Annotated in this window: 50 protein-coding genes and 1 pseudogene (1 of these 51 running past the window's edge); 26 read left to right on the top strand and 25 right to left on the bottom strand. The window is 74.8% G+C overall.

The window, feature by feature from the left end; translation table 11 throughout:
• Positions 1-130, bottom strand: the 5' portion of a protein-coding gene (locus K1Y72_RS34540) for a MarR family winged helix-turn-helix transcriptional regulator (protein ID WP_220170745.1). Its footprint begins 311 nt before the window's first position; the window shows 130 of its 441 coding nt (coding positions 1-130); it begins with the start codon at positions 128-130; its stop codon lies off the left edge, out of view.
• Between the two features lie 111 nt (positions 131-241).
• On the opposite strand from K1Y72_RS34540, the gene K1Y72_RS34535 reads away from it, so the two are divergent.
• Genes K1Y72_RS34535 through K1Y72_RS34515 form a run of 5 tightly spaced genes read left to right on the top strand, consistent with a single transcriptional unit; the run spans position 242 to position 6,206 of the window.
• Complete coding sequence (locus tag K1Y72_RS34535) at positions 242-1,006, top strand: crotonase/enoyl-CoA hydratase family protein (protein WP_220170744.1); 765 nt, start codon at positions 242-244, stop codon at positions 1,004-1,006.
• On the top strand, positions 1,003-2,964 hold the full coding sequence (locus K1Y72_RS34530; RefSeq protein ID WP_308287374.1) for an acetoacetate--CoA ligase: 1,962 nt from the start codon (positions 1,003-1,005) through the stop codon (positions 2,962-2,964). The genes K1Y72_RS34535 and K1Y72_RS34530 overlap by 4 nt, the downstream gene beginning before the upstream one ends.
• The gene (locus tag K1Y72_RS34525) at positions 2,961-3,854 is read left to right on the top strand and encodes a 3-hydroxyacyl-CoA dehydrogenase NAD-binding domain-containing protein (RefSeq protein ID WP_220170743.1); all 894 of its coding nucleotides are present in this window, start codon (positions 2,961-2,963) and stop codon (positions 3,852-3,854) included. The genes K1Y72_RS34530 and K1Y72_RS34525 overlap by 4 nt, the downstream gene beginning before the upstream one ends.
• A 19-nt stretch (positions 3,855-3,873) precedes the next feature.
• Positions 3,874-4,752, top strand: a complete 879-nt coding sequence (locus K1Y72_RS34520) for an amidohydrolase family protein (protein ID WP_220170742.1) — start codon at positions 3,874-3,876, stop codon at positions 4,750-4,752.
• Positions 4,752-6,206, top strand: a complete 1,455-nt coding sequence (locus K1Y72_RS34515) for an acyl-CoA synthetase (RefSeq protein WP_220170741.1) — start codon at positions 4,752-4,754, stop codon at positions 6,204-6,206. The genes K1Y72_RS34520 and K1Y72_RS34515 overlap by 1 nt, the downstream gene beginning before the upstream one ends.
• Before the next feature lie 49 nt (positions 6,207-6,255).
• Here K1Y72_RS34515 and K1Y72_RS34510 read toward each other — a convergent pair whose 3' ends face one another.
• From K1Y72_RS34510 to K1Y72_RS34485, 6 genes are all read right to left on the bottom strand, one after another.
• Positions 6,256-6,972: an alpha/beta fold hydrolase gene (locus K1Y72_RS34510; protein ID WP_308287372.1), complete on the bottom strand. Its 717-nt coding sequence runs from the start codon at positions 6,970-6,972 to the stop codon at positions 6,256-6,258.
• A 73-nt stretch (positions 6,973-7,045) separates the two neighbouring features.
• Entirely contained in the window at positions 7,046-9,064 is a 2,019-nt protein-coding gene (locus K1Y72_RS34505) for an ATP-binding protein (protein ID WP_220170739.1), read from the bottom strand.
• Positions 9,065-9,221: 157 nt separating this feature from the next.
• Positions 9,222-11,141: an acyl-CoA dehydrogenase family protein gene (locus tag K1Y72_RS34500; RefSeq protein WP_220170738.1), complete on the bottom strand. Its 1,920-nt coding sequence runs from the start codon at positions 11,139-11,141 to the stop codon at positions 9,222-9,224.
• A 96-nt stretch (positions 11,142-11,237) separates the two neighbouring features.
• Positions 11,238-12,509 carry a cytochrome P450 gene (locus K1Y72_RS34495; protein WP_220170737.1) on the bottom strand — a complete coding sequence of 424 codons (1,272 nt, stop codon included), beginning with the start codon at positions 12,507-12,509 and terminating at the stop codon, positions 11,238-11,240.
• 1 nt (position 12,510) lies between these two features.
• Complete coding sequence (locus tag K1Y72_RS34490; RefSeq protein ID WP_220170736.1) at positions 12,511-12,708, bottom strand: ferredoxin; 198 nt, start codon at positions 12,706-12,708, stop codon at positions 12,511-12,513.
• The gene (locus tag K1Y72_RS34485) at positions 12,705-13,310 is read right to left on the bottom strand and encodes a TetR family transcriptional regulator (RefSeq protein WP_220170735.1); all 606 of its coding nucleotides are present in this window, start codon (positions 13,308-13,310) and stop codon (positions 12,705-12,707) included. Before K1Y72_RS34485 ends, K1Y72_RS34490 begins: the two co-directional genes overlap by 4 nt.
• Positions 13,311-13,418: 108 nt before the next feature.
• Between K1Y72_RS34485 and K1Y72_RS34480 the strand changes: the two genes are divergently transcribed.
• The gene (locus K1Y72_RS34480; protein WP_308287371.1) at positions 13,419-14,960 is read left to right on the top strand and encodes a DHA2 family efflux MFS transporter permease subunit; all 1,542 of its coding nucleotides are present in this window, start codon (positions 13,419-13,421) and stop codon (positions 14,958-14,960) included.
• A 59-nt stretch (positions 14,961-15,019) separates the two neighbouring features.
• Complete coding sequence (locus K1Y72_RS34475) at positions 15,020-16,327, top strand: MFS transporter (protein WP_220170734.1); 1,308 nt, start codon at positions 15,020-15,022, stop codon at positions 16,325-16,327.
• Between the two features lie 55 nt (positions 16,328-16,382).
• On the opposite strand, the gene K1Y72_RS34470 is transcribed toward K1Y72_RS34475, so the two are convergent.
• Positions 16,383-17,906, bottom strand: coding sequence for an alpha/beta hydrolase domain-containing protein (locus tag K1Y72_RS34470; RefSeq protein ID WP_220170733.1), 1,524 nt, complete (start codon positions 17,904-17,906; stop codon positions 16,383-16,385).
• Between the two features lie 544 nt (positions 17,907-18,450).
• Here K1Y72_RS34470 and K1Y72_RS34465 point away from each other — a divergent pair.
• Both K1Y72_RS34465 and K1Y72_RS34460 read left to right on the top strand, forming a co-directional pair.
• Positions 18,451-19,239: a SigB/SigF/SigG family RNA polymerase sigma factor gene (locus tag K1Y72_RS34465; RefSeq protein ID WP_220170732.1), complete on the top strand. Its 789-nt coding sequence runs from the start codon at positions 18,451-18,453 to the stop codon at positions 19,237-19,239.
• An 89-nt stretch (positions 19,240-19,328) separates the two neighbouring features.
• A complete protein-coding gene (locus K1Y72_RS34460; RefSeq protein WP_220170731.1) occupies positions 19,329-20,555 on the top strand; it encodes a hypothetical protein in 1,227 nt (408 codons plus the stop codon).
• 22 nt (positions 20,556-20,577) lie between these two features.
• On the opposite strand, the gene K1Y72_RS34455 is transcribed toward K1Y72_RS34460, so the two are convergent.
• Positions 20,578-21,612: a phosphotransferase family protein gene (locus K1Y72_RS34455; RefSeq protein WP_220170730.1), complete on the bottom strand. Its 1,035-nt coding sequence runs from the start codon at positions 21,610-21,612 to the stop codon at positions 20,578-20,580.
• The gene (locus tag K1Y72_RS34450) at positions 21,609-22,694 is read right to left on the bottom strand and encodes a TIGR03857 family LLM class F420-dependent oxidoreductase (RefSeq protein WP_220170729.1); all 1,086 of its coding nucleotides are present in this window, start codon (positions 22,692-22,694) and stop codon (positions 21,609-21,611) included. The genes K1Y72_RS34455 and K1Y72_RS34450 overlap by 4 nt, the downstream gene beginning before the upstream one ends.
• A gap of 163 nt (positions 22,695-22,857) precedes the next feature.
• On the opposite strand from K1Y72_RS34450, the gene K1Y72_RS34445 reads away from it, so the two are divergent.
• A complete protein-coding gene (locus K1Y72_RS34445) occupies positions 22,858-23,613 on the top strand; it encodes an SDR family NAD(P)-dependent oxidoreductase (RefSeq protein WP_220170728.1) in 756 nt (251 codons plus the stop codon).
• Here K1Y72_RS34445 and K1Y72_RS34440 read toward each other — a convergent pair.
• A complete protein-coding gene (locus tag K1Y72_RS34440; RefSeq protein ID WP_220170727.1) occupies positions 23,595-24,635 on the bottom strand; it encodes a TIGR03617 family F420-dependent LLM class oxidoreductase in 1,041 nt (346 codons plus the stop codon). The two genes, K1Y72_RS34445 and K1Y72_RS34440, sit on opposite strands and share 19 nt — an antisense overlap.
• Positions 24,632-25,753, bottom strand: coding sequence for an NAD(P)-dependent alcohol dehydrogenase (locus tag K1Y72_RS34435; protein ID WP_308287368.1), 1,122 nt, complete (start codon positions 25,751-25,753; stop codon positions 24,632-24,634). The genes K1Y72_RS34440 and K1Y72_RS34435 overlap by 4 nt, the downstream gene beginning before the upstream one ends.
• Before the next feature lie 64 nt (positions 25,754-25,817).
• Here K1Y72_RS34435 and K1Y72_RS34430 point away from each other — a divergent pair, with 64 nt between their 5' ends.
• Positions 25,818-26,414, top strand: a complete 597-nt coding sequence (locus tag K1Y72_RS34430; protein WP_308287367.1) for a TetR/AcrR family transcriptional regulator — start codon at positions 25,818-25,820, stop codon at positions 26,412-26,414.
• A 15-nt stretch (positions 26,415-26,429) separates the two neighbouring features.
• Here the strand turns inward: K1Y72_RS34430 and K1Y72_RS34425 are convergent, their stop codons facing one another.
• Together K1Y72_RS34425 and K1Y72_RS34420 are read right to left on the bottom strand one after the other, a co-directional pair.
• Positions 26,430-27,008 carry a TetR/AcrR family transcriptional regulator gene (locus K1Y72_RS34425; protein ID WP_258574499.1) on the bottom strand — a complete coding sequence of 193 codons (579 nt, stop codon included), beginning with the start codon at positions 27,006-27,008 and terminating at the stop codon, positions 26,430-26,432.
• The gene (locus K1Y72_RS34420; protein ID WP_220170724.1) at positions 27,005-27,430 is read right to left on the bottom strand and encodes a hypothetical protein; all 426 of its coding nucleotides are present in this window, start codon (positions 27,428-27,430) and stop codon (positions 27,005-27,007) included. Before K1Y72_RS34420 ends, K1Y72_RS34425 begins: the two co-directional genes overlap by 4 nt.
• A 215-nt stretch (positions 27,431-27,645) precedes the next feature.
• Here K1Y72_RS34420 and K1Y72_RS34415 point away from each other — a divergent pair, with 215 nt between their 5' ends.
• The 3 genes from K1Y72_RS34415 (at position 27,646) to K1Y72_RS34405 (ending at position 34,729) form a co-directional block, all read left to right on the top strand.
• Positions 27,646-28,092, top strand: coding sequence for a nuclear transport factor 2 family protein (locus K1Y72_RS34415; protein WP_220170723.1), 447 nt, complete (start codon positions 27,646-27,648; stop codon positions 28,090-28,092).
• A gap of 17 nt (positions 28,093-28,109) precedes the next feature.
• Entirely contained in the window at positions 28,110-29,039 is a 930-nt protein-coding gene (locus K1Y72_RS34410) for a TIGR03619 family F420-dependent LLM class oxidoreductase (RefSeq protein ID WP_220170722.1), read from the top strand.
• Between the two features lie 203 nt (positions 29,040-29,242).
• Positions 29,243-34,729, top strand: a complete 5,487-nt coding sequence (locus tag K1Y72_RS34405) for an ATP-binding protein (RefSeq protein ID WP_220170721.1) — start codon at positions 29,243-29,245, stop codon at positions 34,727-34,729.
• 54 nt (positions 34,730-34,783) lie between these two features.
• Here K1Y72_RS34405 and K1Y72_RS34400 read toward each other — a convergent pair whose 3' ends face one another.
• Both K1Y72_RS34400 and efeU read right to left on the bottom strand, forming a co-directional pair.
• Entirely contained in the window at positions 34,784-35,632 is an 849-nt protein-coding gene (locus tag K1Y72_RS34400; protein ID WP_220170720.1) for a TauD/TfdA dioxygenase family protein, read from the bottom strand.
• 206 nt (positions 35,633-35,838) lie between these two features.
• Entirely contained in the window at positions 35,839-36,687 is an 849-nt protein-coding gene (efeU, locus tag K1Y72_RS34395; RefSeq protein ID WP_220170719.1) for an iron uptake transporter permease EfeU, read from the bottom strand.
• Between the two features lie 100 nt (positions 36,688-36,787).
• On the opposite strand from efeU, the gene efeO reads away from it, so the two are divergent.
• Positions 36,788-37,951, top strand: coding sequence for an iron uptake system protein EfeO (gene efeO / locus K1Y72_RS34390; protein WP_258574498.1), 1,164 nt, complete (start codon positions 36,788-36,790; stop codon positions 37,949-37,951).
• Entirely contained in the window at positions 37,948-39,189 is a 1,242-nt protein-coding gene (gene efeB, locus K1Y72_RS34385) for an iron uptake transporter deferrochelatase/peroxidase subunit (protein WP_308287366.1), read from the top strand. Before efeO ends, efeB begins: the two co-directional genes overlap by 4 nt.
• 129 nt (positions 39,190-39,318) lie before the next feature.
• On the opposite strand, the gene K1Y72_RS34380 is transcribed toward efeB, so the two are convergent.
• A complete protein-coding gene (locus tag K1Y72_RS34380) occupies positions 39,319-39,576 on the bottom strand; it encodes a GntR family transcriptional regulator (protein WP_220170718.1) in 258 nt (85 codons plus the stop codon).
• Positions 39,577-39,674: 98 nt separating this feature from the next.
• On the opposite strand from K1Y72_RS34380, the gene K1Y72_RS34375 reads away from it, so the two are divergent.
• Positions 39,675-39,980: a hypothetical protein gene (locus tag K1Y72_RS34375; protein WP_220170717.1), complete on the top strand. Its 306-nt coding sequence runs from the start codon at positions 39,675-39,677 to the stop codon at positions 39,978-39,980.
• Positions 39,981-40,230: 250 nt separating this feature from the next.
• Here the strand turns inward: K1Y72_RS34375 and K1Y72_RS34370 are convergent, their stop codons facing one another.
• Positions 40,231-40,629, bottom strand: coding sequence for a BlaI/MecI/CopY family transcriptional regulator (locus K1Y72_RS34370; protein ID WP_308287365.1), 399 nt, complete (start codon positions 40,627-40,629; stop codon positions 40,231-40,233).
• A gap of 83 nt (positions 40,630-40,712) precedes the next feature.
• On the opposite strand from K1Y72_RS34370, the gene K1Y72_RS34365 reads away from it, so the two are divergent.
• A complete protein-coding gene (locus K1Y72_RS34365; RefSeq protein WP_220170716.1) occupies positions 40,713-41,645 on the top strand; it encodes a M56 family metallopeptidase in 933 nt (310 codons plus the stop codon).
• A 65-nt stretch (positions 41,646-41,710) separates the two neighbouring features.
• Complete coding sequence (gene glsA / locus K1Y72_RS34360; protein ID WP_220170715.1) at positions 41,711-42,712, top strand: glutaminase A; 1,002 nt, start codon at positions 41,711-41,713, stop codon at positions 42,710-42,712.
• On the opposite strand, the gene dmpG is transcribed toward glsA, so the two are convergent.
• From dmpG to K1Y72_RS34345, 3 genes are read right to left on the bottom strand one after another with little or no spacing between them, the layout of a single operon-like run.
• Positions 42,709-43,740, bottom strand: a complete 1,032-nt coding sequence (gene dmpG / locus K1Y72_RS34355) for a 4-hydroxy-2-oxovalerate aldolase (protein ID WP_308287364.1) — start codon at positions 43,738-43,740, stop codon at positions 42,709-42,711. The two genes, glsA and dmpG, sit on opposite strands and share 4 nt — an antisense overlap.
• A complete protein-coding gene (locus K1Y72_RS34350) occupies positions 43,737-44,636 on the bottom strand; it encodes an acetaldehyde dehydrogenase (acetylating) (protein WP_220170714.1) in 900 nt (299 codons plus the stop codon). Before K1Y72_RS34350 ends, dmpG begins: the two co-directional genes overlap by 4 nt.
• Positions 44,633-45,427, bottom strand: coding sequence for a 2-keto-4-pentenoate hydratase (locus K1Y72_RS34345; protein WP_220170713.1), 795 nt, complete (start codon positions 45,425-45,427; stop codon positions 44,633-44,635). Before K1Y72_RS34345 ends, K1Y72_RS34350 begins: the two co-directional genes overlap by 4 nt.
• 114 nt (positions 45,428-45,541) lie before the next feature.
• On the opposite strand from K1Y72_RS34345, the gene K1Y72_RS34340 reads away from it, so the two are divergent.
• Positions 45,542-46,288 (top strand): IclR family transcriptional regulator, encoded by a 747-nt coding sequence (locus K1Y72_RS34340; protein ID WP_220170712.1) that lies wholly within the window; start codon positions 45,542-45,544, stop codon positions 46,286-46,288.
• Positions 46,289-46,297: 9 nt separating this feature from the next.
• On the opposite strand, the gene K1Y72_RS34335 is transcribed toward K1Y72_RS34340, so the two are convergent.
• Complete coding sequence (locus K1Y72_RS34335; protein WP_220170711.1) at positions 46,298-46,954, bottom strand: cache domain-containing protein; 657 nt, start codon at positions 46,952-46,954, stop codon at positions 46,298-46,300.
• Between the two features lie 20 nt (positions 46,955-46,974).
• On the bottom strand, positions 46,975-47,691 hold the full coding sequence (locus tag K1Y72_RS34330) for a FadR/GntR family transcriptional regulator (RefSeq protein WP_220170710.1): 717 nt from the start codon (positions 47,689-47,691) through the stop codon (positions 46,975-46,977).
• An 86-nt stretch (positions 47,692-47,777) separates the two neighbouring features.
• Here K1Y72_RS34330 and K1Y72_RS34325 point away from each other — a divergent pair, with 86 nt between their 5' ends.
• The 4 genes from K1Y72_RS34325 to K1Y72_RS34310 are packed head-to-tail and all read left to right on the top strand — an operon-like array spanning position 47,778 to position 51,708.
• Positions 47,778-48,773 carry an ABC transporter ATP-binding protein gene (locus tag K1Y72_RS34325; protein ID WP_220170709.1) on the top strand — a complete coding sequence of 332 codons (996 nt, stop codon included), beginning with the start codon at positions 47,778-47,780 and terminating at the stop codon, positions 48,771-48,773.
• 30 nt (positions 48,774-48,803) lie between these two features.
• The gene (locus K1Y72_RS34320) at positions 48,804-50,000 is read left to right on the top strand and encodes an ABC transporter substrate-binding protein (protein ID WP_220170708.1); all 1,197 of its coding nucleotides are present in this window, start codon (positions 48,804-48,806) and stop codon (positions 49,998-50,000) included.
• Complete coding sequence (locus K1Y72_RS37495; protein WP_220170707.1) at positions 49,997-50,905, top strand: ABC transporter permease; 909 nt, start codon at positions 49,997-49,999, stop codon at positions 50,903-50,905. The genes K1Y72_RS34320 and K1Y72_RS37495 overlap by 4 nt, the downstream gene beginning before the upstream one ends.
• Positions 50,902-51,708: an ABC transporter permease gene (locus tag K1Y72_RS34310; RefSeq protein ID WP_220170706.1), complete on the top strand. Its 807-nt coding sequence runs from the start codon at positions 50,902-50,904 to the stop codon at positions 51,706-51,708. The genes K1Y72_RS37495 and K1Y72_RS34310 overlap by 4 nt, the downstream gene beginning before the upstream one ends.
• A 15-nt stretch (positions 51,709-51,723) precedes the next feature.
• Here K1Y72_RS34310 and K1Y72_RS34305 read toward each other — a convergent pair whose 3' ends face one another.
• Complete coding sequence (locus K1Y72_RS34305) at positions 51,724-52,191, bottom strand: nuclear transport factor 2 family protein (protein WP_220170705.1); 468 nt, start codon at positions 52,189-52,191, stop codon at positions 51,724-51,726.
• Between the two features lie 92 nt (positions 52,192-52,283).
• Between K1Y72_RS34305 and K1Y72_RS34300 the strand changes: the two genes are divergently transcribed.
• Positions 52,284-53,747, top strand: coding sequence for an FAD-dependent oxidoreductase (locus tag K1Y72_RS34300; protein ID WP_220170704.1), 1,464 nt, complete (start codon positions 52,284-52,286; stop codon positions 53,745-53,747).
• A gap of 214 nt (positions 53,748-53,961) precedes the next feature.
• A pseudogene (locus K1Y72_RS37740) lies at positions 53,962-54,489 on the top strand (TerD family protein); the annotation flags it as partial.
• 1,627 nt (positions 54,490-56,116) lie between these two features.
• Here K1Y72_RS37740 and K1Y72_RS34290 read toward each other — a convergent pair.
• Positions 56,117-56,702, bottom strand: a 586-nt coding sequence (locus K1Y72_RS34290; protein ID WP_220170703.1) for a WD40 repeat domain-containing protein, incomplete at its 5' end; no start/stop codon positions are given.

Genomic DNA, 56,702 nt, shown 5'->3' with positions numbered 1-56,702 from the left:
CCAGCACGGTGAGCGCGGTGTACTGCAGCGCGGTGATGCCGGCGGGCCGCACCAGCTCGTCCAGGCGCGCCCGCGTGGCGAGCTCGACCTGCTTGACCGAGTACAGCAGGGACGGCGCCGCCGGGACCATCGCACACTCCAAAAACTCAGGATTCCTGACGGAGAGGATAGCGCAGACCCCCTTGCCAAACGTCGATACCACCCTAATAATCAGGATTCCTGTTATTGGAGGGGGTACGGCATGGGCACGACGACCGTCGAGCGGCACGGCGAGGTGGCGGTGGTCCGCCTCACCCGGGCGGCCAAGCGCAACGCGCTCGACGACGGGACGATCCTGCGGCTGGAGGAGTTCTTCGCCGCGCCGCCGCAGGGCGTGCGCGCGATCGTCCTGGACGCCGAGGGCGAGCACTTCTCGGCCGGGCTCGACCTGTCGGAGCTGACCGAGCGCACCACCGAGGAGGCGCTGGAGCACTCGCTGATGTGGCACCGGGTCTTCGACCGCATCGAGGGCGGCCGCGTCCCGGTCGTCGCGGTGCTGAAGGGCGCCGTCATCGGCGGCGGCCTGGAGCTGGCGGCGGCCGCGCACCTCCGCGTCGCCGAGACGTCGGCGTTCTACGCCCTGCCCGAGGGGCAGCGCGGCCTGTTCGTCGGCGGCGGCGCCTCGGTGCGCGTGCCGCGCCTGGTCGGCGCGCACCGCATGGCCGACATGATGCTGACCGGCCGCGTCCACGACTCCGCCGACGGCCAGGCGATCGGCCTGTCGCACTACCTGGTCGACGACGGCGCGGGCCTCCCCAAGGCGATGGAGCTCGCCGAGCGCATCGCCGCCAACGCCCCGCTCACCAACTTCGCCGTGCTCCAGGCGCTGCCGCGCATCGCCGAGGCCGCCCCCGCGCAGGGCTACCTCATGGAGTCGCTGATGGCGGCGGTCGCCTCCACCAGCACCGACGCCCAGGAGCGCATGCGCGCCTTCCTGGAGCACCGCGCGTCCAAGGTGACGCGGTGACGGCCGGGACGGGCGCCGCGCCGATCTGGACGCCGGCGCCGGACGCGCGCGACACCAGCGAGATCGGCCGCTACCTGCGCTGGCTGGAGGACGAGCGCGGCCTCGCGTTCGACGGCTACCCCGCGCTGTGGGAGTGGTCGGTCACCGACCTGGCCGGGTTCTGGACCTCGATCTGGGACTTCTTCGGCGTCCGGGCGCACACCCCGCCCGAGGAGGCGCTCCGCAGCGCCGCGATGCCGGGCGCCGAATGGTTCCCCGGCGCGACCCTCAACTACGCCGAGCACGCTTTCGGCGGGGACGACGCCGACGTCGCCGTCGTCGCGCGCTCGCAGACGCGCCCGCCGGTCGAGCTGACCTTCGGGGAGCTGCGCGAGCAGGTGGCGCGCGCCCGCGCGGGCCTCGTCCGGCTCGGCGTCGGGCGCGGCGACCGCGTCGCCGCCTACCTGCCGAACATCCCCGAGACGCTCGTGGCGTTCCTGGCGACGGCGAGCCTCGGCGCGGTCTGGGCGTCGTGCGCGCCCGAGTTCGGGCCGCGCAGCGTCGTCGACCGGTTCGCCCAGCTCGAACCGAAGGTGCTGCTCGCCGTCGCCGGCTACCGCTACGGCGAGCGCGACATCGACCGGCGCGGCGAGGTCGCCGCGATCCGCGACGGCCTGCCCGGCACCCCGCACGTCGTGCACGTCCCCTACGGCGCGCACACCCTGTCGGACAGCCTGCCGGACGCGACGTCCTGGGGCGAGCTGCTCGCCGAGCCCGGCCCGCTGGAGTTCGCCGCCGTCCCCTTCGACCACCCGCTGTTCGTGCTGTTCTCCTCGGGCACGACGGGCAAACCGAAGGCGATCGTGCACCGGCACGGCGGGATCCTGCTGGAGCACCTGAAGAACCACGCCCTGAGCTGGGACCTGCGGCCCGGCGACCGGATGCTGTGGTTCTCCACGACCGCGTGGATGCTGTGGAACGCGCTCGTGTCCGCGCTGCTGCTCCGCGCCTCGGTCGTCCTCATCGACGGCGACCCCGCGCACCCCGACCTGCGCGAGCAGTGGCGGCTCGCCGAGGAGACCGGAGCGACGCTGATGGGCGTCAGCCCCGGCTACCTCATGGCGTGCCGGCGCGCGGGCGTCGACCCGGCCCGCGAGTTCGGCCTGGCGCGGCTCCGCCAGCTCGGCTCGGCGGGCAGCCCGCTGCCGCCCGAGGGCTACCGGTGGGTGCTGGAGCGGTTCGGCGACCGCGTCCTGCTGAACGTCGGCAGCGGCGGCACCGACGTGTGCACCGGCCTCCTGCAGGGCGGCCCCCTCCAGCCGGTGCGGGCCGGGGAGATCTCCGGGCCGTGCCTCGGCGTCGCCGCCCGCGCCTTCGACGAGGACGGCGCGCCCGTCGTCGGCGCGCTCGGCGAGCTCGTCGTCACCGCGCCCATGCCGTCGATGCCCACCGGGTTCTGGGGCGACGCCGACGGGTCGCGGTACCGCGGCGCCTACTTCGACCGCTACCCCGGCGTCTGGCGGCACGGCGACTGGGTGCGGTTCGCGCCCGAGGGCCACGCCGTCGTCGCCGGGCGCTCGGACGCCACCCTCAACCGGGGCGGCGTGCGGCTCGGCACCGCCGAGTTCTACGGCGTCGTCGAGGAGCTGCCCGAGATCGCCGACAGCCTCGTGGTGCACCTGGAGGACCGCGACGAGCTGCTGCTGTTCGTCGCCGCCCCCGGCGGCCTGGACGACGCGCTGCGGGCCCGGATCGCCGCGGCGCTGCGCGGCGCGCTGTCGCCCCGGCACGTGCCCGACGCCATCACCGCCGTCCCGGCGATCCCGCGCGGCCGCACCGGCAAGAAGCTGGAGGTGCCGGTGAAGCGCATCCTGCGCGGCGCCCGCCCCGAGGACGTCGCGAGCCGCGACGCGCTCGCCGACCCCGCCGCGCTGGACGCCTTCGCCGCCTTCGCCGCCTCCGGAAGGAGCGCCCCGTGAGGATCGCCGTCATCGGGACCGGCGCCATCGGCGCGAGCTGGAGCGCGCTGTTCCTCGCGCACGGCCACCGCGTCGTCGCCGGCGACCCCGCCCCCGGCGCCGAGGACGCCCTGCGCGCCGCGCTGCGCGCCCACGGCGCCGACGACGCCGCGCTGGAGTTCGCCGCCGGGCCCGCCGAGGCCGCCGACGGCGCGGACTTCGTCCAGGAGAACGGGCCCGAGCGGCTCGCCGTCAAGGACGCGATCCTCGCCGCGCTCGACGAGGCCGCGCCGCCCGCGACCGTCATCGCCAGCAGCTCGTCCGGGCTGAAGCCCTCCGACCTGCAGCGCGCCTGCGCCCGCCACCCCGAGCGCGTCCTCGTCGGGCACCCCTTCAACCCGCCGCACCTCGTCCCGCTCGTCGAGGTCGTCCCCGGCGCGCGGACCGCCGAGGCCGCCGTGGAGGCCGCCCTGGCGTTCTACCGGGGCCTCGGCAAGCGCCCGGTCCGGGTGCGCCGCGAGCTGCCCGGCCACCTCGCCAACCGGCTCCAGGCCGCGCTCTGGCGGGAGGCGTACGCGCTGGTCGAGCAGGGCGCGGCGAGCGTCGCCGACATCGACGCCGCCATCGCCAACGGCCCCGGCCTGCGCTGGGCGCTGCTCGGCCCCTTCCTCACCCAGCACCTGTCGGGCGGCCCCGGCGGCATCGCGCACGTCCTGGAGCACCTCGGCCCGCCGATGGAGGACTGGTGGGACGACCTCGGCGACCCGCGCCTGTCCCCCGCGCTGACCGCCCGGATCGTCGCCGGGGTCGAGGAGGAGCTCGCGGGCGCCGACCCCGCCGCGCTCGCCGCCGAGCGCGACGCCCTGCTCACCGGCCTGCTCGCCGCCAAGTCCCGCACCGACCACCTGTGATCCCCTTGTGAAGGACCCCATGAACCTCGACGCGCTCACCGCGATCGACTTCCACGTCCACGTCGAACAGGACGCCCACGGCCACCTCTCCCTGGACGCCGAGCTGCTGGACGCCTCGGCCGCCTACTTCAAGGCCGGCGCCCCGCGCACCCCGACCGTCGCCGACATCGCCGCCCACTACCGGGAGCGGTCGATGGCCGCGGTGGTCTTCACGGTGGACGCCGCGACCGGCCTCGGCCACCCCGCGCTGTCCAGCGAGGAGATCGCCGACGCCGCCGCCGCGCACCCCGACGTGCTGATCCCGTTCGGCTCGGTCGACCCGCACGGTCCCGACCCCGCCGCCCGCGCCCGCCGGCTCGTCGCCGAGCACGGCGTGCGCGGCTTCAAGTTCCACCCGAGCCTCCAGGCGTTCGCGCCGAACGACGCCGCGCACTACCCGCTGTACGAGGCGATCCAGGACCTCGGCGTGCCCGCGCTGTTCCACACCGGGCAGACCGGCATCGGCGCCGGGCTGCCCGGCGGCCGCGGCATCAAGCTGCGCTACTCGCACCCGATGCTGCTGGACGACGTCGCCGCCGACTTCCCCGGCCTCACCGTCGTCCTCGCGCACCCCTCGGTGCCCTGGCAGGACGAGGCGATCTCGATGGCCACGCACAAGGCCAACGTCTTCATCGACCTGTCGGGCTGGTCGCCCAAGTACTTCCCGCCGCAGCTGGTGAAGGCCGCCGCCGGGCGGCTGCGCCACAAGGTGCTGTTCGGGTCGGACTTCCCCGTCATCACCCCCGACCGCTGGCTGGCCGACTTCGCGGGCCTGCCCGTCGGGGACGAGGCGCGCGCCCTGATCCTCAAGGGCAACGCCGCCGGGCTGCTCGGCCTCGCCGCCCCGGAGGCGTCCTGATGCGCGACCAGGGACTCGGCTCCTGGCCCGCCCGGCGGGCCCGCAAGACCCCGCACCGCACCGCCCTGGTCTTCGAGGGCGAGGCGCTGGACTACGCCGGGCTGCACGCCCGCACCGCCCGCCTCGCGCACGCGCTGCGCACGGCGGGCGTCCGGCGCGGCGACCGCGTCGCCTACCTCGGCCCGAACCATCCGGCGTTCCTGGAGACGCTGTTCGCCACCGCCGCGCTCGGCGCGGTGTTCGTGCCGCTGAACGCCCGCCTCGCCGAACCCGAGATCGCCTACCAGCTCGCCGACTCGGGCGCCCGGCTGCTCGTCCACGCCCCCTCGCACGCCGGGTTCGGCGCCGACGTCGCGGCGCGCGTCGAGGTCGGCCCGGACTACGAGGCGTTCCTGGCGTCCGGCGGCGACGCGGACCCGCCGGACGAGCCGGTCGCCCTCGACGACCCGTTCATCATCATGTACACCTCCGGCACCACCGGGCGGCCGAAGGGCGCCGTCCTCACCCACGGCAACATCACCTGGAACGCCGTCAACGTGCTGGTGGACACCGACGTGGCCGCCGACGAGGTCGCGCTCGTGTCGGCGCCGCTGTTCCACACCGCCGGCCTGAACATGCTGGCGATGCCGGTCCTGCTGAAGGGCGGCGCCTGCGTCATCGTCCCGGCGTTCGACGCCGAGGGCACCCTCGACCTCATCGAGCGGCACCGCGTCACCTTCATGTTCGGGGTGCCGACGATGTTCCAGCAGGTCGCGCGGTCCCCCCGGTTCGCCGAGGCGGACCTGTCGAGCGTGCGCACCCTCAGCTGCGGCGGCTCGCCCGTCCCGCCCTCGCTGATCGAGACCTATGCCGCGCGCGGGCTGCTGTTCCTCCAGGGCTACGGCATGACCGAGGCGGCGCCCGGCGTGCTGTTCCTGGACGCCGAGCACGCCGTCAGCAAGGCCGGGTCGGCGGGCCTGCCGCACTTCTTCACCGACGTGAAGGTGGCGGGCGACCCCGGCGAGGTGCTGGTGAGCGGCCCGAACGTGATGCGGGGCTACTGGAACCTGCCCGGCGCGACCGCCGAGGCGCTGCGGGACGGCTGGTTCCACTCCGGTGACGCCGCCCGCGTCGACGCCGACGGCTACGTCACCATCGTCGACCGCATCAAGGACATGATCATCTCGGGTGGGGAGAACGTCTACCCGGCCGAGGTCGAGCAGGTCCTCGCCGCGCACCCCGACGTGCTGGACTGCGCGGTGATCGGCGTCCCGGACGCCATCTGGGGCGAGGTCGGGCGCGCCGTCGTGGTGCTGCGGCCGGGCGCCGGCGCCACCGCCGAGGAGCTGCTCGGCGCGCTCGGCGGCCGGCTCGCCAAGTACAAGATCCCCAAGTCGGTGGTGTTCGCGGACGCGCTGCCGCGCAACCCTTCGGGCAAGCTCCTGCGCGCGCCCATCCGGCACGACCACGGCTGACGCGCGTACGGCGGGGCGCGGCGCCGGGCCGCGCCCCAGCCGGGCGGGGTCACTTCTTCAGGAACTCCAGCGGGTCCTTGTTGAACCGCTCCTTGTCGCCGGGAACGGTGAAGATGCCGTGCGAGCCGCCCTCGTACACCTTCAGCTCGGCGTCGGCGACGAACTCGGCCGCCACCTTGCCGGTCGTCTCGAACGGGACGACCTGGTCGTCGTCGCCGTGCACGACGAGCGTCGGGACGTCGAACTCGGCGAGGTCGTCGTAGAACACGTCGCCGGCGAAGGCGTCCACGCACTTCACGCCCGCCTCGATGCACTCCTGCATCGCCCAGGACCAGAAGGCGTCCTTGTTGCCCTGCGTGGCGCGGGTGCCGGAGCCGTTGGCCGACAGGAAGCCCTCGGAGGTGTCCTTCCAGAACTGCGAGCGCTCTTCGAGGATGCCGCGCTTGATGTCGTCGAACACCTTCTGCGGGACGCCGTTCGGGTTGCGGTCGCTGACCGCCATCGCCGGCGTGATCGCCGACAGCAGCACGGCCGAGCGGACCCGGTCGGTGCCGTGGCGGCCGATGTAGCGGGCCAGCTCGCCGCCGCCCATCGAGTGCGCCACCAGGGTGACGTCCCGCAGGTCCAGGCCGGTGACCAGGTCGTCCAGGTCGTCGGCGAAGTGGTCGAAGTCGTAGCCGTCGTAGGGCTTGGACGAGCGGCCATGGCCCCGCCGGTCGTGCGCGACGCCGCGGAAGCCCGCGTCGGCGACCCGTCCGCCGCGCACGGTAGGACTACCCTCCGCAATTATCCCGTTATGACCCAACCAGGGTTGATCGTCCCTGGAGGCGGCGGGACCGTCACAGCGGGAGCAGGCCGGACGGCGGCGTCCTCGGGTAGTCCGACCGCAGGCCCGCGCGGAAGGCCGCGTCGAAGGCGTCGCGGCCGAGCGCGGCGACGATCGCCTCCTCGCCGGTCCGGCGCGCCTCGGCCACCTGCGGGGCGGTGAAGCGGTCGCGGCCGCCGTCGGGGTTCCACAGCCGGTGGCTCGCGCCGAGCATCAGCGCGGCGCGCTCGTGCTCGCCGTCGCGGGCGATGGCGAGGGCGAGCAGCTCCAGGCAGAGCGCCATGTTGGTGCTGTCGTCGATGACGGTGAAGCCGTCCAGTCCCTCGCGGGCGCGTTCGGCGGCGGCCCGGTGGTCGCCGGCCGCCAGCGCGATGACCGCCTGCATGTAAAGGCCCCAGGCGCGGAACTTGTGCTCGCCGCGCCCCTCGCCGACGAGCCGGATGTCCTCGGCCAGCTCCCCGGCCTGCGCGTGGTCGCCCATCGCGACCCGCGCGAACACCAGCGCCGCGCGGGCCAGCATCCACACCGCCTCCTGGATCGGCCCGTCCCAGGGCGCGCCGGCGAGGTGGACCAGGCGTTCGAGCGCCAGGTCGGGGCGGCCCCGGACCGCCAGGTCGGTGCTCTCGACGTAGTCGGCGGCGCGCGTCCCCTCGGGCCCGGTCGTCGCGCGGCATTCGCGGACGCAGCGGTCGATGCCCTCGACGTCGCCCTGCGCCATCATCACGCAGCCGAGCGCCCAGGCGGCGCGCACGCGCAGCGGGCCGGGCGAGGGGTCGCCGGCGAGCGCCCGCTCCAGGTAGAAGCGGCCCTCGCGCTCGTGCTGGCAGGAGAACCAGAAGAACCAGAGCGCGCCGGTGATCTCCAGGGCGGCCGGTCCGGGCTCGGCGAGGCACGCCTCGATCGCGATCCGCACGTCGGCGAACTCGCGGACGAGCCGGCCGTACCACTCGGCCTGGCCGCGCCGCGTCCACTCGGGGAACGCGGTCCGGGCCATGTCCAGGTAGCGGTCGCGGTGGCGGGCCCGCACGGCCCGCTCCTCGCCGAGGCGGGCGAGCCAGGACGCGCCGTAGCCGCGCAGGGCGTCCAGCAGCCGGTAGCGGTCGCCGCTGCGGATCAGCACGGACTGCTCGGCGAGGCTCGCCAGCAGCGCGGGCACGTCGTCGACGGGCCCGCCGCCGCACACCTGCGCGGCGGCCTCGGCGGTGAAGGGGCCGGCGAACACCGACGCGCGCGCCCACAGCAGCCGCTCGGCGGGGCTGCACAGCTCGTGGCTCCAGCCGATCGCCGTCCACAGGCCGCCGTGCGCGTCCAGGACCGGCGGCGGCGCGGCCCGCTCGGCGAGCTCGCCGGCGGGGCGGCGGGCGAGCTGGGCGGCGGTCAGCTCCAGGGCGAGCGGCAGGCCGTCCAGGCGGCGGCAGAGCCGCGCGACCGCCGCGGCGTTGCCGTCGGTGACCTCGAAGCCGGCGGCGCGGCGCAGCAGCAGCTCGACCGAGGCGCACCGGCCGAGGTCGGCGGCGACGGCGGCGTCCTCGCCGGGCACCGGGAGCGGCGCGAGGGCGACGACGGTCTCGGCGAGCGCGTCGAGCGGGCGGCGGCTCGTGGCGAGCACGCTCACGCCGGGGCAGGCGATCTGGAGCGCCGTCGCGAAGATCGCGACGGCGCCCGCCAGGTGCTCGCAGCCGTCCAGCACCAGCAGGCAGCGGCGTTCGGCGAGGTGCTCGATCAGCAGGTCCAGGACGGGCCGCGCGGTCTGGTCGCGGACCTTCAGCTCCGCGGCGACGCTGTGCGCGAGGAGCGCGGCGTCCCGGAGCCGGGCGAGCGGCACGAGCCACACGCCGTCGGGGAAGCGGCCCGCGGCGGCGCGGGCGGCGTGCAGCGCGGTGAGGGACTTGCCGACGCCGGCGACGCCGGTGACGGTGATCGTGCGGGTCGCGGACCAGCGTTCGGCGATCTCCATCAGCTCGCGCTCGCGGCCGACCAGCTCGGGCGGATCCTCCGGCAGGTTGCCCCGGTAGACCGGCGCCTGTTCCATGCGCTGCACCCCTCCTGCGTCGATCCCGCGACGGTCCCTGCGACGGCCGGGACCCGGATGGTACGCAGCGCGGCCGCCCGGTTCCTGGGGTTTCGCCGAACCGGGCCGGGCCGCGCCGCGACGGGATATGATCTCCGGTCGCCGCGGGCGGCGCGGGTCAGTGCAGCAGCGGCACGTCCAGCAGGTTGGCGGGGATGCCGAAGGCGTCGACGAGCGTCCGCGCGTGCGGGCGGAGCGCCTTGCAGAGGTCGTCGACGGTGGTGACGACCTCCTTGGCGGCGGCCGGGCTGATCCGGCCGTGCTCCAGGAACCAGGCGCGGTCGGCCTCCACGACGGTCAGCGCGTACAGGTCGCAGACGCGGCCGAGGAGCGGCGCGGCGTCCTCGGGGCAGCGCTCCAGGGCGGCGACGAACGCCTCCAGGACGACGCGGTCGACGTGGACGCGGGCGGCGTGCAGCAGGTGGTCCTGGGCGTCGTTGAAGACCGCGAACGGGTCGGCGTCCGGTTCGGTGGCGCGGCGCAGGCGGCGGGCGAGGCCCTCCAGGACGTGCTTCTCGCGGTCCTCGAAGGCGCCGAGCTGCCAGGCGCGGTCGAGCAGGTCGGTGCCGGCGGCCTCGCCGCGGCCGGTGAGCAGGCGGGCGATGGCCGAGCGGGCGGCGGTGCGCTCGATGACGGCGCCGGCGAACTGCTCGGCGACGAACCGCGCCATGCCGAGCGTGCCGAGGTCCTCCACGTCGTGCTGGAAGCCGCTGAGCAGGCCCTTGGCGACGAGCTGGAGCAGGACGGTGTTGTCGCCCTCGAAGGTGGTGAAGACGTCGATGTCGGCGAGCAGCCCGGCGAGCCGGTTCTCGGCGAGGTAGCCGGCGCCGCCGCACGCCTCCCGGCAGGTGCGGATGGTGTGCGAGGCGTGCCAGGTCGCCACGGCCTTCACCCCGGCGGCGCGCGCCTCCAGCTCGCGCTGCGCCCGCTCGTCGGGCTCGCGGGCCTCCTCGCCCTGCAGCTCGTGCAGGGCGGTGACGAGCTCCTCCTGCGCGAAGTGCAGGGCGTAGGTGGTGGCGAGGGCGGGCAGCAGGCGCCGCTGGTGCGCCAGGTAGTCCAGGATCGCGATCTCCTCGCCGGAGGCCGGGTCGGTGAACTGGCGGCGCCGCTCGGCCCGCATGACCGCCAGGGCGAGGGCGGTCTTGGCGGCCGCGCCCGCGCCGCCGGCGACGCTGATGCGGCCGCGGATGAGCGTCCCGAGCATGGTGAAGAAGCGGCGGTTCGGGTTGTCGATCGGGCTGGTGTAGGTGCCGTCTGCGGCGACGTCGCCGAACCGGTTCAGCAGGGCTTCGCGGGGGACGCGGACGCGGTCGAAGGTCAGGCGGCCGTTGTCGACGCCGTTCAGGCCCGCCTTGATGCCGCAGTCCTCGATGGTGACGCCGGGGCGGGGGTTCCCGTCGTCGTCGCGGATCGGCACGAGCAGGGCGTGCACGCCGTGCCCCTCCCCACCGGTGACGAGCTGGGCGAACACCACGGCCGCGCGGCCGTCGCGGGCGGCGTTGCCGATGTAGTCCTTGCGGGCCGACGGCGCCGGGGTGTGCACGACGAACTCGCCGGCGGCGGCGTCGTACTCGGCGACGGTCTCCAGGTGCTGGACGTCCGAGCCGTGCCCGGTCTCGGTCATCGCGAAGCAGCCGACGAGGTCCAGGTCCATGATCGGGCCGAGCAGGCGGTGGTGGCGGCCGGTGCCGAGGGCCTGCACGGCGCCGCCGAACAGGCCCCACTGCACGCCCGCCTTCACCAGCAGCGACAGGTCGGCGAGGCCGAGCATCTCGAACCCGATGACGGCGCCGCCGACGTCGCCGCCCCCGCCGTGCTCCTTGGGGAAGCCGAGCCGGGGGCGGCCGCTCGCGGCGAGGGCGCGCAGCTCGGCGGTGACGCGGGCGCGGCGCTCGTCCAGCGGCCCGGTCTCGGCGGGGACGGGGTCGACCTCGCGGAGCTGCTCGCGGACCTCGCGGCGGACGGGTGCCCAGCGGCCGTCCAGGACGCCGCGCAGCGCGTCCGGGGAGACCGGTCCGGGAGGGGTGACGTCACTCATCGGGCAGGCCCTTCTTCCTGTTCGGGGACCCTGCCGGTCTCCCCCGCGGCGTCCGGGCGAATCCTGCGCCCGGGCGCCGCGGGGGACGGGCGGGGGTCAGCCGATGCGGAGGGGCAGGGTGCGCGGGCCGCGGACCTGGCCCGCCGACCACGTCACCGCGTCCGGGTCGTCCAGGGTGAAGGACGGGAAGCGCTCCATCCAGACCTCCAGGGCGACGCGCATCTCCATGCGGGCCAGGTGCGAGCCCGCGCAGCGGTGGATGCCGAGGCCGAACGCGGCGTGCCGGTTGACCTCGCGGTCGATGACGACCTCGTCCGCCCGCTCGAACTGGGCGGGGTCGCGGTTGGCGGCGGGGAAGGACAGCAGGATCCAGTCCTCGGCCTTCATGTCCACGCCCCGCCAGTGCATGTCCTGCTTCACCATGCGGGCCATCGTCACCGGCGCGTAGGCGCGCAGGAACTCCTCCATCGCGGTCGGCAGCAGGGCGGGTTCGGCGGCGAGCCGCTCGCGGTCGGCGGGCGTCTTGGCCAGGTGCCAGAGGGACGCGCCGATCGCGCTCCAGGTCGTGTCGATGCCGGCGATGAGCAGCAGCGCCATGGTGCCCGCGACGTGCGAGGGCGCCAGCCGGTTCCCGCCGAGCTCGACGTTCAGCAGGTAGGTGGTGAGGTCGTCGCGGGGGTTCGCGATGTGGTCGTCGATCTGGGCGATGAGGTAGGCGAACAGCGAGTCCATGCGGGCGATCCGCTCCTCGGGGGGCAGGTTGACGCCCTCCAGGGTGTTCTCCACGAACTCGCGGAACTTCGGGCCGTCCTCGGCGGGGAAGCCGAGCATGTCGGCGATGACGCGCATCGGGATGTGCTGGGCGTAGTCGCGGGCGGCGTCCACGACGTCCTGCCCGGTCAGGGCGTCGGCGAGCTCGTGGCAGTAGGCGCGGGTCGCGGGCTCCAGCCGGGAGATCGCCGTCTTGGTGAAGGCGGGCAGCAGCAGCTTGCGGGCGTGGTGGTGGAACGGCGGGTCGGAGGAGATCGGCGGGGTGACGCCCACCGGCTCCACCTCCCGCGCGGGCCGGTAGTTGCTGAGCACCACCGACCGGGAGGTGAACCGCTCGGTGTCGTAGGCGATCTCGGCGACGTCCTCGTAGCGGGTGGGCAGCCAGGCGCCGCCGAACCGGCCGGTGCGCGCGACCGGGCAGCGCTCCCGCAGGTCGTCCTGGATCGGGTAGGGGTCGGCGGCCCACTCGGGCTCCAGGTGGGAGAAGTCGGTGGCCCAGTCCGCGACGGGGCCGGTGACCGGCTCGTTGCGGGTGCCGAGCGGGCGTCCCTGGGTGATGGACGCGACCCCGTCGGTGAAGCGGTCGTCGCCGGCCATGTCAGCCCTCCTCCACAGTGATGGCGCGTTCGGGGCAGTTGGCGACGGCCAGGCGCGCGTCGTGGTCGGCGCCGGCGGGGACGGTGCCGTCGCCGAGGACGGTGCCGTAGCCCTCGTCGTCCTCGCCGAACAGGTCGGGCGCCAGGTCGTAGCACCGGCCGTGCCCCTGGCAGCGGCCCGGGTCGAGTTGCAGCTTCACTGCGTACCTCCGGTGTGTGGGGTGGTGGCGAGCGCCGCGACCATCCGGGTCAGCAGCGCGGCCCATCCGTCGTCGTCCACCGCGTGCAGGTCCTCGGTGACCAGGGAGCTCCCGAGGGCGAGCAGCAGGCAGAAGTGCGCGAGCGCGGCGGGCGGCACCGCCGGGTCGAGCTCGCCGCGCTCCTGCGCGGCCCGCATGAGGCCGGTCAGCGCGGCGGCGCGCTCGCCCAGGTAGTCGCGCATCGGCGCGGCCACCGCCGGGTCGCGGCGGGCCGCGACGAGCGCCTCGACGATCAGCCCGTCGCGGCGGTCGGCGTGCGGCAGGCAGCGGCCGGCGGCGAGCAGCACGTCGGTGATCGGCCGGTCCGGCTCGGCGGCGAGCAGGTCGGCGAGCAGCCGGCGCCCGTGCGTGCGCAGCGCGGCGACCAGCAGCTCGGCCTTGGAGCCGAAGTGGGCGTACAGCGCGCCGTTGCTGACCCGCGCGGACGCGGCGATCTCGGCGACGCGGGTGCCGTCGTACCCGCGCCGGGCGAACGCCCCGGCGGCCGCGCGGAGCAGCCGGGCGCGGGTCTCGGCGGCCGTGACGCCTGCGATACGGCCCATACCGCGAATTAAAAGACCGTTCATTTGGCTCCGTCAAGGTCCATCCGGATATGGACGGGTTGGAGATTTGAATCCGGTTCTAGTATTGATGTCCCGGGGAGCCCGCTCGTGAGCGTCCGGGGAGGCGGTGGGGCCGTGCCGTCCGTGCCCGCCGGGCCGCCGGAGGAGCGGCCGTCGCGCAACGCCTGGTGGTCGCTCGCGGTGGTCAGCCTGGCGAGCGTCCTCATCGGCCTCGGCGGCAACGCGCTGAACGTCGCGCTGCCCGCCGTCGTGCGGCACTTCCGCGCGAGCCCGCTCGCCGCCAACTGGATGCTGCTGTCGTTCATGCTGGCCAGCACCGTGCTCATCGTGGTGTTCGGCCGGTTCGCCGACATGTTCGGGCGGCGCGCGATGTACCTGGCGGGCCTCGCCGCCTACACGGCGGCGAGCCTGCTGCTCGGCCTCGCCCCGACCGCGTGGACGCTCGTCGCGCTCCGCGTCCTGCAGGCCGCGGGCGGGGCGATGCTGCTGGCCAACAGCGCGGCGATCCTCACCGAGGTGTTCCCGCGCCCCCACCTCGGGCGGGCCATGGGCGTCTACACCGCCGGGTTCTCCATCGCCCAGCTCGCCGGGCCGACGCTCGGCGGCTTCCTGGTGGAGACCTACGGCTGGCGGTGGGTGTTCTGGTACAACGTGCCGGTCGGGGCGGCGTGCCTGGCCCTCGGCGCGGCGGTGCTGCGCCCCGACCGGCGGGCCGCGGGCGAGCGCGGCCTCGACGTGCCGGGCAACCTGCTGATCCTCGCCGGGCTCGGCGGGCTGCTGTTCGGGCTCTCGCAGGCCAACGACCGCGGCTGGGGCAGCCCCGTCGTGCTCGGCGGCGTCCTGGTCTTCGCGGTGCTGCTGCCGGTGTTCGCGCGCGTCGAGCGCCGCGCCCGGCACCCCGTCGTCGACCTGGCGCTGTTCCGCGACCGGCCCTTCGCGCTCGGGCTGCTCGCCAGCTTCCTCAACGCGACGGCGCGGGTCGGCGCGGTCGTCATCATGGCGCTGTTCTTCCAGTCCGTGCAGGGCGAGGACGCGGTGGCGGCGGGGCTCAAGGTGCTGCCGATGTCGGCCGTCGCGGTCGTCGCGTCCACCGGCGCGGGCTTCCTGGACCGGCGCGTCGGCGCCCGGACGATGGCGGCGGCCGCGACCGCGCTGACCGCGCTCGGCCTGCTCGCGCTGCTCGCCACGGTGTCGGCGGACGCGGGCTACGCGCCGATCGCGGGCGCCCTCATGCTGCTCGGCGCCGGCAGTGGAGCGTTCCTGCCCGCCAACGCGACGGCGCTGCTCGACGGCCTGCCCGCGCGGCGCCTCGGCATCGTCAACGCGATGCGGCTCATGGTGATGAACGCCGGCATCGTGCTGAGCACGGGCCTGTCGCTGTCGCTCGTCGCCGCGCCCGTCCCGGCGGCGCTGCGCGGCGCCGTCTTCGCCGGCACGCTGCCGCGCGTCGCGCCGGACCGGGTGCCCCTGCTGGTGACCGGCTACCGGTACGCGCTCGGCGGCCTCGCCGTCCTCGCGCTGCTGGCGCTCGCCGCCTGCCTGGCCTCGCGGCGCGCCGCCCGCGACCGGGACCGGCGGCGCCCGGAACGATCAGTGGTTGACGCGCCGGGGCCGGGGGCGGCAGCTTAGGGCGGCGGGCCGGGCGGAACCGGACCCGTCCCACCCCACGCACGATCCGGAGGGTCGCCTTGGCCTTCACCGACGATTCCGGCGCCGTCCCCGGCCCCGCCCTTCCCGGGCCGGCGCCCGTCCCCGCGCCCGTCCCCGCGCCCGCGATCGTCGCGGCGCCGCCCCCGGCGTCCCTGCCGGCCCGCGCCGGGCGCTGGAACGTCGCCTCGCTCGGCCTGGCGATGTTCGGGCTCTACACCATGTTCATGGGCGCGCTCGCGCTGCTGCTGCCCCGCCAGGTCGAGCGGATCACCGGCGGGGACGGCAAGGTCACCGTCCTCGGCGCCGTCACCGGCATCGCCGCGGTGGTCGCCGCGGCGGCCCAGCCGGTCGCCGGGCACCTGTCGGACCGGACGCGCTCGCGGCTCGGCCGCCGCAACGCCTGGGTGCTCGGCGGCGGCGTCGCGGCCGCCGCGCTGATCGCGCCGGTCGGCCGGATCGGGGCCGTCCCGCTGCTGGTCCTCGCCTGGTCGGCGGTGCAGGCGGCGGGCAACGCGATGCAGGCCGGCGTCACCGCCGCCCTCGCCGAGCGGGTGCCGGTGGAGCGCCGCGGCACCGCCTCGGGCGCGGTCGGGCTGGCGATGGTGCTCGGCATGGTCGCCGGGCCCGCCGTCGCCGGGATCGGCGGCTACCCCGCGCTCGCGGGCGTCGTCCTGGCCGCGTCGCTGCTGTTCGTCGCCACCACCCGCGACCGGCCCGCCCCTGCGCCGGCGGGACGCACCGACGACGTCCCGGACGCGGGCGGCGCCGCGCCGGGGGTGCGCCGCGACTTCTGGTGGGGGTTCGCCAGCCGCGCCTCGCTGTTCCTGGCCTACGCGATGGTCGGCGGCTACGCGCTCTACATGCTCCAGGACTACGCGGGCGTGCCGGACGACCGGGCGGAGGGCAAGGTCGCGCTGCTGAACGCCGCGCTCGGCGCCGGCGTCATCGTCATGGCGCCGCTCGCCGGGTACCTGGCCGACCGGGCGGGGCGGCTGAAGCCGTTCGTCATCGTCGCCGCCGCCGGGTTCCTGCCGGCCTTCGCGGTCATGTACGCGGCGCCGAGCACCGGCGGCCTCGCGGCCGGGTTCCTGCTCGTCGGCGTCGCGTTCGGCTCCTATCTGGCGGTGGACCAGGCGCTGCTGACGCGGGTGCTGCCCGGCGCCGACCGGGCGGGCCTGGACCTTGGCGTGCTCAACATCGCCGCGGCCGGGCCGCAGATCGCCGCGCCCTTCGCGGCGGGGCTCGTCATCGCCCACCTCGGCGGCTACCGGGCGCTGTTCCTGGTCGGCGCCGCGCTCGCCGTCGCGGGGGCGCTCGCCGTCGCGCCGATCCGCTCGGTGCGCTGACGCGCGGGGCCGGCCCCGCCGGGAGCGTGCGGGGCCGGCCGGACTCGCGGCGGGATCAGCCGCCGATCGCGGAGTCCTGCGCGGCGGCGGTGATCGCCGCCGCGTCCTCGGGCAGCAGGTAGCCCGACTGGACCGAGGCGTCCGCGGCCGCCCGCACCTTGCCGACGTAGTCGGCGTGCGTCGGGTAGAGGCGGCTCAGCGACGGCTCGGCGGTGCGCGGGAAGGACGGGTCGGACGGGTCGCCCGCGTCGTGCCGGTCCCAGGCGTCGGCGTCGCCGTTCCACGGGTCGCGCGCCCCGTACAGGCCGCAGAACACGCCGCCGCCGGAGGTGTCGCGCTCCCCGGTGAGGGTGCGGGTCGGGACCGTGACGTCGGGCAGGCGGACGCCGCCGGCGGCCAGCCCGGTGGCCGGGTCGCGCAGGTTGGTGCTGAGCGCGGCGCCGCTCGGCGGGCGGGCGCCGCCCTGCGCCCAGGCGGTGAGGCCGCGCAGCGCGGCGTTCATCGACCAGTGGCCGGGACCGTCGTTGTAGGGGGCGGAACCGGCCGCGCAGTCGGGTTGCGGCGCGGCGGCGCCCGCCGACTTCTGCACGGTCGGGTTGCCGAGGTCGTAGGCCCACTGGTCGCCGTGCGCGGTCCCGGCGAGCTCCCAGTGCAGGACGCGGGAGGTGTCGGGCTGGCGGGCCAGGGAGGCGACCGGGACGTCGGTCTCGGTCAGCACCACGAACGTCGGCACGGTCAGGTCGGTGCGGATCCGCGAGGGGTTCGGCATCGCCAGGGTGTCGAGGATGTCGCCGCTGATGGGCGCGGCGATCGCGCTGTTGCTGTGGATGAGGAAGCCGTCGTAGACGCCCGCGACCGGCTGGATCGCGTCGGCGTAGGTGGTCATGAGGCCGGCCGACTGCGACTCGCCGTCGGCGAGCAGCGTCCTGATCTTCAGGCCGCCGAGGGGGTCGGGGCCGTCGGGGGTGCGCAGGGCCTGGCCGGCCTGGGAGAAGATGTCGTAGGCGTAGGCGTCGCCGGGGTGCACGAGGCTCCCGTAGCGCGCCGGGTCCCAGCCCTTGAGGCCCTTGATGTCGCCGAGGCCGCCGTTGACGCCGACCGACTGGGCCGAGACGCCGACCCAGGCGTAGCCCTTGCGGAGCAGCTCGTCGCGCTCGAACCAGTAGTCGGGCGACAGGTCGATCTGCCCGCTGACGTTCAGCCACTCGACGACGACGGTCCCGTTGAACTTCGCCGGGTCGGTCGGGCGGCGCACGAGCAGCCGGGTCTTGTAGGCGGCCTGTCCCGACTGGCGGACCCGCCAGCGGCCGTCGGACGTCCAGAGGCCGGACTTGGCGTAGGAGGAAGCGGTGCCGGCGATGAAGTACTCGTTCTCGGTGTAGCCGTAGGAGCCGAGATCCTCGGCGGCGGCGAGGAACGGGAAGCCGTGGGTGCCTGCGGGCGGGGTGGTGACGGCGGGGCTCGCGGCGGCGGCCTCGGCGGGCGCGCCGGGCGGGGCGGCGATCAGGGCGGCGGTGAGGACCGCCCCGAGGACCGCGGCGGCGGCCCTTCGCCAGGGGGAGCGGGCGGGTGTGCGCACGGGTGACCTCCGGGAGGGGGGTGAGAGGCGTCGTGGAAGCACAGTGTCGGGCGGCCCCGCCGGCCGAAAATCGGGAAAATCGCCAGGGTCCGGGAAAGGCCCGCCCGCACGGGCCGCCCGTCCCCCCGTCGACCTGCCTTGATGCAGGCTTGCCGTTCTGCCGGGTTTGACCGCCCGGCTGCGCGGGAGGATGGAGAACAAGGAACGGGTCCAAAAGCGCGGCCCTCGAACGACTCCGCCTGGAGCGAGGTACGCCGTGTCCGGAACCGCAGTGACGTGCATGGAGAGCACGCCCGTGCCCGTCGTTCCGTCCTTCCGCGCGAAGGGCGGCTCTGCGGGCGCACCGTTCCCGCAGCCTGCCGCCCTCCCTCCCCGGTTCTCCTCCGCATCCAGCGGAGTCGGCTCCCCCCTAGGCGTTCGCGCGACCGCCGACCCGGCGCCGCAGGGCCCCCGCCCGCCCGGCGCCGCGGTGCCGGTCTGACGCACCCCGGCGAGACGACTTCCCCCGCAGAACAGCGGAAGAGACACATCGGAGGACCTTGCCATGTCTGCTCCCACCGCTTTCCAGCCCGCTCCGGTCCCGCCGGGGATCGAGGAGCGGCTCGCCGAGATGAAGGCGCTGCCGCCCGGCGACCCGCGCCGCGAGCGGCTCCGCGAGCAGATCATCCTGTCCTGCACCCGCACGGTGCGGGCCGTCGCCGGCCGGTTCGGGTCGCGCGGCGAGGCGGCCGAGGACCTGTTCCAGGTCGGCATGATCGGCCTCATCGCCGCCGTCGACCGCTACGACCCGGGCCGCGGCAACCGTTTCATGGCGTTCGCCATGCCGACCGTCACCGGCGAGATCAAGCGGCACTTCCGCGACCGCGGCTGGACGATGCGGCCGCCGCGCGAGGTGCAGGAGCGCTGGGCCCGCGTCAACGAGGCCCGCCCGCGCCTCACCCAGACGCTCGGCCGCTCCCCCACGGTCGCCGACCTCGCCGGCGACCTCGGGTTCAGCGAGGAGGAGGTCGTCGAGGCCATCACCGCGGGCGACGACTACCACGCGCGGTCGCTGGACCGGCGCGCCGACGACGACCCCGACGGTCCGACGATCGGCGAGACGATCGCCGACCCCGAGCCGGAGATGGACCTGGTCGCGGCGCGCGAGGCCGTCCGCCCGGCGCTGCGGCGGCTGCCCGAGCGCGAGCGGCACATCCTGCTGCTGCGCTTCCACGGCAACAAGACCCAGCGCGAGATCGCCGACATCGTCGGGCTGTCGCAGATGCACGTCTCGCGGCTCATCCGCGACAGCCTCGCCGCGGTCCGCGCCGAGGTCGAGGAGCAGCCCGCCTGAGCGCGGGCGCCCGGGGCGGCCACCTACTGGACAGGTGTCTGGTCAACTGCCTAGATTGAGGTGGCCGCCACCCCGGGAGGACCCCGCCCATGCCCAGCCGCTACGCCCCCCTGAGCCGCGCCGAGCTCGCCGTGCTCGTCCCCGAGCTGCTGCTGATCGGCCACCTCATCGACCGCGCCGGCATGCCCTACTGCCTGGAGGCGTGGGGCGAGGAGCAGATGACTCAGGTCGCGATCGAGGAGTGGGCGGGCGCGAGCCCGATCTACACCCGGCGCATGCAGCGGGCGCTGCGGTTCGAGGGCGACGACGTCCCCACGATCTTCAAGGGCATGCAGCTCGACATCGGGGCGCCGCCGCAGTTCATGGACTTCCGCTACAGCGTCGCCGACCCCTGGCACGGCGCCTTCCACCTCGACCACTGCGGGGCGCTGCTGGACGTCGAGCCGATGGGCCCGGCGATGGTGAAGAACATGTGCCACGACATCGAGGACCCCACCTTCGACGCCACCGCCGTCGCCACCAACCCGCGCGCGCAGGTGCGGCCGGTCCACCGCCCGCCCCGCACGCCCGCCGACCGGACGCCGCACTGCGCCTGGACCGTCGAGATCGACCCGTCCTTCCCCGTCGTCGAAGCGCTCCCCGCGCTCGCCGACATCGAGCGCACGCGCGCGGCGACCCTCGACCTGGACCCGATCGACCCGGCGGGCGACGGCCTCGCCGACTACAGCGGGGCGCTGGTCGACGACCTGGACTTCGCCGCCTTCTCGCACTCGGCGCTCGTCCGCATCGCCGACGAGGTCGTGCTGCAGAACCACCTGCTGAACCTGTCGTTCCAGCGCGCCGTCCGCGCGCGCGCCGGAGACGACGAGGGGCTGTTCCGCCGCATCGCGCTGAGCCAGCTCGTCGGCCACGCCGGCGTCGCCGCCGAGCGGCTGCACCGCGCGCTCGGCCTCGGCTCCTCCCCCGAGGACGCCGCGACGCTGCTCGAACTGCACCCGCTGATGAACCCGCTGCCCTACGTGGACCTGGTCCGCGACGGCGCCGCCGTCACCGTCGCGCCGTCCCCCGCGCACGAGGACGGCGGCTGGCCGGCGCTCTGCGGGCCGGACGCCCCGGACGCGCTCCGCGCGATCGTCCGTGCCGCCGACCCGCACCTGGACGTCGAGGTCACCGGGACGCCGACCGCCTGGACCGCGCGCGTCGTCGTCACCGGCACCGCCGCCCCCGAGCCGGGCCCGGTCGCCGTCACCAAGATCAGCAAGGGGGCGGCCTTCGCCTTCGAGCCGCGCCGCTCCCTCCCCCTCTACGTCCGCTGACCGGGGGGCACGGGCACGGAGGTCAGAGCAGGTCGAGGGTGCGCAGGTCGCGGACCATGGCGCAGGCGCGGCGGATCATGGCGAGGAACATCGCGTCGCCGCGCTCGGTGCGGGTGCCGTAGGCGCAGCCGAGGACGGTGACGAGCGGGCCCTGCAGGGCGCAGGCGCGGTAGTCGCGGAAGCAGTCGTCGGCGGTGTAGCCGGTGACGCCGTGGGCGGCGAGGCCCGCGTGGTAGCGGGCGGCGAGCGCCTCGTCGTGGCGGGCCCGCTCGGCGGGCTCCAGGGCGGTGCCGACGAAGAACGCCAGGTCGCGCAGGGGGTGGCCGAGGCCGAGGTTCTGCCAGTCCACGACCATGACGGGGCCGGCGTCCGGCGGGAAGAGCAGGTTGTCGAGCCGGTAGTCGCCGTGCAGGAGCGCGAAGCGCCCGGACGGGCCGGAGCGGTCGGCGAGCCAGCGCGGCATGGCGTCCGCGGCGTCGTGCAGGACGCGGGCGTCGGCGTCGTCGAGGACGCCGGCGAAGCGGTCGGTGAACGTCGTGACGGCGGGCGCGAAGACCTCGCCCATCGCCGCCGACAGGTCGCCCGCGAGCCAGGGCAGCCCGGCGAGGGCGGGATCGCACCAGCGGGGGCCGTGCAGGCCCGCGAGGCCGTCCACGGCGGCGGCCGCGCGGTCCGCGCCGCACCCGGCGATCTGGTCGCCGGCGGTGGCGGGCGCGGCGTCCTCCAGCAGCAGGACGAAGGCGGTGGCGTCCTCGGTGACGGCGCTGTAGTGGCAGCGCGGCGTGCGCGTCGCCACGGTGCCCGCGACGTCCCGGTAGAACCGCACCTCGGCGCGGTAGGCGGGGGCGATGAGGGCGCGGACGCCGGGGTCGGGCGACGGCAGCTTGGCGATCAGCGTCGCGGGGACGCCGTCGCCGGTGAGGGTGAGGCGGTAGCAGGCGCCGAGCTGCCCGGACCCGACCTCTTCGCACTCCACGGCGGTGACCTCGCGGCCGAGCGCCGCGCTCAGCCAGGGCGCGGTGAGCTCCCCGGGCGCCTGGGCGACGGCCGCGCTCACGCCGGCCCCGCACCGGGGTTGAGGGAGGCGCGGGCGCCGAGGCGCTCGGGCCGGACCGCGCGGTAGGCGGCGAGGACGGGCGCGAGCTCGTCGGGGGTGGCGCCGTGCAGGATGACGCTGTCGGCCCCGGCGTCCAGCTGGTCGAGGACGCGGCGGGCGCAGCGCTCGGGCGGCCCGGTGGCCGACGCCGCCAGCCACTCGGCCGGGATCAGCTCGGTGAGCCGGTCCAGCTCGGCGGGGGTGGCGGTGGCGTCGAAGGCGCCGGTGTACCCGGCGACGAGGGGGTCGGCGCGGAACCGGGCGAGCGCGGCGGGGTCCCAGCCGTTGACGCGCACCAGCAGGTCGCCGTAGCCCTGGAGGTAGGTGGCGAGGCGGCCGGTCAGCTTCAGCGCGCGCCGCTCGGCGGGCAGGTGGTCGCCGACGGTGGCGAGCACCGACCAGATCCGGACCGACGCCGGGTCGCGGCCCGCCCTCTCGGCGCCCCGGCGGACCGCCGCGACCGACCGGGCGAGCGTCTCGTCGGTGAAGAAGGTGTGCAGGACGACGCCGTCGGCGAGGCCCCCGGCGAACTCCAGGGTGCGCTCGCCGAGCGCCGCCAGCATGATCGGGATGTCCTCGTCGAACGAGGGGTCCTGCGACAGGTAGGGGAAGTCGCCGGCCGGCCCGTGGTGGTCCACCACCGCGCCGCCCCGCCACAGCGTGCGGAGGACGCCCGCCACGTCGGCGAGCTGGGCGCCGGTGACCCGCGGCAGCCCCATGACGTCGAAGAGCGGGTCGAAGCCGCGGCCGAGGCCGAGCGCGAACCGGCCGCCGCTCAGCCGGTGCGCGGTCGTCGCGAGCGTCGCCGTCAGCAGCGGGTGGCGGGTGTTGTGGTTGGTGACGCCGGTCGCGATGCCGATGCGCTCGCTGACGGCGGCGGCGGCGCCGACCAGCGTCGCGGCCTCCTTCGTCGCGAACCGCTCGGAGACGAAGACGGCGCCGAGGCCGAGGGCCTCGGCCGTCCGCACCTCGTCCAGCAGGTCGCGCGGGGTGGCCGAGTGCCCGGCCAGCCCGTAGAAGCCGAGTTCCCAGAGATCTTCCATGCCGCTCCCGGGTGCGCCCATTATGAGAACGAGAATCCCGATATGGACGGTAGCCGTCGGCCGCCTTCGCGGACAAGGCCCCGCAGGGCCGCGGCCGGTGGGATCATCGCCCGGATGACCGGAACGTCCCGCCGCGCCCGGCGGCGGAGAGCAGGAGGAGCGCATGGCCGGCGAGCTGGACGGCAGGCACGCCCTGGTGACGGGCGGGGCGTCGGGGATCGGCCTGGAGTGCGCCCGCGCGCTCGCGGGCGCGGGCGCCGCCGTCACCCTGGTCGACGTGTCCGCGGAGGCGGTCGCCGCGCGGGCCGCCGAGCTCGGCGGCGGCGCCCGCGGGATCGCCGCCGACGTCACCGACGAGGCGCAGGTCGAGGCGGCGGTGCGCGCCGCGGTGGAGGCGTCGGGGCCGCTGCACGCGGCGGTGAACTCCGCCGGCACCGGCACCTTCGGGAAGGTCACCGACCTGCCGGCCGACGAGTGGCGGCGGATCATCGACCTGAACCTGACGGGGGTGTTCCTGTCGCTGAAGCACGAGGCGCTGCACATGGCGGACGGCGGCTCCATCGTCAACCTGGCGTCGCTGAACGCGCGCCAGCCCGGCATCGGGTTCGCCGCCTACTGCGCGAGCAAGGCGGGCGTGGAGATGCTGACCAAGTGCGCGGCGATGGACCTCGGGCCGCGCCGCGTCCGCGTCAACGCCGTCGCGCCCGGCCTGATCGACACGCCGCTCACCGCCGGGCTGATGGGCACCGAGGTGGAGCGCGACTACCTGGACAACATCCCGCTCGGGCGCACCGGCACCACCGGCGACGTCGCCGCGCTGGTGCTGTTCCTGGCCTCGGACGCCAGCGCGTGGATGACCGGGGACCTGCTGTTCGTGGACGGCGGCGCGCACACCATGCGCTACCCGCGGATGGCCTGAGCCTCCGCGGGCCGGGCCTTCAGGGCGGCGGCGAGGTCGGCGACCAGGTCGTCGGGGGCGCGGAAGCCGGGGAAGAACGCGCAGACCCGGTCGCAGTCGCCGTAGCGGGCGGTGATCTCGGCGGCGACCCGCTCGGGGGTGCCGTGGGCGGCGAAGGTGGCGAGCAGGTCGTCGGTGACCAGCGCGGTCATCTCCGCCCACCGGCCCTGCTTGGACAGCGCGTTCAGCTCGGGCTGCAGGTCGCCGAGCCCCTCGGCGTCCAGGACGCTCCGGTAGGCGGGCGTGGAGCCGTAGAAGGCGATCGTGGCGCGGGCGCCCGCCGTCGCGGCCTCGATCTCCTGATCGGTGCGGCCGACGGCGACGATGACCTCGGCGGTCAGCTCCAGGTCGGCGCGGGTGCGGCCGGACGCGGCGAGGCCGGCCTCGATGGCGGGCATGGTGCGCTCGCGCATGTGGCGGGCGCTGTTGAACGGCATGACCAGGACGCCGTCGGCGACCTCGGCCGCCATCCGGTTCATCCGCGGGCCGAGCGCGCCGACGAGCACCTTGGGGACGCCGTAGGGGTTCGGGCCGGGGTCGAACGCGGGCGTCATCAGCGTGTGGACGGTGTGCTCGCCGCGGAAGTCCAGGCGCGTCCCGTCCTGCCAGGCGCGCAGGATCGCCTTGACGGCGAGCACCCACTCGCGCATCTGCGGGACCGGGCCCTCCCACCGCGACCCGAACCGCTTCTCGATGTGGGTGCGGATCTGCGAGCCGAGACCGAGCCGGAACCGGCCCTGCGACAGCAGGTGCAGGTCGTAGGCGGAGTTGGCGAGGTGCATGGGGCTGCGCGGGAACGCGATCGCGACGTTGGTGAGCAGGTCCAGCGTGCAGACCGGCGCGGCCGCCACCAGCGGGAAGAACACGTCGTGGGAGTTCTCGAAGGTGAACACCCCGTCCACGCCGGTGCCCTGGAGCGCCCGCGCGCGGTCCGCCGCCTCGGCGACCGACTCGGCCAGGATGACGTCGAGTTTCGGGCTCATCGGTCCCGGTCTCCTTCGCGTGCGGGGGGCATGAGCAGGACCGGTTTCACGGCGGTCCCGGCGAGCGCGTCGGCCTCGGCGCGGTCGATGGCCTCGAACGGGTAGGTCGTGACGAGCTCGTCGAAGGGGAACGCGCCCCGCCGCCACAGCCCGATGAGGCGCGGCACGAACACCTGCGGGACCGAGCGGCCCTCGTAGCCGTAGGTGACGGTCTTGCCGGCGAGGGCCTGCGGGTGGACGGTGAGCGCGTCGAGGCCCGCACCGACGAGCACGCACGCGCCGGGGCGGCGCAGCACGTTCACCGCGTTGGCCATGACGGCGGCGGCGCCGGTGGTGTCGAGGCTGAAGTCCACCCCGCCGGACGGCCCCGCCGCCTGGGCGAGGACGTCGGGCGCGGCGCCGTCCACGACGCGGGTCGCGCCGAGGCGGGCGGCGAGTTCGAGCCGCGCCGGGTTCAGGTCGACCGCGACGATGTCGCCGGCGCCCGCCGCCCGCGCGGCCATGACGGCCGACAGGCCGACCGCTCCGGCGCCGAACACCGCGAGGGACTGGCCGGGCGCGAGCCGCATCTGGTTGAGGACCGCGCCGGCGCCGGTCTGCACGCCGCAGCCGAGCGGGCCGAGCAGTTCCAGCGGCAGGTCGCGGTCGACCTTCACCATGCCGCGCTCGGCGGCGAGGGCGTACTCGGCGAACGACGACTGGCCGAACCAGCGGTTGGCGACGGGCGCGCCGGACGCGTCCCGGGCGCTCGTCCCCCCGTCGGGGGTGCGGCCGCCGAGATTGCGCGCCTCGAAATCGGCGCAGTCGGTCGGGGCGCCGCTGCGGCAGGCCGCGCAGGCGCCGCAGGTGTCGAAGCTGAGGACGACGTGGTCGCCGGGCGCGACGGCCGTCACGCCCGGCCCCGTCGCCTCGACGACGCCGGCGCCCTCGTGGCCGAGGACGGCGGGCAGGAAGGCGTCGCCGAGCAGTCCGCTCCGGCCGAACAGGTCGGTGTGGCAGTGACCGGCGGCGACGACGCGGACGAGCGCCTCGCCGGGGCCCGGGCCGGCCAGCTCCAGCGTCTCGATCGAGTAGGGGGCGTCGATGGCGCGCAGCACCGCGCTGCGGGAGGCGGTCACGAGCGCACCGTACAAGAACGGGTATCCCGTTTCAATAATGGCCGCCGCCGGTAGACTCGCCCGGGTGACGGAGCAGGTGGGGGCGGCGGCGGATCCCGGGGGCATGCCCGCGTTCAAGCGCGCCCGCCGGCAGCGGATCATCGACGCCGCGTTCGACGCCCTGGAGGGGCAGGAGTACGAGCGGATCCGCATCAGCGAGATCGCCCGGTCCGCCGACGTCGCGCTCGGCACGCTCTACCGGTACTTCTCCTCCAAGGAGCACCTGTACGCGGTGGTGCTGCGCGAGTGGGCCGAGCGCGACCACCACGAGCGCCGCCGCCCGCCGCCCGCGTCCGGGCTGGAGCGCGCCCGCATCCGCATCCACGCGATCGTGTCGGCGTTCGAGCGGCGGCCGCAGTACTTCAAGCTCAACATCCTGCTGCAGGCCAGCGCCGACCCCGAGGTGCAGGCGGTCCTCGCCGGGCTCGGCGCGCGGGCGCGGATGCTGCTGGCGAGCGACTTCGAGGCCGCCGGCGTCCGCGAGCCGCAGGACGCCGCCGCGATGCTGCACGCGCTCGGCCACTCGCTGCTGACCTCGACCGTCTACCACGGCCGTCCCGTCTCCGAGACCCACCGCCTGGTCGACCGCTTCATCGACCTGTACGCGGGCGGCGCCTCCTGACGGGCGCTCCCGGGCTCAGGCGCGGGGCGGCGCGGGCGCCCGCAGGCGCAGCAGGCGGCGGGCGACGACGTGCAGGTTGTGGCGGAGGCGCTCGTCGTCGAAGTGCATCAGGCGCGGGTCGCGGGCGGCGATGAGCAGGCCGCCGCTCACCATGACGGTGGCGAGCAGCGTCTCGTCGTCGGGCCCGTCGCCGGCGAGGAGGGCGGTGATGCGCCGCTCCAGGCCCCGCACGTCGTCGCTCTCGTGCACCAGCGTGGTGATGGCGGGGTCGGACTGCAGGACGGCGGCGAGCCGGCGGTTGTCGACCACCAGGTCGATGATCCCGCCGAGGACGACCTCGGCGCGCTCGGACCGGCGGCGGCGCCGCTCGGCCTCCTCGGTGACGGCGCGCAGCCGCTCCAGGGCGGGCGCGATGACCGCCCGCACGATGTCGTCCTTGCTGCGGAACTGGTGGTAGACGGCCGCCTTGGTGACGCCGAGCTCGTCCGCGATCATCTGCAGGGAGGTGCCGTTCACGCCGTGCCGGGCGAACAGGTCCAGCGCGACCGACAGCACCCGCTCCCGGGCCGCTCCCGGCGGCTGGCGCTGCATCATCGCGCGCACTGTACCAGCGCCCGCCCGGACCCCCTCCGATCTCCGATCATCCCGCCTTCCGCTCCCCCGGCCTCACCCGCCTCTGCGCGTCCCTGCGGGCCGAGGCCGACGACGGCTACCTCGCGGGCGCCGAGTCCCTGCTCGCCCGGCTGGCCTTCGAGCACGGCGTCATCGCCGGCATCGCCGAGACGGTCGCGGGCGCGGCCGGACACGTCCGCGGCTTCCTGCTCGCCCTGTCCAGCGGCCGGCTGGACGAGGAGCCGGCGCGCCTGAGCGCCGCCGTCGACCGGCTGCGGCCCGGCGCGCTGCTGCTCTGCAACGAGTCGCTGTCCTCCACCAACGAGCGCGAGGGGTCCGCGATCGCCGGTGAGATCCTGGCGGCCCTCACCGACCTCGGCGTGCGCGTCGTGTTCGTCACGCACCTGTACGACCTCGCCCGCCGCGCGAGCACCGAGGCCCGCGCCGACTACATGTTCCTCACCACCGAGCAGGACGCCGCGGGTGCGCCCACTTTCCGCCTCGTCCCCGGCGTCCCCTCCCCACCGCCCGCGCCCTCTACGACCGCGTGTTCACCGTCCCGCCGCCGCAGTAGGATCAACCTAGCGATTGCTCGGGCGAAGGGGGGACGGTGTCCGGGGTGGGTGCGGAGGAACTGCGCGACATCGCCGACGAGCGGCTGATCCGGAGGCTGCTCGCGGCCTACGTCGACGCCGTGAACCGGGGGGCGTGGGCGGAGTTCGGGGAGCTGTTCCTGCCCGAGGCCGTGGTCGAGGTGGTGCGCGGGCCGGGGCTGCCGGCCGACGCCGCGACGGGGCCCGACGGGGTCGCGGCCATGGTGAGCGGGTTCGCCGGGCGGTTCGACTTCCTCGTGCAGGCGCTGCTGAACGCGCGCGTCGAGCTGCGCGACGGCGGGGATCCGGACCGGGCGTCCGCCCGCGTCACCATCGGCGAGTACCGGCGGCTCTCCGCCTCCGGGCGCTTCGTGCACTCGGCGGGCACCTACCATGATCGCTACGAGCGGCGCGGCGGGCGCTGGCGGTTCGCCGGGCGCCGGTACGAGCGGACCTACGTCTCCGAGGCGTGAGCGGCGAGAGGAAGCCCATGACACCCCAGCTCTCGGTCCCGCTCCCGTCCTTCTCCGCCGACGCGCCGCCGAGCCGGCGGCCCCTGCTGGAGACCGCCGCGATGCTGGACCGGGCCGGGGTGGACCGCCTGGTGGTCTCCGACCACGTCGTCTTCGGCGAGGACCTGGACGCCTACGGCCGTCCCGAGAGCGGCGGCACGCGCGGCGGCGTCCAGCCGACGGGCCCGGACGGGCACTGGCTGGAGCCCCTCACCGTCCTGTCGGCCGTCGCCGGGGCGACGTCGCGGATCCGGCTCGCCACCGGCGTCCTGCTCGCGGCGCTCCGCCGCCCCGTCGTGCTGGCCAAGACCGCCGCGACCCTGGACGTCCTGTCCGAGGGGCGCCTCGACCTCGGCGTCGGGGTCGGCTGGCAGCGCGCGGAGTACGAGGCGGCGGGCCTGGACTTCGCCGAGCGGGGACGCCTGCTCGATCACACCCTGGAGGTCTGCCGGGTCCTCTGGAGCGAGCGCCGCGCCTCCTACGACTCCCCCGGCCTGCGCTTCGAGGGCGTCCACATGATGCCGAAGCCCGTCCGGGACGGCGGCGTTCCGGTCTGGGTCAGCGGGACCGTCAACCCGCGCGTGGTCCGGCGGGTCGCCCGGTTCGGGGCGGGCTGGATCCCGTGGGGCGACGCGGCCCGCGACGTCGTCGCCGGCATCGCCGCCATGCGGGCGGCCCTGGAGGAGGCCGGGCACGACCCCGGGGGCCTCCAGGTGACGGGCGCGGTGCCGATCGCGCACGGCCCGGACGGCGCCGTGGACCTCGCGCGGACCATGGACGCCGTCCCCGCGCTCGCCGCCGCAGGCGTCACCGACTTCCGCCTCCGCCTGCCCGCCGCCCCCGATCCGGCCGAGGCCGAGGCCCGCACCCGCGCCGCCGTCGCGGCGTTCCGCGAGGCCACCGCTTGATCGGGAACCCGCGCGGGCGGGCGCTCCGGCGGTCCCGGACGCCCCGATCGGACGGACCGATTTAGAGGGCTCCCACAAACCGGGGCCGCTCAGCGAGTACGTGTCCGACATGGCGCCGCCGGCCGCCGGCCAGAAGGATGGCAGTGTCGGATCGGTGTGTCGCAGAGCACACGCGTCGTCGTCTGGGGAGAGGGTTCGGTCGGGTGTTCACACGTGTCGCCATCGTCAACCGGGGTGAGGCCGCGATGCGGCTCATCCACGCCGTCCGCGAGATCGCCGCGGAGACCGGCGCCCGGATCGAGACCGTCGCCCTGCACACCGACGTGGACCGCGCGGCCGCCTTCGTCCGCGAGGCCGACCTCGCCCACGAGATCGGCCCGGCGTCCGCCCGCCCCTACCTCGACCTGAAGGTGCTGGAGCGCGCCCTGCTGGACACCGGCGCCGACGCCGCCTGGGTCGGCTGGGGCTTCGTCGCCGAGGACCCGGCGTTCGCCGAGCTGTGCGACCAGATCGGCGTGACGTTCGTCGGGCCGAGCGCGGACGCGATGCGCCGCCTCGGCGACAAGATCGGCGCCAAGCTCATCGCGGAGGAGACCGGCGTGCCGGTCGCGCCGTGGAGCCGCGGCGCCGTCGAGAGCCTGGACGCCGCGCTCGCCGCCGCCGAGCGGATCGGCTACCCGCTGATGCTGAAGGCGACGGCGGGCGGCGGCGGCCGCGGCATCCGCGTCGTCACGAACGCCGGCGACCTCGCCGACGCCTACGAGCGCACGTCCCAGGAGGCGGCGAGGGCGTTCGGCAGCGGCGTGGTGTTCCTGGAGCGCCTGGTCACCGGCGCCCGGCACGTCGAGGTGCAGGTCATCGCCGACGGGCAGGGCACCGCCTGGGCGCTCGGCGTCCGCGACTGCTCGGTGCAGCGCCGCAACCAGAAGGTCATCGAGGAGTCGGCGTCGCCGGTGCTGCGGCCCGAGCAGGCCGCCGAGCTGAAGGCGTCGGCCGAGCGGCTCGCCGTCGCGGTCGGCTACCGGGGCGCCGCGACGGTGGAGTTCCTCTACCACCCCGGCGACGAGATGTTCGCGTTCCTGGAGGTCAACACCCGGCTCCAGGTCGAGCACCCGATCACCGAGGCCACCACCGGGTTCGACCTGGTGAAGGCGCAGCTGCACGTCGCGGCGGGCGGGCGGCTGGAGGGCCGGCCGCCGGCCGAGCGCGGGCACGCGATCGAGGCCCGGCTGAACGCCGAGGACCCCGACCGCGACTTCGCGCCCTCCCCCGGCCGGATCTCCCGGCTGGACCTGCCCGCCGGGCCGGGCGTGCGGGTGGACACCGGCGTCCGCGAGGGCGACACCATCCCGGCCGACTTCGACTCCATGATCGCCAAGATCATCGCCTACGGGCACGACCGGGACGAGGCGCTCGGCCGGCTCCGCCGGGCGATGGCGCAGACCACGGTGATCATCGAGGGCGGCACCACCAACAAGAGCTTCGTGCTGGACCTGCTGGACCGCCCCGAGGTCGTCGACGGGTCCGCCGACACCGGCTGGATCGACCGCGTCCGCGCCGAGGGCGGCCTGGTCTCCCAGCGGCACTCGGGCGTCGCGCTCGCCGCCGCCGCCATCGAGGCGTACGAGGAGGAGGAGCGCGCCGAGCGCGAGCGGCTCCTGTCGACGGCGGCCGGCGGCCGCCCGCAGGCCCGCCACGAGAGCGGCCGCCCCCTCGACCTGAAGCTGCGCGGCGCCGGCTACCGGGTGCGCGTCGCGCGCGTCGGCACCCACCGGTTCCGCGTCGGCGTCGAGGCCGGCACCGGGGCGGGCGCCGAGGCGCGCACCGTCGACGTCGAGCTGGACCGCGTCGACCGCCACACCGGGCAGATCACCGTCAACGGCGTCCGGTACCGGCTGCTCACCGGCGGGCAGGGCCCGATCCACCTGGTCGAGGTCGACGGCGTCGCGCACCGGGTGAGCCGCGACGAGGGCGGCGTGGTCCGCTCGCCCGCGCCCGCCCTCGTCGTCGCGACGCCGCTGGCGGTGGGCGAGGAGGTCGAGGCGGGCGCGCCCGTCCTCGTGCTGGAGAGCATGAAGATGGAGACGGTGCTGCGGGCGCCGTTCCGGGCGCGGCTGAAGGAGTGCGTCGTCGCGGTCGGCAGCCAGGTCGAGACCGGCGCGCCGCTGCTGCGGCTGGAGCCGCTCGCCGACGAGGACCCCGCCGGGGACGCGGCCGGGGACGCGGCGGCGGCCGAGCCCGTCGACCTGGACCTGCCGGACGCGCCCCGCGAGGTCCCGATCCGCCAGCGCGCCCGGCGCGGCCTGGAGGACCTGCGCAGCCTGCTGCTCGGCTTCGACGTCGACCCCCACGACGACCGCCGGGTCCTGTCGGACCACCTGGCCGCGCGCCTCGTCGCCGCCGCCGACGGCCGCTCCCCGCTCGTCGAGGAGATCGGGCTGCTCGACGTGTTCACCGACCTCGCCGAGCTCAGCGGCAACCGGCCCGCCGACGGCGAGGCCGCGGGCGGCGGGCACGTGCACAGCGACCGCGAGCACTTCCACGCCTACCTGCAGAGCCTGGACGCCGACCGGGCGGCGCTGCCGGAGGCGTTCCGGGCGCGGCTCGCCGCCGTCCTCGCCCACTACGGCGTGGACGGCCTGGACCGCACCCCCGAGCTGGAGGCGGCGGTCTTCCGGATCTTCCTGGCGCACCAGCGGGCCGCCGCCGACGCCGCGGTCGTCACGGCGCTGCTGCGGGCCTGGCTGCGCGAGCCGCCGCCGCACCGCACGCTGCACGAGACCGTCGGGTACGCGCTGGAGCGGCTCATCGCCGCGACCCAGGTCCGCTTCCCCGCGATCGCCGACCTGGCGCGCGGCCTGGTGTTCGCCTGGTTCGCGCAGCCGCTGCTGCGCCGCAACCGGGCCCGCGTCTACGCCGACGTCCGCCGCCACCTGCGCCACCTGGACGCCCGGCCCGACGCCGCCGACCGCGCCGAGCGGATCGCCGAGATGGTGCGCAGCACCGAGCCGCTCGTCCGGCTCCTCGGCCAGCGCCTCGTCCGCGGCTTCGCCGACAACGCGGTGCTGCTGGAGGTGCTGACCCGCCGCTACTACGGCAACCGGCGCCTCACCGCCGTCCGCACCGCGGGCGCCGCCGGCTGCTCCTTCGTGGTCGCCGAGCGCGCCGAGTCGACGATCGTGTCGGCGGCGGTGCGCTTCGACGCGCTCGCCGGGGCGCTGCGCGGCCTCGCCGAGGTCGCGGCGGGCGAGGACACCGTCGACGCCGACGTGTACGTGTCGTGGGAGAACCAGCCCGAGGACTTCGACGCGATGGCGGCGGCGCTCCAGGAGGCCCTCAACGCCGGGACGCTCCCGCCGCAGCTCCGGCGGGTCACCGCGACCGTCGCGGGCAGCGGCGGCGCCGTCATGCACCACCACTTCACCTTCCGGCCCGCGACCACCGGGATGGCCGAGGAGCGGCTCATCCGCGGCCTGCACCCCTACATCGCGCAGCGCATGCAGATGGAGCGGCTGGAGCGCTTCGACCTCACCCGGCTGCCGTCCTCGGACGAGGAGGTCTACCTCTTCCAGTGCGTGGCGCGCGAGAACCGCTCCGACGACCGGCTGGTGGCGTTCGCGCAGATCCGCGACCTCACCGAGCTGCGCGACCAGGACGGGCGGCTCGCCGCGCTGCCGACGGCCGAGTACACCATCGCGGCCTGCCTGGACTCGATCCGCCGCGCGCAGGCGCTGCGGCCGTCCAAGCGGCGGCTGCCGACCAACCGGATCGTCCTGTACGTCTGGCCGCCGAGCACCATCACCCGCGCCGAGCTGCAGAAGCTCGCCCGCCGGGTGATGCCGACCGCCGCCGGCGCCGGGCTGGAGGAGGTGCTGTTCATCGCCCGCCAGCGCGACACGGTGACCGGCGAGCTGCTGCCGCTCACGGTCCGCGTCGCGTTCGACGCCGCCGGGCGCAGCCGGGTGACCATCGGCGGCCCGGCCGGCGCGCCCGTCGACCCGGTCGACGGCTACCGGCAGAAGGTGCTGAGCGCCAGCAGCCGCAACACCGTCTACCCCTACGAGCTGACCGGGATGCTCGGCGAGTTCACCGAGCACGACCTCGACGACGCCGGCGCGCTCGTCCCGGTGGACCGGCCGAAGGGCCGCAACACCGCCGCGATCGTCGCGGGCGTCGTCGCCACCCGGACGCGCCGCCACCCCGAGGGCGTCACCCGCGTCGTGCTGCTCGGCGACCCGACCAAGGCGCTCGGCGCCCTGTCGGAGGCCGAGTGCCGCCGCGTCGTCGCCGCCCTCGACCTCGCCGAGCGGATGGGCGTGCCGCTGGAGTGGTACGCGCTGTCGGCGGGCGCCCGCATCTCCATGGAGTCGGGCACCGAGAACATGGACTGGGTCGCGGCGGCGCTGAAGCGCATCGTGGAGTTCACCCAGGACGGCGGCGAGATCAACATCGTGGTCGCCGGCATCAACGTCGGCGCGCAGCCGTACTGGAACGCCGAGGCGACGATGCTGATGCACACCAAGGGCGTCCTCGTGATGACGCCGGACTCGGCGATGGTCCTCACCGGCAAGCAGTCGCTGGACTTCTCCGGCGGCGTGTCGGCCGAGGACAACTTCGGCATCGGCGGCTACGACCGGGTGATGGGCCCGAACGGGCAGGCCCAGTACTGGGCGCCGGACCTGGCGTCCGCGCGGGACGTGCTGATGGCGCACTACGACCACACCTACGTCGTGCCGGGCGAGGCGGGGCCGCGCCGCGCCACCACCACCGACCCGGCCGACCGCGACGTGTCGGGCTTCCCGCACGCCGTGGAGGGCAGCGACTTCGCCACCGTCGGCGAGATCTTCTCCGCGGCCGCCAACCCCGACCGCAAGAAGCCGTTCGACATCCGCACGGTGATGCGGGCGCTGTCGGACCAGGACCACCCAGTGCTGGAGCGCTGGGCGGGCATGGCCGACGCCGAGACCGCCGTCGTCCAGGACGTGCACCTCGGCGGCCGGCCCGCGTGCCTGGTCGGCATCGAGTCGCGGGCGGTGCCGCGCCGCGGGTTCCCGCCCACCGACGGCCCCGACACCTACACCGCGGGCACGCTGTTCCCGCAGTCGTCGAAGAAGGCGGCGCGGGCCATCAACGCCGCGAGCGGCAACCGGCCGCTGGTGGTGCTGGCGAACCTGTCGGGCTTCGACGGGTCGCCGGAGTCGATGCGCAAGCTCCAGCTGGAGTACGGCGCCGAGATCGGCCGGGCGATCGTGAACTTCCGCGGCCCCATCGTGTTCTGCGTCATCTCCCGCTACCACGGCGGCGCGTTCGTGGTGTTCTCCAAGGCGCTGAACCCGAACATGACGGTCCTGGCGATCGAGGGGTCGTTCGCGTCGGTGCTCGGCGGGGCGCCCGCCGCCGCCGTGGTGTTCTCGCGCGACGTGGACGCCCGCACCGCGGCCGACCCGCGCGTGCGGGAGCTGGAGGACCGGCTGCCGCACGCGATCGGCGCCGAGCACGTCGCGCTGACGGCCGAACTGGACGAGCTGCGGTCCTCGGTGCGCGCCGAGAAGCTCGGCGAGGTGGCCGCGGAGTTCGACGGGGTGCACAGCATCCGGCGGGCCGTCGAGGTCGGGTCCGTCGACGCCGTCATCGGCGCCGCCGAGCTGCGCCCCCGCATCATCGAGGCGATCGAGTCCCGCCTCGGCTGACGCCGCGCGCCGCCGTCCGGGGCCTGCGCGGCCTCGGACGGCGGGCGCGTCCGGTCAGGCGGCCGGGGCCGCCAGGTGCTCGCGGGTCGCGATGACCTTGCGGTAGCGGCGCGGCCCGTCGGCGTAGTCGTCGATGGCGTAGTGCCAGGTGGCGCGGTTGTCCCACAGCACGAAGTCGCCCGGCCGCCAGGAGAAGCGGATGGTGTAGTCCGGCGACGCGGCGTGCTGGAGCAGGAACGGCAGCAGCACCTTGGCCTCGGCGGAGGTGACGCCGGTGAGGTCGGTCGCGCCGGTGCTGAGGAACAGGCCCTTGCGGCCGGTGTCGGGGTGGGTGAACACCACGGGGTGCTCGATGGTCTTGCCGGTCGGCACCTTCGCGCTGCCCTGCGCGTAGTTCACCGGGTCGGCCTCGTAGACGGCCGAAACCGACTCCAGCAGGGCGCGGACCGGCTCGGACAGGCCGTCGTAGGCGGCCTGGAGGTCGGCCCACAGGGTGTGCCCGCCGAGTTCGGGGACGGCCTGGTAGGTGAGCGACTCGATGCTGAACGGCGGGGTGCGCCACACCCCGCCGACGTGCCAGAGCGCCGCCTTGCCCGCCGAGCGCACGTCGTAGGGGTAGACGAACCGCAGGTCGCCGTCGGCGGCCGCGCGCTTCGCCGTCGGGTGGTCGAACGGCTCGCCGAAGATGCGGACGGCGGCGACGTGCTGCTCCGGCTCCAGGTGCTGGTCGCGGAAGACCAGCACCTTGTGGGCGACGAACTCGCGGCGGAGCGCGTCGGCGGTCGCCTCGTCGACCGGGGCGGCGAGGTCCAGGCCGGTGATCTCGGCGCCGAACAGCGGGCCGGCGCGGCGGACGCGGTAGGCGGGCGGGGCGGTCGGGGTGGTGGCGGCGGTGACGGTCATGGCTGGACTCCTCGGGGGACGCGAGAGCACCGGCGGGACGGCGGGCCGGCCCGATCACACCTGATCAGCGTACGTTCGGCCGATAAATCATGCAATACCTACCGGAAAGATAGACATTAGGGCGGGCGGCCGGACGGGCATCCCGGGATTCGCGCCGGCGGCGCCCGCGCCTCGCCGCGCGAGGACCGGCGGCGGGACGCGGGGGTTCAGGCCGACTCCGACACGGCCCTTCCCGGCGCCTTGGCCCCGGACGGGCGCAGGAACAGCGCCATCACCGGGACGAGGTAGGCGATCCAGACGACGAGCTGCAGCCAGGTGACCGTCGGGGTGAGGTTGAACACGCCCTGGCACAGGGTCTGCGCCCAGTCGCCGGCGTGGCCGTAGCGGAGGAAGAAGGTCGCGGGCTGGAAGGCGACGGCGTTCAGGCCGGGCAGCACGCCGGCCTCCTGGAGGTCGTGGAAGCCGTAGCCGATGACGCCCGCGGCGACCACGATCAGCGCGGCGCCGGTCCAGGTGAAGAACCGCTTGAGGTTGAGGCGCAGCCCGCCCCGGTAGAGCAGGTAGCCGAGGACGACCGCCGTCGCGAGGCCGAGGAGCGCGCCGATGATGGGCGTGGCGCCCGAGTCGGAGTTGCTGGTGTTGATCCACAGGAACAGCGCGGTCTCCAGGCCCTCGCGGCCGACGGCGAGGAAGGCCACGACGGCGAGGGCGACCGGGCCGGCGTCCAGCGCCCCGGCGAGCCGGCCCTCCAGCTCGGCCTTGATGGAGCGGGCCGCGGCGCGCATCCAGAACACCATCCAGGTCACCAGGCCGACCGCGACGATCGACAGCAGCCCGCCGGTCAGCTCCTGGATCTTGAAGTGGTCCTCCTGCGCCACCGCCAGGTTCAGCAGCAGCGCGAACGCGGCGCTGAGCGCGACCGCCGCGCCGACGCCGGCCCACACCGGGAGCAGCGCGTCCCGCCGCCCCGTCTTCACCAGGTAGGCGATGAGGATGCTGACGACCAGCGCCGCCTCCAGCCCCTCGCGCAGACCGATCAGGTAGTTGCCGAGCACCGCGCCGTCCCTCCGTCGCCGAGGCCGAACCCTGCCACCGAGGTTCTACAGCCTGTAAAAGTAAGGTTAGCATTGGCTAACTCGACGCTGGATCGCACGCTTGGAGACCGGAACGATGCGCTTCCCCCTGCCCGCCCTCGCCCTGAGCGGCGTCGCCGCGCTCGCCCTGCCCCTCCTCACCGCCTGCGGGGACGACGGGGACAAGGACGCCAAGGCCGCCGCGGGCGGTCCCACGGCGGTCACGGCCGGGGACGCCAGGTGCGAGGTGGCGCGCAAGGACTTCGCCGCCGGTGTGACCGAGTTCAAGGTGCGCAACACCGGGTCGCGGGTGACCGAGCTCTACGTCTACGCCCCCGGCGACAAGATCGTCGGCGAGCGGGAGAACATCGGCCCCGGCACCAGCGCCACCCTGGCCGTGCAGCTCAGCGCCGGCAAGTACCAGCTCGCGTGCAAGCCCGGCATGGTCGGCAACGGCATCCGGCAGGACATCACCGTCACCGGCGTGGCGACCAAGGGCGCGGACCCGCGCATCGAGAAGGCGCTGACCGACTACCACGCCTACGTCATCGGGCAGACCGACGCCACCATCGCCGCGACGCAGAAGTTCGTCGCCGCCTTCAAGGCCGGCGACGTCGCCAAGGCCAAGGCGCTGTACGCGCCCTCGCGCGTCGGCTGGGAGTCGATCGAGCCGGTCGCCGAGTCGTTCGGCGACCTGGACCCGCGGACCGACGCCCGCGAGGCCGACCTCAAGCCCGGCGAGAAGTGGACCGGCTGGCACCGCCTGGAGAAGGCGCTCTGGAAGACCGGCTCCACCAAGGGCGAGGAGGCCTACGCCGACCAGCTCCTCAAGGACCTGGCCGAGCTGAAGACCAAGGTCAACGCCGTCCGCCTGGACCCGCCGATCACCCAGACGTCCATGGCCAACGGCGCCAAGGAGCTCCTCGACGAGGTCGCCACCGGTAAGATCACCGGCGAGGAGGAGACGTTCTCCCACACCGACCTGGTGGACTTCCAGGCCAACCTCGACGGCGCCGCCAAGGTGTACGAGCTGCTGCGGCCCGTCGTCCAGGAGAAGGACGCGACCCTGGCCAAGGACCTCGACGACAACTTCGCCAAGGTGCGGACCGCGCTGCAGAAGCACCGCCAGGGCGACGGCTACGTCTCCTACGACAAGGTCGGCAAGGACGACCGCAAGGCCCTGTCCGACGCGGTGAACGCCCTCGCCGAGCCTCTGTCCAAGCTCGCGGGCGTGGTGTCCAAGTGACGGGCGCCGGTCCGGACAAGGCGGGGCGGAGCGGCCTGTCCCGCCGGCGGATGCTCGGCTTCTCGGGCGCCGGCCTGCTGGCCGGCGCCGCCGCCGGCGCGGGCCTGGAGCGGGCCGCCGCGGCGGCCCTGGACGAGCGCGACGCCGCCGACGTCCCGATCCCCTTCTACGGCGCGCACCAGGCCGGCATCGCCACCCCCGTCCAGGACCGGCTGCACTTCGCCGCCTTCGACCTCACCACCGCCGACCGCGCCCGCGTGGTCCGGATGCTCAAGGACTGGACGGCGGCCGCCGCCGCCATGACCCAGGGCCGCCCGGTCGGCGCGGGCGCCGTCGGCGGCCCGGACGTCGCCCCGCCCGACGACACCGGCGAGGCGCTCGGCCTGCCGCCGTCGCGGCTCACCCTGACCATTGGGTTCGGCCCGTCGCTGTTCGACCGCCTCGGGCTCAAGGACAAGCGCCCGCCGGCGCTGGTGGACCTGCCGCACTTCCCCGGCGACGCCCTCGACCCGGCCCGCAGCGGCGGCGACATCGCCGTCCAGGCGTGCGCCGACGACCCCCAGGTCGCCGTCCACGCGATCCGCAACCTGGCCCGCATCGCCTTCGGCACCGCCGCCGTCCGCTGGTCCCAGCTCGGCTTCGGCAAGACCTCCTCGACCACGCCCGACGCGCAGACGCCCCGCAACCTGTTCGGGTTCAAGGACGGCACCCGCAACATCCCCGGCACCGACACCGCCGCCCTCGACCAGCACGTCTGGGCGGCGGCGAAGGACGGCGCGCCGTGGATGGCGGGCGGGTCCTACCTGGTCGCCCGCCGCATCCGCATGCACATCGAGACCTGGGACCGCACCTCGCTGGCCGAGCAGCAGGACATCATCGGCCGCGACAAGCGCGAGGGCGCCCCCGCCGGGTCGCGGGCCGAGCACGACGCCGTCCGCCTGGCGGCCCTCAAGCCGACCGCGCACGTGCGGCTCGCCCACCCCGACGCCAACAAGGGCGCCCGCATCCTGCGCCGCGGCTACTCCTTCACCGACGGCACCGACGGGCTGGGGCGCCTGGACGCCGGCCTGTTCTTCCTGGCCTACCAGCGCGACCCGCGCACCGGCTTCATCCCCGTCCAGAACAACCTGGCCACCGACGCCATGAACGAGTACATCCAGCACGTCGCCTCGGGCGTCTACGCCTGCCCGCCCGCCCCGCGCCCCGGCGGCCACTGGGGCGACACCCTGCTCACCTGACCACCCGGTCGCCCTCTGTTGAGATGCGGCGTGTTGCCCACTTTCGATCTTGAAAGTGGGCAACACGCCGCATCTCAACTTCGGACGACCAGGCGGTCATGGGACGCCGGCCGACCGGACGCCCGTCGCTCAGCTCCCGGCGCCGTCCTGCGGCCGCGCCAGCACGAACGTGCCGCGCCCGGTGACACCCCGCACGAGCCCCTCGTCCTTCAGCAGTCCGACGGCCTTGACGACGGTCGGCCGCGCGAGGCCGAACTCCTCGGCCAGCTCCGCGCTGGACGGTATGCGCTTGCCCTCGGGATAGGTGCCGTCCTGGATACGCCTGCGCAGGACCGCGGCGAGCTGGACGTACAGCGGGTCCATGCCTTCCAGGTCGATCTCTCCCATGCAGCAAACCGTAGGTGACCAGCGACAATGCTTATCAACCGTGTACTTCTGTTGATAGGAACTGACAACCGCATACAACTAGGCGTAGCTTGGGATCCATGACCCAGAGTTCCGTGCAGCAGCCCACGTCGCGGGCGCACGCCCATCTGGCGGCCCTCCTGCGGCGGCTGGACCTCTACGACCTGGACGCCCAGATCAAGCCGGACGGCCTGCGGGTCGCCAACCCCCACGCCGAGGGGTGCTGCCCCGCCAACCCCGAGCCCACCGACACGGTGACCTGCCGCCCCAACCCCGCCGACTCCGGCCGCCTGTGGTTCTTCCACTCCTGGGCCGAGCCCATCGCCCCCGCCTCCCGCACCGAGGACGCGGCCGTCCTCATCGCCCGCACCCTCAAAGCCCGCTGATGCCCCGCCGATCGTGACCGTCCGGTCACCGAACGTTGAGATGCGGCGTGTTGGGCACTTTGACGATCGAAAGAGGCCAACACGCCGCATCTCAACGGGTGGTGACCGGGTGGTCAGGGGGTGCGGGCGGGTGCGGGGGTGGGGGAAGGGGGACCGGGGATGGGGCGGTGGCTATCTTTTACTTCGTGTAGAAGGTCGGCTGCGGTCGGCCTGCGGGTCCGCCCCGCCCAGGGGCCGGGGCGGGTCCGCGCTACTCCCCCGCGTCGCGGAGGAGGTCGCGCAGGACGTCCTCGTCGCCGGGGTCGAGGGTGCCGACGAAGCGCCGGAGCACGGACGCGCGGTCGGGGTCCTCGGCCAGCAGCCGGTTCATGCGCAGCGCGGTGAGGTCGGCGGCGTCGGCCATCGCCTGGTAGCGGAAGGCGCGCCCGTGGCGGTGCCGGGCGAGGGCGCCCTTGCGGTGCAGGCGGGTGAGGGTCGTGACGACCGTGCTGTAGGACAGTCCGCTGTCGGCGCCGAGCCGCTCCAGCACCTCGCCGGTGGTCAGCGGCCGGTCGGCCTCGGCCAGCACGGTGATGATCTGGGCTTCCAGCCGGCCCGCGCGGCGGCGCGGCGCCGGCGGCCCGGAGTCCGATGATCGGTTCGGCGTCACCCCCGAACTCTAGCCAGCGGGCGGGGGCCACCGAGGCCACGGAGGATGCGACACTGGTACGTCCCTTCGCGTCAGGAAACAGCGTGTTCGATCATTTCGTCTGGTCCGTGCTGGTCGTGCCGGTTCTGCTGGTGGGCACCGCCGCGCTGCCGGCGCGCCGCCTCGCCCCCGCGACGGGCGCCGCCGCGCTCGCCTGGTCCGCCTTCGCCACCGCCCTCGCCGCCGTCGCCGTCCTCGCGGCGTTCACCGTGGCGGCCGCGGCGGAGGTCCCGGCCGTCGCCGCCCGGTTCGGGGAGTCCTCCCGGACGGTGGCGGACGACACCGCGCACGTCCCCTGGGTCACCTGGCTGTCGGCGGCGCTGCTCGCCGCCGGACTCGTCGCGGCGGCGCGGGTGCGGCGCCGGCACCGGCGCGGGCGCTCGGTCGCCCGGCGGTTCGCCGGGCTCCCGGCCGACCGGGCGATCGTCCTGGTCGACGACGAGGCGGTGGACGCGTTCGCCGTCCCCGGCCGCCCGGGGCGGATCGTCGTCACCACCGCGATGCGCGCGGCGCTGGACGACCGGCAGTTCGAGGCGCTGGTCGCGCACGAGCGGGCGCACCTGGACGCCGGGCATCCGCGGCTGATCCTGCTGGCCGAGCTGGCGGGGGCGCTGCATCCGGCGCTCCGCTGGGTGGCGCCCCGGGTGTCCTACCTGATCGAGCGGGCCGCCGACGAGCAGGCCGCCCGCGCCGTCGGCGACCGGCGGACGGTCGCGAAGGCCATCGGCGCCGCCGCGCTCGCCGCCGCCGGGCGGCCCGCGCCGCCCGCGCCGTCCGCCGTCTCCTTCGCGCGCGCCGTCCGCCCCGGCGCCGTCCCGCGCCGGGTGGGCGAGCTGCTCGCGCCGCCGCCCGCCGGGCGCCTCGCCTGGCTCGCGGCCGTGCCGGCGCTGCTGGCCGCCAGCTCGATCGTCTGGACGGGCGAGGCGCTGATCGACCTCGTCGAGCTGCTGGCGAAGGCGCACGGCACCGGCCCCTGACGCCGCCGCGACCGGACTCCCTATACTGATCGGAATCGTTCGGTCGCTCTTCGTGGCGGGGGTTCATGGATCCGCAGGACGCCGAGGTCGAGCAGGCGGTGTCGACCGGCTCGCTGCCCGGCCGGGAGCGCGTCGGCGCCCTCGTCCTGGACGCCTACGAGCGTGCGAAGGCCGCCACGGGCGGCACCGTCGCCGGGTACATCCCGGCGCTCGCCGGGGCCGACCCCGAGCTGTTCGGCGTGAGCGTCGCCGGGGTCGACGGCCGGGTGCACGCCGCCGGGGACGCCGCCGTCCCGTTCACGATCCAGTCGGTGTCCAAGGCGTTCGTGTACGCGCTGGTGTGCGAGGCGCTCGGGCACCGCGCCGTGGCCGAGCGCGTCGGCGTCGACAACACCGGCCTGGCGTTCGACTCGGTCATCGCGATCGAGCTGAACGGCGGCAGCCCGATGAACCCGATGGTGAACGCGGGCGCGATCGCCACCACGGCGCTCGTCCCGGGGAGCGGCCCGGCGGGGCGCTGGGAGGCGATCCGCGCCGGGCTGTCGGCGTTCGCGGGCCGCCCGCTGGCCCTCGACGAGGAGGTCTACGACTCCGAGGCCGCGACCAACCGGCGCAACCAGGCGATCGCCCGCCTCCTGCAGAGCCACGGGCGGCTGGACGCCGACCCGCCGGCCGCGGTGGACCTCTACACCCGCCAGTGCGCGCTGCTGGTGAGCGCCCGCGACCTCGCGGTGATGGGCGCGACGCTCGCCGACGGCGGCACCAACCCCGTCACCGGGCGGCGGGTGGTGTCGCCGGAGGTCTGCCGCGACACCCTGGCGGTGCTCGCCGCCAACGGCATGTACCAGCGGTCGGGCGAGTGGCTGTTCGAGATCGGCCTGCCGGCGAAGTCGGGGGTGTCGGGCGGCATCGTCGCCGTCGCGCCCGGCAAGGGCGCGATCGGCACGTTCGCGCCGCGGCTGGACGCGGCGGGCAACAGCGTGCGCGGCCGGCACGCCGTCGCCCACCTGTCCCGGACGCTCGGCCTCAACCTCTTCGCCTCCCGCGTCCACGCCGCCGCGGGCTAGCCGCCGGCGGGCGCGCCGTCGCGCTCGCGAGCGAGCTGCAGCGCCACGTCGATGATCATGTCCTCCTGGCCGCCGACGTAGCCGGCCTCCCCGACCCGCTGCAGGATGGCGTGGGCGGGCACGCCGTAGCGCTCGGCGGCGCGCTCGGCGTGCAGCAGGAAGCTGGAGTAGACCCCGGCGTACCCCTGCGTGATCGCCGACCGGTCGGCGAACGGCAGCCGCGGCAGGAACGGCTGCACGACGTCCTGCGCGGCCGCCATCACGCCCTGCACGTCGACGCCGGTGGCGATGCCCATCCGCTCGAACGTCGCGGCGACGATCTCGGTCGGCGCGTTGCCGGCGCCCGCGCCGAGGGCGCAGAGCGCCCCGTCGATCTGGGTGGCGCCGTTCTGGTAGGCCAGCACCGAGTTGGCGACGCCGAGCGAGAGGTTCTGGTGGCCGTGGAACCCCACCTGCGCGTCGTCGCCGAGCTCGGCGACGAGCGCGGACACGCGGGCCTGGGCGTCGCCGAGGACCATCGCGCCCGCCGAGTCGACGACGTAGACGCACTGCGCGCCCGCGTCCGCCATGATCCGCGCCTGTGCGGCCAGCTCGGCGGGGCCGATGCGGTGCGACAGCATGAGGAACCCGACGGTCTCCATGCCGAGCTCGCGGGCGGCCGCGAAGTGCTGCGCCGACACGTCGGCCTCGGTGCAGTGGGTGGCGATGCGGGCGACGGACGCGCCGGCGCCGCGGGCGTGCCGCAGGTCCTCCACGGTGCCGAGGCCGGGCAGCAGCAGCACCGCGATCTTCGCGCGGGCCGCCTCGTCGACGGCGGCGCCGATGAGCTCGATCTCGTCTTCGAGCGAGAAGCCGTAGTTGAACGAGGAGCCGCCGAGGCCGTCGCCGTGCGCGACCTCGATGACCTCGACGCCGGCGGAGTCCAGGGCGTGCACGACGCCGCGGACCTGGCCCTCGGTGAACCGGTGGGCCATGGCGTGGCTGCCGTCGCGCAGCGTGGAGTCGGTGATCCGGACGGGCGCGCTCACGCGATCGCCTCCTTGCCGAGGGCGAGCCGCTCGCCGACGGAGGCGGCGGCCGCGGTCATGATGTCGAGGTTGCCCGCCCAGGGCGGGAGGTGGTCGCCGTTGCCGCGGACCTCCAGGAACACCGCGACGCGGGCGCGGCCGTTCCAGCCCTCGCGGGGCGGGTCGAACTGCGGCTCGGCGCGCAGCGCGTAGCCGGGGACGTAGGCGGCGACGCGCTCCACCATGGCGTGCACGGACGCGGTGATCGCGCCGGTGTCGGCGTCGGCGGGGATCGCGCAGAACACCGTGTCCCGCATGATCATCGGCGGGTCCACCGGGTTGAGGATGATGATCGCCTTGCCGCGGCCGGCGCCGCCGACCTCCTCGATCGCGCGGGCGGTCGTCTCGGTGAACTCGTCGATGTTGGCGCGGGTGCCGGGGCCCGCCGAGCGCGAGGCGATGGACGCGACGATCTCGGCGTACTCGACCGGCGCGACCCGCGCGACCGCGTGCACGATCGGGATGGTGGCCTGCCCGCCGCAGGTGATCATGTTGAGGTTGGCGGCGCCGGCGAGGGTGTCCAGGTTGACCGGCGGGCAGACGAACGGCCCGATCGCCGCCGGGGTGAGGTCGATGGCCTGCACGCCCGCCTCGGCGTAGCGCGGGGCGTTGGCGAGGTGGGCCTTGGCGGAGGTCGCCTCGAAGACCAGGTCGGGCGGGTCGTCCTGGGCGAGCAGCCAGTCCACGCCCCCGGCGGACGCCCGCACGCCGAGCGCGCGGGCGCGGGCGAGGCCCTCCGATTCGGGATCGACGCCGACCATCGAGTGCACGTCGATCGCGTCGCTGCGCAGCAGCTTCACCAGCAGGTCGGTGCCGATGTTGCCGGGGCCGACGATCGCGGCGGTCAGCCTGCTCACGCGTCCTCCCCGGCGAAGCGGGCGGTGACGGCGCCGATGCCGGCGAACGTCGCGGTGAACGTGCTGCCGGGGGTCACCGGCACGGCGGCGGTGACCGATCCGGGCAGCACCACGTGCCCGGCCTCCAGCGTGACGCCGAGCTCGCCGAGGGCGTTGGCGAGCCAGACGAGCGCGTTCAGCGGCGCGCCGAGCACCGCGCCGCCCGCGCCGGTGTCGATCAGGACGCCGTCGCGGTGCAGGAGGCAGCCGGTGAGCGCGAGGTCGAGCCCGTCGGGGCGGACCGGCGTGGTGCCGAGGACGACGCCGCCGCTGGAGGCGTTGTCGGCGACGGTGTCGGCGAGGGTGATCCGCCAGTCCGCGACCCGCGAGTCGATGATCTCCAGGGCGGGCAGCACGAAGTCCACCGCCGCCGCCGCGTCGGCCGCCGTCACGCCGGGTCCGGCGAGCGGGCGGCCGAGCACGAACGCGATCTCCGGCTCGATGCGCGGCTGCAGGAAGCGGCCGGCGTCGATCGGCGCGGAGTCGGCGTGGAACATGGTGTCCAGCAGGTGCCCGTAGTCGGGCTGGTCCACCCCGAGCTGGCGCTGCATCGCCGCGGACGTCAGGCCGACCTTGTGGCCCTTGATCCGCGCGCCGTCCGCCGTCCAGCGCGCCACCTGGGCGAGCTGGACCGCGTAGGCGTCCGCGAGCGTCAGGCCCGGGGCCTCTTCACTCGGCGGCCGGACCGGGGTGCGGGAGGCGTACGCCCCCAGCAGCCCGGCGGCCGCCTTCTCCACGATGGCAGGGTCCATGGTCGTCCTTTCTCATGACCGCCCTGCGATCCTGCGCCCGGACCGCCGGGCGCGGCGAGCACCGCGTCCCACGTGACGGGACGCGATCCGGAAAAGCCGCCTTATGCTGGCGGTATGGCCGCCCCGACCGACGACACCTACCTGCACCGGGTGGTCGCCGTGCTCGGCGCGTTCCGGGGCGAGGAGGACGCCGTCGGCGCCGCCGAGCTGGCCCGCCGCACCGGCCTGCCGAAGTCGACCGTGCACCGCATCGTGCTGGCGCTGGTGGAGGAGGGCCTCCTCGAACGGCACGCCGCGCACGTCCGGCTGGGGATGCGGCTGTTCGAGATCGGGCAGCGCGTGCCGCGCCAGCGCGTCCTCCGCGACGCCGCCCGCCCCTACATGCAGGACCTGCGCGCGGCCACCGGGCAGACCGTCCACCTGGCGATCCTGGACGGCGCCGAGGTCGTCTACGTCGACATCCTGGCCGCCCCGGGCGGTCCGCCGCTGCCGTCGCGGGTCGGCGGGCGGCTGCCCGCGCACGCGACCGGCGTCGGCAAGGCGATGCTGGCGTTCTGCCCGCCCGAGACGGTGCGCGCCGTCCTGGACGGCGGCCTGCCCCGCCTCAGCGAGCGCAGCACCGTCGCGCCCGGCCTGCTGCTGCGGACGCTCGCCGCCGTCCGGCGCGCGGGCGTCGCCTACGACCAGGAGGAGTCGGGCCTCGGCATCGTCTGCGCGGCGAGCCCCGTCCTCGGCGCCGGCGGCGAGGTGCTCGGCGCCCTGTCGGTCTCGGGCCGGAGCGGCCGGATGCGCCTCGACCAGGTCTCCCCCGCCGTCCACACCGCCGCGCTGGCCCTGTCCCGCACCCTCGGCCGGCCCTGACCGCGCGCCTCAGCCCGACGTGACGAGGGCGAGGCCGGTGGCGCCGACGGGGCTCGCGGTGAGGCCGGGCGCGCCGCGGAACACCGAGCCGCTCGTCCACCGCACGGTGTTGGAGGCGATGACGCGGCCGGCGGCGTTGGTGACGAACGTGGGCGCGGGCGCGGTCTTCAACGCGGGCAGCAGGTGGCGCTCGAAGGAGCTGACGAACACGTCGGCCGCCGCCACCCCGATGAACGCCCCGCCCGCCAGCACCGGCATCGAGAACGTGAGGCTGTACTCGTCGGTGCACAGGTAGTCGACGTAGGGGCCGCAGATGGCGCGCCCCACCCCGGCCCGAGGTTGGGCGAACCAGTCCCACTGGGTGTAGTCGTAGAAGGCGGGCCCGGCCGGGTCGAGGTCGACGGCGAGCTGCGTCGGCGGGCCGTCGGGGTCGTGCTGCCACCACTCCAGGTACCAGGGGGCGTCGGGCAGCAGGCCCGGCAGGGCGATGAAGCCGAGGCCGACGATGAGCGGCCCGAGGCCGCCGAACAGCAGCGGCCGCAGCCGGGCCAGGTCGGCGGAGCGCAGGTCGCGGCTCTCGGCGAGCGCGGCGGTGGCGTCGCGCACGTCGGCCAGGGTGACGAAGACGCGGTCGGCGAGGCCGGTCACGCGGTCGATGACGGTCATGGGTCCAGCCCGAGGGGGGTTCAGTCCCGGAGCCGGAGCTCGACCATCCGCTCCACCGCCTCCAGGATGTGGCGTTCGGCCAGGGTACGGGCTGCCTCGCCGTCTCCGGAAGCGATGGCGGCGAAGATCTCACGGTGCCGGCGGGCGACGGCCGCGCCGTCGGCGGGCCCGTAGGGCAGCCAGAGCAGCAGCCCGGCGTCGGCCTGGAGCGCGATCTCCTCGCGGGTGAGGCGCGCCGACTGGGACGCCGCCGCCACCTCGATGTGGAACCGGCCGTCCAGGCGGCGCAGCTCGGCGGCGCCGCCGGCGGCGTCCATCTCCTTCACCGTGCGGCGGAGCGGGGCGAGCTCGGCGGCGAGCGAGCGCTCGGCGGCGAGGCGGGCGGCCGCGCCGGAGATCGCGGCGTAGTGGTCGCCGAAGTCGCGCAGCTCCTGCGGCGACAGGCCCGGCGGGAGGGCGCCGGCGTCGGCGGGCTTCGGCGTCCGCACGAACGAGCCGCCCCCGCGTCCGCGGCGGGTCTCCACCAGGCCGAGGTGGCGCAGGCTGACCAGGGCCTCGCGCAGCGTCACCGTCGAGACGCCGAGCCGCGCGGCGAGCTCCAGCTCGCTCGGCAGCTGCTCGCCGTCGGCGAGCAGCTCCAGCGCGATCGCGTCGGCGAGCCGCCGGACCACGACGTCGACGCGGGCGGTGCTGTCCACGGGCGAGAAGACGGCGAGCCGAGGGTCGTCCAGCCCCATGCCGCCCCCTTCACCCGGTTCCGCGAGGACCCACGTTATAAGACCGTGTCTTGAACTTAAACATATGAGTCCATATTTTTCCGTGCATGGCTGACCAGACGGCCGTTCGGCTGAGCGGCGTACGCAAGAGCTTCGGGGCCGTGGACGCGGTCGCCGGGGTCGACCTGGAGATCCGCGACGGCGAGTTCTTCTCGATGCTCGGGCCCTCGGGGTCGGGCAAGACGACCGTGCTGCGCATGATCGCGGGTTTCGAGCGCCCCACCGGGGGCCGCGTCGAGCTGGCCGGCCGCGACGTCACGGCCCTCGCCCCCTTCGACCGCGACGTCAACACCGTCTTCCAGGACTACGCGCTGTTCCCCCACCTGACGATCCTGCAGAACGTCGAGTACGGGCTGCGGGTGCGCAAGGTCGCGAAGGCGCGGCGGCGGGAGCGGGCCCGCGAGGCGCTCCGGTCGGTGCGCCTGGAGGGGTTCGACGACCGGCGCCCCGCCCAGCTGTCGGGCGGGCAGCGCCAGCGCGTCGCCCTCGCCCGCGCGCTCGTCAACGAGCCGCGGGTGCTGCTGCTCGACGAGCCGCTCGGCGCGCTGGACCTGAAGCTCCGCGAGGAGATGCAGGTGGAGCTCAAGGAGATCCAGCGGCGCGCCGGCATCACCTTCCTGTTCGTCACCCACGACCAGGAGGAGGCGCTGACCATGTCCGACCGCGTCGCGGTCTTCAACCGGGGCCGCGTCGAGCAGGTCGGCACCCCCGCCGAGGTCTACGAGCGGCCCGCGACGGCGTTCGTGGCCGCGTTCGTCGGCACCTCCAACCGCATCGGCGACGTCCACGTCCGCCCCGAGAAGATCCGGCTCGACCTCCTGGACGCCGGCGGGGCGGGCGAGGCGGACCGGTCGGCGACCGGCACCGTCGCCGAGGTGGTCTACGCCGGGCCGCACACGCGCTTCGTCGTCGACCTGGACGGCGGCGGGCGCGCGGTCGCCCTCCAGCAGAACCTGCAGACCTCCTCCATGGACGTCATGCGGCTGCGCGACGAGCGGGTGCGCCTGTCCTGGCGCGCCGAGCACGAGTTCCTCACCCCCTGAGACCACCCCCTGAAAGCAGCGGAGTCCCCCATGCAGACCAAGCGCCTCGGGGTCGCGTTCGCGGCCCTGTCCCTGCTCGCCCTGTCGGCCTGCGGCGGCGGCGACGGCTCGTCCACCGCCTCCGGCCAGGGCTTCAAGGTCCCGAACATCCCCGCCCAGAAGGCGCTCGGCGCCGGCGAGGGCGAGGTGAACATCGTCAACTGGGCGGGCTACGCCGAGGACGGCTCCAACGACAAGTCCGTCGACTGGGTCCACCCGTTCGAGAAGCAGACCGGCTGCAAGGTCAACTCCAAGGTCGCCGGGACCTCCGACGAGATGGTCGCGCTGATGAAGACCGGCGAGTACGACGCGGTGTCGGCGTCCGGCGACGCCTCGCTGCGGCTCATCGCGGGCGGGCAGGTCGCGCCCGTCAACACCGCGCTCGTCCCGAACTACGCCGACGTGTTCGCGGGCCTGAAGAACAAGCCGTGGAACTCCATCAAGGGCGTCGCCTACGGCATCCCGCACGGGCGCGGCGCGAACCTGCTGATGTGGCGCAGCGACAAGGTCGCCACCGCCCCTGATTCCTGGAGCGCGGTGTTCGACCAGGGCTCGGCGTACAAGGGCCACGTCACGGCCTACGACTCCCCCATCTACATCGCCGACGCCGCGCTCTACCTGATGTCGGCCAAGCCCGACCTCGGCATCAAGGACCCCTACGCCCTCGACCAGAAGCAGTTCGACGCGGCCGTCGCGCTGCTGAAGCAGCAGAAGGCCAACGTCGGCGAGTACTGGTCGGACTACACCAAGGAGGTGCAGGCGTTCAAGAGCGGCGACTCGGTCATCGGCACCACCTGGCAGGTCATCGCCAACCTGGTGGCGGCCGAGAAGACCAAGGTCGGCACGGTGCTGCCGAAGGAGGGCGCGACCGGCTGGTCCGACACCTGGATGGTCGCGGCGAAGGCCGAGCACCCCAACTGCGCCTACAAGTGGCTGGACTGGATCGTGTCGCCGAAGGTGAACGCGCAGGTCGCCGAGTGGTTCGGCGAGGCCCCCGCCAACAGCAAGGCGTGCGCCGAGACGTCCGACAAGTCGTTCTGCACGACCTTCCACGCCGCCGACGAGGCGTACTTCTCCAAGGTCCACTTCTGGACGACCCCGATCGCCCAGTGCCTCGACGGCCGTACCGACGCCAAGTGCGTCGACTACGCGCAGTGGACGCGCGCCTGGACGGAGATCAAGGGGTGAGCGGCCTCGCCCCCACCACGCTCCCCGGCCGCCCGGCGTCCCTGCGGCGCCGGGCGGCGGCCCTGCTGCACCGCCGGCCGCTCGTGCGGCTCGGGCTGCTGCTGTCGGCGCCGATGCTCTGGCTCGTCGTCGCCTACCTCGGCGCGCTGTTCGCGATGCTGCTGACGGCGTTCTGGTCGACCGACACCTTCACCGGCGAGGTCGACCGGACGTTCACCTGGCAGAACTTCCAGGACCTGTGGACCGGCGAGGTCTACCGGACGATCGCGCTCCGCTCGGTCGCGGTCGCCGCCGGCGTGACCGTCCTCTGCCTGGCGATCGCCTTCCCGATGGCCTTCTACATGGCCAAGGTCGCGCGCCCCCGGTGGCGCCCGTACCTGCTGATCGCGGTCCTGACGCCGCTCTGGGCGGCCTACCTGGTGAAGGTGTACGCCTGGCGGGTCATCCTCGCCGACGACGGGCTGCTCAACTGGGCGCTCGGCCCGCTCGGCGCGCGCGGCCCCGGCTACGGCCTCACCGCGACGGTGCTGGTGCTCACCTACCTGTGGCTGCCCTACATGATCCTGCCGATCTACACCGGCCTGGAGCGGCTGCCCGACTCGCTGCTGGACGCCTCCGGCGACCTCGGCGCGGGGACGCTGCGGACGCTGCGCCGCGTCGTCGCCCCGATGGTGTTCCCGTCGATCGCGGCGGGGTCGCTGTTCACCTTCTCGCTGTCGCTCGGCGACTACATCACCGTGAAGATCGTTGGGGGGCGGGGGCAGCTCATCGGCAACGTCGTCTACGACAACATCGGCGCGGCCAACGACCTGCCGTTCGCGGCGGCCGTCGCGACCGTCCCCGTCGTCGTCATGCTCGTCTACATCGCGGCGGTCCGCCGCACCGGCGCCCTGGAGGAGCTGTGACCCTGTCGCGCGGCGCGCGCCTCGCCCTGCGGGCGTTCACGGCGCTCGGGCTGGCGTTCGTGTACGTCCCGCTGTTCCTGGTGGTGCTGAACAGCTTCAACGCCGACCGGTCGTTCGGGTGGCCGCCGAGCGGCCTCACCACCGCCTGGTGGGCGCACGCGCTCGACAACGAGGGCGCCCGGCAGGCGGTGCTGACCAGCCTGAAGGCGGGCGCCGGCGCGACGGCGGTCGCGCTGGTGCTCGGCACGATGGTGGCGTTCGCGGTGCAGCGGTTCCGGTTCTTCGGCCGCGACACGGTGTCGCTGCTGGTGGTGCTGCCGATCGCGCTGCCCGGCATCGTCACCGGCATCGCGCTCGGCAACGCCTTCCAGGTGGTGCTGAAGCCGCTCGGCATCGGCCTCGGCCTGTTCACCGTGATCGTCGGGCACGCCACGTTCTGCATCGTGACGATCTACAACAACGTGCTGGCGCGGCTCCGGCGGATGGGCACCGCCGTGGAGGAGGCGTCCGCCGACCTCGGCGCCGACCCCTTCCAGACGTTCCGGTACGTGACGTTCCCGCTGCTCCGCCCGGCGCTGCTGGCCGGCGGGCTGCTGGCGTTCGCGCTGAGCTTCGACGAGATCATCGTCACCACGTTCACCGCGGGGCCCGGCGTCACCACGCTGCCGATCTGGATCTTCACCAACCTGTTCCGGCCGAACCAGGCCCCGGTCGTCAACGTCGTCGCCGCCGTGCTCATCGTCCTGTCGGTCGTGCCGGTCTGGCTCGCCCAGCGCCTGTCCGGCGAGGCGACCGCCCACTGACCGGGTCCGCCCGCGTCAGGAGGACCACAGGTCGGCGGTGAGGCGGAAGCCGGGGAGGGCGTCGAACGGGACGACCGCCTCGTACAGGCGCCGGTAACGGGTGCCGCTGATGCGCCAGACGCCCTCGTCGCGGCGGTAGGCGTCGGTGTAGTACGCCGCGCCCCGGATCATGATCTTGTGTTCGGGGACGAGGACGGTGTCCTCCAGGCACCAGGTGCCCTCGGCGGCGTCCCCGTCGCACGCGATCTCCGGGTGCGAGCAGACGTGCACGGTGGTGACGCCCGCCCCGAGCGCGGACCGCAGGTAGCCGACGACCTCGTCGCGGCCGGTGAAGACGAGGGGGCGGCCGCCCGACGGCGAGCCGTAGTCGGCGGTGACGTCCGGGGCGAGGGTGGCGGCGAAGTCGTCCCAGCGCTTGAGGTCCAGGGTGCGCAGGTAGCGGTACTTGAGGGCGCGGATCTCCTCAAGGGCGATCAGGTCCATCGGCTCCTCCACGGCTCGTCCGGCCCCCGCGCCAAAGTAGAACAGGTTATATTTCGGCGCAAGGAGCCCCGTCGGCCGGGAGGGACGTGTTCATGCCGGAGGACTACGCGGCTCGCGCGGCCGCGTCGGTGGAGCGCTGGGACCTGGCGGCGGACGTCGTCGTCGCCGGCTACGGCATCGCGGGCGCCGCGGCGGCGGTCGAGGCGGCGCGGGCCGGCGCCGGGGTGCTCGTCCTGGAGCGGACCGGCGGCTGGGGCGGCGCGGCGACGATGGCCGGCGGGTTCGTCTACCTCGGCGGCGGCACCCCGCTCCAGCGGGCCCTCGGGTTCGAGGACTCGCCGGAGAACATGGCCCGGTTCATGCTCGCCGCCCTCGGCCCGGACGCCGACGAGGCCAAGATCCGCGACTACTGCGCGGGCAGCGTCGAGCACTACCGGTGGCTCGTGGGCTGCGGGGTGCGGTTCAAGAAGGAGTTCTGGCCCGAGCCGGGCTGGGAGCCGCCGCGCGACGAGGGGCTCATGTACTCCGGCGGCGAGAACGCCGCGCCGTTCGACGCGATCGCCGTCCCCGCGCCGCGCGGCCACGTCCCGCAGATGGACGGCAAGCGGATCGGGCAGCGGGGCGGCGGCTACATGCTCGTGCGGCCGCTGGTCGAGACCGCCGAGTCGCTCGACGTCACGGCCGAGTACGACGTCCGGGTCCGCTCGCTGGTCGTCGACGACGGCGGGCGCGTCGTCGGGGTCGTCGCCACCCGCTACGGGCGGGAGCTGGCGGTCCGCGCGCACCGCGGCGTCGTCCTCGCGACGGGCAGCTTCGTCTACAACGACGCCATGGTGGAGCGGTACGCGCCGCGCCTCGCCGGGCGCCCCGCCGCCGCGATCGAGGAGCACGACGGCGCGTCCATCCTCATGGCCCAGGCGATCGGCGCCGACGTCGCGCACATGGACGCCGCCGAGGCCGTCATCTTCGCCGACCCGCAGATGCTCGCCCGCGGCGTCCTCGTGAACGGCCGCGGCGAGCGGTACGTCCCCGAGGACACCTACGCGGGCCGCATCGCCCAGCTCACCCTCGCCGAGCAGGACGACCAGGCGTTCCTCGTCCTCGACGAGACCGGCCATGAGGACGCCCTCGCCAGCACGACGGCCACGCCGTTCTTCCGCACCCCGCCCACCTGGGCGGCGGGCACCGTCGAGGAGCTGGAGACCGAGATGGGCCTGCCCGCCGGCTCGCTCCAGGCCACCCTCGCCGCCTACAACGAGGGCGCCGCCGCGTCCCGGGACCCCCTCCTCGGCAAGTCCCCGCGCTGGCTCCGCCCGCTCACCGGCCCCTTCGGCGCCTATGACCTGCGCGGCTGCACCGCCGGGTTCACCCTCGGCGGCCTGCGCACCGACCTGGACTCCCGCGTCCTGCGCGCCTCCGGCGACCCCGTCCCCGGCCTGTTCGCCGCGGGCCGCTGCACCTCGGGCGTCTGCGCCGGCGGCTACGCCAGCGGCGCGTCCCTCGGCGACGGCAGCTTCTACGGCCGCCGCGCCGGCACCGCCGCCGCCCGCCCCTGATGGGGCCGTCCACGGAGCGGGCCGGACAGCCGCGCCTGTCTCGTGGCCGAGTGTGGCCTATCGCCCACGGAGAGTCCCGGCACCGAACCAGGCGATCTACGCTGGCGATGCGTGTGCGGACGGTCGCCTTCCGTGTCGTCCCGGCCCACGGCTCCCGCCGGCTCCCACCGCGCGCGACGTCACCACGAGCGAAGGAGCCGCCGCAGTGCAGCACATGTCCAAGGGCGCCAACATCGAGATGTCCGGCCTCACCACGGCGGGCGGGCCGCTGACGGTGGCGCTGAGCTGGATCGACCCCTCGGGCGAGGGCGAAGCCGACGTCTCGGTGTTCCTGGTCGGTGCCGGCGGCAAGGTCGGCGGCGACGCCGACCTCGTCTTCTACAACCAGCCCGCGACCGCCGACGAGGCCGTCCGCCTGCTCGGCAAATCCCCCACCGCCACCGGCAGCGAGGACCGCATCCTGGTCGACCTCGACGCCCTGCGCCCCGGCGTGCAGCGCGTCGTCATCGCCGCCAGCCGGTACGCGGGGGCGACCTTCGGCGCCCTGGACGACCTGTGCCTCACCCTCTCCGACAGCGCCGGGACCGGGCTGCTGACCTTCCCGATCAAGGACGCCGACGCCGAGACGGCGTTCATCTTCGGCGAGCTCTACCGCCGGGGCGACGGCTGGAAGTTCCGGGCCGTCGGGCAGGGCTACACGTCCGGGCTCGCCGGCCTGGCCGCCGAGTTCGGCGTCGGCGTGGACGACACCGAGGAGGAACAGGCGGCGGCCTCCCCTTCCGCGGCGTCCCCGGAGCCGCCGGCCGCGGACGGTGCACGGCCCAAGCGGGTCCGCACGGCCAAGAAGAAGGCCACCGTCGCCAAGGCCGCCAAGGTCAACCTGGCCGAGAACCCGTCCTGGCAGCCCGCGCGCCTGTTCCCCGTCACCGGACTGCGCAACGACCAGGAACGCGAAACGCGCGCCACCGCCGTCCTGCTCGCGGTCATGGCGCAGGTCCCCGAGTTCGGCCGCCGCCTCACGGCGCGCTTCGGCGCCCCGGCCGGCACCCTCCAGACCTTCACCGAGACGACCTTCAAGCACGGCGACGGCAAGGTCCGCCCCGACGGCGTCGTCCGCATGGCCCGCGCGGGCCGCATCTGGACCGCCCTCATCGAGACCAAGACCGGCGGCAACCCCCTCAAGGCCGACCAGGTCGAGGCCTACCTCCAGGTCGCGGCCCGGCACGGCTACGAGACCGTCATCACCCTGTCCAACGACCTCGCGCTGGCCAACGAGCACCCCGTCGCCGTCGACAAGCGCCTGCTCCGCAAGGTCGCGCTGCGCCACCTGTCGTGGGCCGAGGTCGCCCACGAGGCCGACATGCTCTGCCACCACGACGGTGTCGCCAACCCCGTCCACGCCTGGCTGCTCAGCGAGCTCCTGCACTACCTGCGCCAGGACGGCGCCGGCTGCCAGGGCTTCCGCGACATGGGCGCCGCCTGGGTCCCGGTCCGCAACGCCATCACCGCCGGCACGCTCCGCCTCGGCGACCGGCGCGCCATGCAGGTCGCCGAGAGCTGGGAGAAGCTCATCCGCCAGCTCTGCCTGCGCCTCAGCGGCCGGACCGGCCTCACCATCGCCCCCGTCCTCCGCAAGCGCCGCGACGGCGACGCCTCCGTCCGCCGCCTGCAGACCGTCACCTCCCTGGTCGACACCGGACGCATGAGCGCCGAGATCCGCTTCCCCAGCGCCGCCGGCCCGATCCTCCTCGAAGCCGACCTGCGCACCGGCCAGATCGAGACCACCGTCGAGCTCCCCGCCGCACCCCGCGCCCGCACCCTCACCCGCGTCCAGTGGCTCCTCCGCCAGCTCGACCAGGCCCCGCCCGAACTCCGCGTCGAAGCCCTCGCCCCTGGCCACACCGCCGGCCCCTGCGACCTGCTGAAGAACCTCACCGCCGAGCCCGGCCTGCTCCTGCCGGACGGGGGCGAGCAGATCGCGTCCTTCCGCCTGACGCTGTCGTCCAGCATGGGCACCAAGCGCGGCACCGAGGAGGCCGGCTTCGTCCGCAGCATCGACCTCGCCATGGACCGCTTCCACCAGGAAGTGCTCCAAGCCCTGAAGGCCGACACGGCCCAGCCCGCCGAGCCCGGCCCCGTCGCCTGATCCGCCGGCGGGCGGCTACCTTCCTCGCTGCCGGCATCGGGCGCTGCGGCTCCGCCCTTCCATCCCGGAGGGCAGGATGACGGTGGGCCGGGGGCGGTGAGGTGGGCCGGGCAAGGCGCCATCGCCGGTGCGCAGTCGTTGGCTGCTTCTCACCTCATGGGTGGGCATAGCCGCACCGCGCAGAAACCTGCGATACCTGCGGGTGCCTGCCACCGCGCTTCCCCTACTCGGGTGAGCGGTTCAGCGTGCTCAGCGCACTCAGCGGTGCGTCGTCCGGGAACCTCTGCATCTCCGGCACGAACTCGTCCAGCTCACCGGGCTCGTACCTGCACAGCCCGATCGTCCACCACAGCTCTCCGGCGGGATTCCCCGTCATCTTGTAACTGAGCTCATCCGGTCCCACCACCGCGGCACCATCACGGAGCGGAACTATGGTCGCGATGAGGCGGCCACTCGATGCCTCCCAGAACCGGATGCTGCGATCGTCGCTGCTGGTGGTCAACGTGCGACCATCGGGGCTCCAGGACACATCCCGAACGAAGTCGGTATGGCCCTCCAGCGTGCGCAGACACTCACCGCTCACCGGATCCCACAACCGCACCCCACCATCGCCGCCGCCGGTGGCCAGAACACCACCATCAGGACTCCACCCCACCGCCCTGACACCACTCGCGTGGCCCTCCAAAGTGCGCAGACACTCACCGCTCACCGGATCCCACAACCGCACCCCACCACCACCATCGCCCGAGGCCAGAACACCACCATCAGGACTCCACCCCACCGCGTTGACACCACTCGCGTGGCCCTCC

The organism is Actinomadura parmotrematis, from assembly GCF_019458805.1.
GTDB classification, from domain to species: Bacteria; Actinomycetota; Actinomycetes; order Streptosporangiales; family Streptosporangiaceae; genus Spirillospora; species Spirillospora parmotrematis.
This window is presented reverse-complemented; position numbering and strand designations above follow the sequence as displayed.

Bases quoted from the DNA above. Each gene is read 5' to 3' on its own strand.
- K1Y72_RS34535 (WP_220170744.1), top strand. From the start codon at position 242: ATGGGCACGACGACCGTCGAGCGGCACGGCGAGGTGGCGGTGGTCCGC.
- K1Y72_RS34520 (WP_220170742.1), top strand. From the start codon at position 3,874: ATGAACCTCGACGCGCTCACCGCGATCGACTTCCACGTCCACGTCGAA.
- K1Y72_RS34515 (WP_220170741.1), top strand. From the start codon at position 4,752: ATGCGCGACCAGGGACTCGGCTCCTGGCCCGCCCGGCGGGCCCGCAAG.
- K1Y72_RS34505 (WP_220170739.1), bottom strand. From the start codon at position 9,064: ATGGAACAGGCGCCGGTCTACCGGGGCAACCTGCCGGAGGATCCGCCC.
- K1Y72_RS34500 (WP_220170738.1), bottom strand. From the start codon at position 11,141: ATGAGTGACGTCACCCCTCCCGGACCGGTCTCCCCGGACGCGCTGCGC.
- K1Y72_RS34495 (WP_220170737.1), bottom strand. From the start codon at position 12,509: ATGGCCGGCGACGACCGCTTCACCGACGGGGTCGCGTCCATCACCCAG.
- K1Y72_RS34485 (WP_220170735.1), bottom strand. From the start codon at position 13,310: ATGGGCCGTATCGCAGGCGTCACGGCCGCCGAGACCCGCGCCCGGCTG.
- K1Y72_RS34465 (WP_220170732.1), top strand. From the start codon at position 18,451: ATGTCTGCTCCCACCGCTTTCCAGCCCGCTCCGGTCCCGCCGGGGATC.
- K1Y72_RS34460 (WP_220170731.1), top strand. From the start codon at position 19,329: ATGCCCAGCCGCTACGCCCCCCTGAGCCGCGCCGAGCTCGCCGTGCTC.
- K1Y72_RS34450 (WP_220170729.1), bottom strand. From the start codon at position 22,694: ATGGAAGATCTCTGGGAACTCGGCTTCTACGGGCTGGCCGGGCACTCG.
- K1Y72_RS34445 (WP_220170728.1), top strand. From the start codon at position 22,858: ATGGCCGGCGAGCTGGACGGCAGGCACGCCCTGGTGACGGGCGGGGCG.
- K1Y72_RS34440 (WP_220170727.1), bottom strand. From the start codon at position 24,635: ATGAGCCCGAAACTCGACGTCATCCTGGCCGAGTCGGTCGCCGAGGCG.
- K1Y72_RS34425 (WP_258574499.1), bottom strand. From the start codon at position 27,008: ATGATGCAGCGCCAGCCGCCGGGAGCGGCCCGGGAGCGGGTGCTGTCG.
- K1Y72_RS34410 (WP_220170722.1), top strand. From the start codon at position 28,110: ATGACACCCCAGCTCTCGGTCCCGCTCCCGTCCTTCTCCGCCGACGCG.
- K1Y72_RS34400 (WP_220170720.1), bottom strand. From the start codon at position 35,632: ATGACCGTCACCGCCGCCACCACCCCGACCGCCCCGCCCGCCTACCGC.
- K1Y72_RS34380 (WP_220170718.1), bottom strand. From the start codon at position 39,576: ATGGGAGAGATCGACCTGGAAGGCATGGACCCGCTGTACGTCCAGCTC.
- K1Y72_RS34375 (WP_220170717.1), top strand. From the start codon at position 39,675: ATGACCCAGAGTTCCGTGCAGCAGCCCACGTCGCGGGCGCACGCCCAT.
- glsA (WP_220170715.1), top strand. From the start codon at position 41,711: ATGGATCCGCAGGACGCCGAGGTCGAGCAGGCGGTGTCGACCGGCTCG.
- K1Y72_RS34345 (WP_220170713.1), bottom strand. From the start codon at position 45,427: ATGGACCCTGCCATCGTGGAGAAGGCGGCCGCCGGGCTGCTGGGGGCG.
- K1Y72_RS34340 (WP_220170712.1), top strand. From the start codon at position 45,542: ATGGCCGCCCCGACCGACGACACCTACCTGCACCGGGTGGTCGCCGTG.
- K1Y72_RS34335 (WP_220170711.1), bottom strand. From the start codon at position 46,954: ATGACCGTCATCGACCGCGTGACCGGCCTCGCCGACCGCGTCTTCGTC.
- K1Y72_RS34330 (WP_220170710.1), bottom strand. From the start codon at position 47,691: ATGGGGCTGGACGACCCTCGGCTCGCCGTCTTCTCGCCCGTGGACAGC.
- K1Y72_RS34325 (WP_220170709.1), top strand. From the start codon at position 47,778: ATGGCTGACCAGACGGCCGTTCGGCTGAGCGGCGTACGCAAGAGCTTC.
- K1Y72_RS34320 (WP_220170708.1), top strand. From the start codon at position 48,804: ATGCAGACCAAGCGCCTCGGGGTCGCGTTCGCGGCCCTGTCCCTGCTC.
- K1Y72_RS34305 (WP_220170705.1), bottom strand. From the start codon at position 52,191: ATGGACCTGATCGCCCTTGAGGAGATCCGCGCCCTCAAGTACCGCTAC.
- K1Y72_RS34300 (WP_220170704.1), top strand. From the start codon at position 52,284: ATGCCGGAGGACTACGCGGCTCGCGCGGCCGCGTCGGTGGAGCGCTGG.